Here is a 56,425-nt window from a genome sequence, read left to right as displayed (position 1 = left end):
CGACCGCTCCAGCTCGCCTGGAACACCAAGCACCCCGGCAACGTACGGACCCACTACGGCGCGCTGCTCGACAGCTACCAGTTCAAGACCCTGCACTCGGTGCTCGACTGCACGGTGGACGTGATCCGCCCGGCCGGTGACGCGTACGAGGTCGAGATCAGTTACACCCACGCCGACGGCGAACGGGAACTGTTGGAGTACGACTCGGTGATCCGCTGCACCGGGTTCGTGATGGACACCTCGGTGTTCGCCCCGAACTGCCGCCCCGAGCTGGCCCCGAACGGGCGGATGCCGGCGACCGGCCCGGACTGGCAGTCGACCAACGTGCCGGGGCTGTACTTCGCCGGCACCATCGCCCAGGCCAGGGACTTCAAGCGCGCCTCGTCGGCCTTCATCGACGGCTTCCGCTACAACCTGCGTACGCTCACCCGGCTGCTGCAGGAGTCGTACGGTCAGGTGCCGCTCCCGTACGACGTGCTGCCGGCCGAGCCGAAGGAACTGACCTCGCTCACGCTGGAGCGGCTGAACTGGAGTTCGGCCCTCTGGACCCAGTTCGAATACCTCTGCGACGTGCTGGTACGTGACGAGCGGACCGGCGAGTTCCGGCACTACCAGGACCTGCCCGAGGACTATGCGGTGCAGCGGTTCGGCGACTCGCCGCACTTCTACACGGTCACCCTGCGCTGGGGCCGGGACGACTACTCGGACGTGTTCGCGATCGAACGGCACCCGTCACCGGACCGGGCCGCGGAGAGTGCCTTCATCCACCCGGTCGTGCGGCGCTACCGCAACGGATCCATCGTGGAGGAACGGCACCTGCTGGAAGACCTGCTCGCCCACTGGACCCGCCCGGACCGGCACGTCGCCCCGCTGCACGCGTTCTTCCAGGCCCACCTGGGTGCCGACCTCTTCGTACCGGAGGCACAACCGCGCTGATCCCACTCACCGTTCGATCATCACCTCGGCCAGCGGCTTGCGGGTCAGCTCCGGCACCCGCGCGCCGTCGGCCGGGTAACCCACCGGCAGCACCAGGTACGGACGCTCGTGCGCCGGTCGCTCGCAGACCTCGTTGAGGAACCGCATCGGGCTGGGGGTGTGCGTCAGCGTCGCCAGCCCGGCCAGGTGCAGCGCGCTGATCAGCATTCCCACCGCGATGCCGACCGACTCCTTCACGTAGTACGGCTTGGGATCCTCCCCGCCCCGGTGCACCTCGAATACGACGATCACCACCGGCGCGACCTCGAGGAACGGCTTGCGCCAGTCGGTGCCGATCGGGGCGAGCGCGTCCAGCCACTCCTCGGACGCCCGGTGGTCGTAGAACTCCCGCTCCTCCGCCTCGGCGCGGTCCCGCAGCAGCCGCTTACGGGCCGGGTCGGTGAGGACCACGAACCGCCACGGCTGCCGGTTGGCTCCGCTCGGCGCGCTCGCCGCCGCGGCCACCGCCGCCTCGATCACCTCCGGCGGCACCGGTTCGGACGAGAAGTCGCGCACCGACCGGCGGGCACCCATCTGCTCCGCGTACGCCTGTGCGGTGCGGACCATCTCGACCGGCGGTCGTCGTGTCGACTCGACCAGTCTCGTCGCGGCTTGCTGGGTGGTGCTCATCCACGCCTCCCCGGGTGTATGGCCGTACCCGACAAGGGTCGCCCGGACCGGCGCCGCTGCCCACCGCGAGCGTGCTCAGTCGACGTTCACCAGCTCCGGGACGGTCCGCGCGACGAGGTCGTCCACCACGTCGGTGAGCCGGTCACGCCGTGCCGCCGCCCGGCGCTGCCGTACCGCACCGTCTGCGGCGGAGCCGAGCAGCCCGTCCAGCCAGGAGGTGACCAGCGGCAGGTCGCCTTGTTCGGCGAGCACCGGCCGGACGTACCGGAAGAGCGCGTCGACCAGCTCGACCGCCGGGCGCAGCTCACCGGTGAGCGGGTCGACCCCGTGTCCGGCGAGCCCGTCGCGGGCGGCCCGCCAGTAGGCCACCCGGAGCAGTTCGGGTGCGACGACCGGTCCGGGCTCGCCCCGGTCGACCTCCGTGCCCACGCGTACGACCAGCGCGCGGACCAGGGCGGCGTACAGCGCGGACTCCTCGGCGGTGACCGGTACGTCGGCGACCCGGATCTCCAGGGTGGGCAGGTGTGCCGACAGCCGGATGTCCCAGAACAGGGTGCCCAGGTCGACCAGGGCACCGGCGTCGAGCAGGGTGTCCACCACCCGGTCGTAGTGCTCGGCCGAGGTGAAGTACGGCGGCGGCCCGGCGACCGGCCAGCGGTGCCAGGCGATGGTGCGCCAACTCGCGTACCCGGTGTCCCGTCCCGCCCAGTACGGCGAGTTCGCGGTCAACCCGATCAGCACCGGCAGGTACGGCCGCAGGTGGTTGCTGACCAGCGCCGCCCGGTCCCGGTCCGGCATCTCGACGTGTACGTGCACCGAGCAGATTGCCACCTCGTCGTGCAGGCCCCGGAAGGTCGCCGTACCCCGGGCCGGGCGCTCGCCGGAGACGATCGGCGGCGGGACCACGTCGCCGAGCACCGCGCTGCCGCTCGCCATCACCCGCAGTCCCTCGGCCGCCGCGGCTGCACCGAGTACGGCCCTGCCCTCGACCAGTTGCCGGTGCAGCTCGGCCACGTCGTGGCAGGGTGTCGTCTTGGTCTCGGCCTGCAACGTGGTGATCTCGCCGCCGACCCGCTCGCCGAGTTCCGCCTTCGCCCGTCGCAGCACCGCCTCCGCCTGCGGCACCGCCTCCCGGGTCTCCGGGTCGATCACGAGGAATTCCTCCTCGACCCCGAACCTCGGACCGGCGGTGGGGTGCTCCACTGGAACTTCGGCCGTGCCGGTCATACCCGCGCCCACCTTCGCCGGGCGCTCGGCGAGCTGTTCGCCGAGCGTCACGAACGGCGTTGGCCCGGTCCGCCGGACCCGGAGCGGCGGACAGCAGTTGGTGCTCCGATCCTAGGCAGACTGACGGGTCCGGGGGCGACTCGGCGCGTCGATGTCGCCGAACCGAACCGCGGGTTTTTCAGCCGGGCTGCCCGGCCGGCACGTCCAGCCCGACCGACGCGTCGGGTCCGGCCGGCGCATCGACCAGGACCGACGCGTCGGGTCCGGCCGGTGTGTCCAGCGCGGCGGGTGGGAGGTGCGGCGGCAGCGGCCCGACCAGCAGCCGCTCGACCAGCGCGGTCAGCATCGCCACCCGCTCCGGCACCCGCCGCAGGTCCATGTACTCCCCCCGGCCGTGCGGATATCCACCGACCGCGCCGAGTCCGTCCAGGGTGGGTACGCCGAGCGCGGCGGTGAAATTCCCGTCCGAGGCACCGGGGGCGGAGACACCCACCGGTGGTTCCAGGCCGATCGCGACGGCCGCGGACCGGGTCACCGCGAGCAGCGGCAGCGCCACCGCCTGGGTCATCGGGTACCGGTTGAGGCCCCCGCCCAGGGTCAGCCCGGCCTCGGCCAGCCGGGGTACCAGGCGGTGCATCATCCGGTCCACCCGGTGCAGCTCGGCCCGGCTCCAGGACCGTACGTCGACGCAGAAGGTGGCCGACTCGGGCACCGTGTTGGTAGTGGTGCCGGCGCTGGCCACGGTCGGCGTCACCGTCGTACCGTCCGGTACGGAGGCCAGCGCCTGTACGGCCAGCACCTGGTGGGCCAGCTCGATGGTGGCGTTGATCCCCCGGAACGGCTCCACCCCGGCGTGTGCGGCCCGGCCCCGGACCTCGACCCGGTAGACCGACCCGCCCTTGCGGGCCACCTTCAGCGCACCGTCCTCGGTGGACGGTTCGCAGACCAGCACCACGCCTGAACGCCGGGCCTGTTCCTCGATCAGTGCTCGCGAGGTGACCGAGCCGGTCTCCTCGTCGCAGGTGAGCAGCACCCCGACCGCGGAGGGGTCGGTGACCAGGGACAGCGCCGCGAAGAGCTGGGCGATGCCGCCCTTCATGTCGCAGACGCCGGGTCCGGTGGCGATACCGTCCCGCACCCGGTAGGGCCACTCCCGGATGGTGCCCTCGGGCCAGACGGTGTCGAAGTGTCCGAGCAGCAGCACCTTCTGCTGCTCGGCCGGCCAGAACAGGTGGGGTAGACCGTCGCGGAGCAGACGCTGGGCGGGACGGCCGAGGACCGCCTCGCCCCAACCGGCGAGCAGGTCGGCGCAGGCGGTCAGCTGGGGCAGCGCCCCGGGCGGTGATTCACACGAGACAAGTTCGCCGATCCGGTCGGTCCACTTCGGAGTGATTGACCGGGCTGCGGATCGGATCGCATCGAGATGCACCATTGCCCGATGGTAGGAGCGGGATCGGGCCCTGATCCCCGATCAGCGGCAAGAGAGCATTCCTGCGACGGCGCCACGCGACAAGAGAGCATTCCGGCGGTATCCCGGGTCGGCGAACGGGCCGCGGGTCACCCCCGGGGCGGGATGCCGTAGACCCGCCGAACGGTCAGCCGCAGCACCAGCCGCCGATCGGCCACCATCGCCCGCCGGTAGTCGTCCCAGTCCGGATGTTCGCCGCTGATCGAGCGGTAGAGGTCGACCAGTTCCTCCACCGTGGCGTCGTACGGGTCGGCGGCCGGCGGCGCCAACTCGGCACCGCACTCCGCGACCGCGTACGCCCAGCCGTCGGGAGAGGTGGCGTGCAGGCTGGCCCGGGGGTCCCGCCGGAGGTTGGCCGTCTTGGCCCGGCCGTCGGTGACGGAAACCCGGATCAGGTCCCGTTCCCGGTCCAGGTGGTAGACGACGTTGGAGAGCTGGGGTTGGCCGTCGCGCTTGATGGTCGCCAGCACCCCGTACGGTCGGCTGCCCAGCAGGTCGAGCAGCGCTTCGTCGAACCGGTCATCAGCCATGTCTTCTCCCCTGTCCCGGGCGGCCGCCGGGCGACACTGACCGGCGACCTTCCGACGTACGTTGCTCAGGCCGCGGAAGCGGCCAGCAGCTCGGCGATCTGGACCGCGTTGAGGGCGGCGCCCTTGCGCAGGTTGTCGTTGGAGCAGAAGAGGGCCAACCCGTGCTCGACGGTTTCGTCCGCCCGGATCCGACCGACGTAGGTCGGGTCCTGACCGGCCGCCTTCAGCGGGGTCGGCACCTGCTCCAGCGCCACGCCCGGCGCCGTCGCGAGCAGTTCCACCGCACGCTGCGGGCTGATCGGACGGGCGAAGCGGGCGTTGATCTGCAACGAGTGGCCGGTGAACACCGGCACCCGTACGCAGGTGCCGGAGACCAGCAGCCCGGGGATGTCGAGGATCTTGCGGCTCTCGTTGCGCAGCTTCTGCTCCTCGTCGGTCTCGCCCGACCCGTCGTCGACGATCGAGCCGGCGAGCGGAAGCACGTTGTACGCGATCGGCTGGCTGAACTGGCGGGGCGCCGGGAAGTCGACCGCCGACCCGTCGAAGGTCAGGGCGCTGGCCTGCTCGGCTACCTTGCGTACCTGCTCGTCCAGCTCGGCGACGCCGGACAGACCGGCACCGGAGACCGCCTGGTACGTGGCGACGACCAGGCTGACCAGCCCGGCCTCCTCGTGCAGCGGGCGCAGGATCGGCATCGCCGCCATCGTGGTGCAGTTCGGGTTGGCGATGATGCCCTTCGGGCGTACGGCCGCGGCCTGCGGGTTGACCTCCGCGACCACCAGCGGCACGCCCGGGTCCATCCGCCAGGCCGAGGAGTTGTCGATCACCACCGCGCCGGCCTCGGCGACCCGTGGGGCGAGTTCGCGCGAAGTCCCCTTACCGGCGGAGAAGAGCACGATGTCCAGTCCGCGGTAGTCCGCGGTTGACGCGTCCTCGACGGTGACCTCGGTGTCGCCCCAGGGCAGTGCCTGGCCGGCGGAACGCGCCGAGGCGAAGTACCGTACCTGCTCCGCCGGGAACCGCCGGTCCGCCAGCACCTGCCGCATGACGCCGCCGACCTGGCCGGTCGCGCCCACAATGCCAATCCTCATGCCTGTGAGGCTACCCAGAAGATCGGCCCGCACGGCACTCAGTTCCCACCGCCGGCCCGATCCGCACCACCGCCACCTGCCGCACCACCGGTCCCGCTGGTGTCCTCGACGTGCGGCGGCCCCGGGTCGCCGGCCCCGGTCACCGCCCCCACCGGCGGCGGGTCGCCGGACGGCGGTGCGACCGACGTCACCGGCCCGGCCGGGGACACGGGTACCACCGGCCCGGCCGGGGAGACCGGTATGCCGAGCGGGTCGGCGCCGCGGCCGAAGGGGCTTCTCGACCGGCCGGCGAGGCGCTGCTGGACCCAGAGCACCGGACGGACCCGTTCCAGCGGCAGGAAGCTCGTCATCGCCGCCTGGTGCGGCATGAAGGAGATGGTGATCGCCGACCAGGTCACCGCGTGGAAGACGTAGAAGAAGCCGATCATCGCGTACCGAGCCCGACCGCGCAGCACGAAGACCAGCGGGCTGGTCAGCTCGAACGCCATGATCCCGAACTGCCCGACGGTGAGCAGTACGGGCACGTCGAGCAGCCAGTCGCTGGCGAAGGTGCCGCGCCGGATCACCGCACGGGCCAGGGTGGCGCCGGTGAGCCAGTCGAGCCCACCGAAGCGCAGCTTCGCCCAGGCGGCCAGGAAGTAGGTCGCGATCACCGCGAGTTGGGTGGCCCGCAGCGCCCAACCGGCCTTGGCGCTGGGCGTCAGGTCGCCGTGCCGGGCCCGGCCGACGGTCGGCAGGACGGCCAGGGCGACCAGGATGCCGAACCGGTCGTGGTCGACCTTGCCGTAGCTGAACGCGATGACCAGCCACTCGAAGTAGAGGGCCAGCACCGTCCAGCCGAGCAGTCGGGGTGCCCGCCCGGTGGCAGCGGCGAGCGTGGCCGCCAGCAGCACCCAGAACAGCGTGGTGACCAGGGCCGCGTTCGGGGTCGGCAGCGGCATCATCCGGCCGACCAGCAGTGGCGCGTACAGCTCGCCGGAGACCGCGGTCCGGCCCCGCAGCCAACCGGTGAAGAAGACGATGTCCGCGGCCACCAGCAGGTAGACCACCGTACGGAATGCCGCCACCCGGCCCAGCGGCACCGGCGTGGTGAGCCAGTCGCCGACCCGCCTCACCGGGTCACCTGCCAGTTGACCACGGTCTCGTCGGTGTCGACCCCGGTCGGCCGACCGTCGGTCATCGAGTGCCGGCGGATCACGATCGAGACGGTCTCCAGCGCCGGCCGGTCCGGGTTGCGCCGGTGGTACGCGTCCACGACCAGGCTCAACCGGGTCGGGTCGGCGGCGAACCGGCTCAGCTGCCCCTCGATCTCGGCCCGCCGGATACCGGTTTCCCGCTCGGTCAGCACGAGTTCGTCCCCGACCGCGTCCCGGGCCAGCACCAGCGCCTCGGCCACCGGGGCGTCGAGCCGGTCGGTGGTGGCGTACATGCGGAACGGACCGAACGGGAAGTTGTCGTCCGAGCCGACCAGCGTCCCGGCCAACAACAGGCCAGCGCCGACCAGGGTCACCACCACCCGGACCAGGCGACCGCGGGCGGTCAGCGATTCCATTCGCCGCACAATACTGGCCGCCGTCCAGAAAATTCCTCCGCCGGCCTGCTCGTCCCATCTCGGACATCCCGCCCCGGCGTCGGTCCCGATCAGACCGGGCGGCTAGCCTGGGTCGCCATGAGGAGGAAGCAAGCGTCCGGGTCGCCGGCCGGGTCCGCCCCCGAGCGCACCGCCGCTGAGCTGCGTCTGCGGCGGGCCGGGGCGATGGCGGTCTGGATCGCCGCCTTCGTGGCCGGTTGGCTCCTGATCGGCTTGCCCACCGACCCGCTCTACGCCTTCTTCTGGCTCTGGGCCGCGACCGTCGCCTGGCGCATCCACCTGCCGTGGCGACAGCACCTGGTCTTCGTACGGGACTGGCTGCCGGTGGTGATCCTGCTCGCGATCTACAACGTCTCCCGTGGCTTCGCCGACGACTACTTCGACCCGCACGTCACCGAGCTGATCCACGCCGACGAGTGGATGTTCGGCTGGGCGACCGGGGGCGTGGTCCCGACGATCTGGTTGCAGCAGCACCTCTACCACCCCGACGTGCGCTGGTACGACGTACTCGCGAGCTTCGTCTACTTCTCCCACTTCGTCGCCGCGCTGGCCGCCGCCGTGGTGCTCTGGCTGAAGTCGCGCCCGCGCTGGGCCGCCTTCATGCGCCGCTGGTTCGCGCTGAGCCTGGCCGGGCTGATCACGTACTTCGTCTATCCGGCGGCGCCGCCGTGGTGGGCCTCGGTGGAGGGCTTCCTCCCGGTCGAGGTGGCCCGGATCTCGAACCGGGGCTGGCAGGAGTTCGGCCTGCACGGCGCGGGCAACACGCTCAACGTGCTCCAGCTCGCCTCGAACCCGGTGGCCGCGATGCCGTCGCTGCACACCGCGTTCGCGCTCTTTGTCGTGCTCTTCTTCCTGCCGTCGGTGAAGCGCCGGTGGTGGCCGCTGCTGCTGGCGTACCCGCTGGCGATGACCTTCACCCTGGTCTACACCGGCGAGCACTACGTGATCGACGTGCTGGTCGGCTGGGCCTACGTGGTGGGGGTGTTCCTGCTGGTCGGCGCGGGTGAACGCTGGTGGGCCGCACGCCGGGCACGAATGGCCGGCCCGGCCGCCCCCGGTTCGGACCCGGGCGGCCCGCACACGCCGCCACCGATCGGTCCGACCACCGGACCCGCCGGCCCGACCGGTCCACCGACCGATCCCGGCGGGCCGGACGAGCCACCCGCCGGACCCGTCGACCCGACCGGGCCGTCCCGACCCGTCGGGACGACCGACACCGGTACGACCGACCCGGCCGGCACACCTCGGCCGAGGCAGGCGCCCGAGCAGGACGGCGCCCGGGTCGGCACGGGCAACAGGACGACGGAAGCCGGCCAGCGTTCCCGCTGACCGGCTCCGGCGCACGACACGTTCGGGCTACTGCCCTGCGTCGACCACCTCACCGAGCCCGGTCGCCGCGATCTCGTCCCGGATCAGCGCCGCGTCGCCCTCCACCACCAGGGTCAACCCGTTCGGGTGCAGGTGGGTGGCGGCCGCCGCCGACACCTCCGCCTCGGTCGCGTCCAACAACCGGGTACGCAACGTCGCGTGGTAGTCGTCCGGCAGCCCGTACAGCACCAGGGTGCCGAGGGCGCCGACGATGGCCCGGGGCGACTGCAACTCCACCGAGAGCTGACCAGCCCGCCAGGACCGGGCGACCGCCAACTCCGGCTCGGTCACGCCCTCGACCGCCGTACGGGTGATCTCGCCGATCGCGTCCACCAGAGCCGGCGCGGTCACCGCCGTCTGTACGTTTCCGGCGACCACGAACCGGCCGAATCGCCGGGACAGGCCGAAGTCGGAACGGATGCCGTAGGTGTAGCCGCGTACCTCGCGCAGCAGGTGGTTCAGCCGGGAGGTGAACGCCCCGCCGAGCACGGTGCCGACCAGGGTCATCGGCACGTAGTCCGGGTGGGCGCGGTGCGGTCCGGGGTGTCCGAGGCGCAGCGTCGACTGCACCGAACCGGGCCGGTCCACCACGATGATCCGCCGCTGGTCGCGTACCGCGACCTCGATCGGCGGGTCGACCGGCGCCGGGGCACCGGAGGCACCGGCGAAGGCCGCCTCGCCGAGCGCGTCGAGGTCGAGTTTGTCCAGGTCACCGGCGACCAGCAGGGTGCCGGGGCGGAGCAGCCAGTCGGCGTGGAACGCGGTCACGTCGTCGACGTCGACCGCGGCCACCGAATCCGGGTCGCCGTCCATGGGTCGGCCGTGCCGCTGGTCGGCGCCGAACAGGTCGGCCCGCAGCGCGGCATCGGCCCGGGGGCCGGGGTTGGCCCAGTACATCCGCAGCGCGGTGACCTCGTCGTCGCGTACCCGAATAATGTCGGCGGCGTCGAGCCTGGGCGTCCGGACGGCCTCGGCCATCAGGGTCACCGCGGCCAGCAGCCGGCGTGCCGGCACCTGGACCCCGACCTGGAAGGCGTCCCAGTCGCTGCCGATGCTCAGCTCGGTGCCGAGCCCCTCCAGCGCCAGTGCGTACGCGGACGAGTCCCGCTGGGCGGTCCCCTCTTCGAGGGCCTTGGCCAGCACCCCGCCGAGCCCTTCGCGGCCGAGCGGCTCCCGGCCGGCGCCCGCGTCGAGCAGCAGCGTGGCGGCGGCCAGGTTGTGCCCGGGCAGGTGGGCGGCGACGACCTCACCGCCGGCCACCGTCCGCCGCACCACCTGGGGGAAGCGGTACGGGCGCGGCTCGCCCGTCTCCGGACGGTCAGCGATGAGCGTCATGCCTTCTCCTCCGGCAGGTAGGTCAGGGTCACCCGGTCGGCCGGACGCAGCACCTCGGCGGCCACCTCGGCCAGTTGGTCGGCACCGACACCGAGCCAGGCCGGCAGCCGGTCGGCCGCGCGGGCCGGGTCACCGAACTGGAGCGCGTACCGGCCGAGGGTGTCGGCCCGGCCGTCGACCGTCGACAGCGAACGCCACCAGGCGGTGGTCAGCAGGGCGCGGGCCCGGTCGAGTTCGGCCCCGGTCACCCCGCCGTCGGCGAGTTCGTCGACCACCTCGGTCAGCCCGGCGGTCAGTTCGTCGGCGGAGACTCCGGGGCGGGCGGTGGCGGTGATGATCAGGGGGGCCGGCGCGTGCGCCAGGTCGACCCCGTACGAGCCGATGTTGTCCGGCTGCGCGAGCCGGGCCCCGTCGGCGAGCCGCTGGTAGAGGCGGCTGCCCCGGCCGTTGCCGAGCAGGTAGCCGAGGACCGTCACCGCGTCGTACTCCGGGGTGCCGAACGGGTACGTGCGGTGGGCCAGGTAGACCCGCGGCGCCGGTACGTCGGCGTACACCGTCTCGGTCGCCGGTACGCCGGTCGCCGGCACCACCAGCCCGTCCGGTGCGGGCGGAATGTCGGCCCGCGGCTTCAGCCCGCCGAAGAACCGCTCGGCCAGCGCGAAGACCTCGGCGGCCGAGGTGTCGCCGACGACGGTCAGCACCGCATTGTTCGGCGCGTAGTAGGTGGTGTGGAAGTTCTGGAAGGTGGCCAGGTCGGCCGCGTTCAGGTCGCCCATCGACCCGATCGTGGAGTGGTGGTACGGGTGCCCCGGCGGGTAGAGCAGCGGCAGCAGGCGCAGCCAGGCGTCGCCGTACGGGACGTTCTCGTACCGCTGGCGCCGCTCGTTCTTCACCACCTCGCGCTGGTTGTCCAGCGTCTCCTGGGTCAGCGCCGGCACCAGCCCGCCCATCCGGTCGGCCTCCAGCCAGAGCACCAACGCCAGATGCTCGGCCGGCACCGTGTCGAAGTAGTTGGTCCGGTCCGGGTTGGTGGTCGCGTTGAGCGAGCCGCCGGAGCCCTGGATAAGCTTCATGTGCTCGGTCTTGGCCACGTTCACCGAGCCCTCGAACATGAGGTGCTCGAAGAGGTGGGCGAAGCCGGTCTGGCCGTCGGGTTCGTGTCGCGACCCGACGTCGTACCAGAGGTTGACCGCCACCACGGGGGCGGTGCGATCCTCGCTGACAACCACACGCAGGCCGTTGTCCAGCCGGGTGGTTTCGATCGGCCAGGGGTAACCGGTCTCGGGCATGGAGACGACGCTATCCGATCCGGACGCCGCCACGGCACAGGTGGTCGAGCGAACTGCCGGATCATCCGCGCGGGGGCCGGCGCCGCGCCGCCGGTCGGGGCAATCGCGATCCCCTTCGGGGGATCCTGGCCGCGTCGGCCACCACCGGTCCCCCCGGCCGATCTACTGGTCAGGGCTGCCTGCTGCCCGTCGTACCCGAAGGTCCGGTCGTACCCGAAGGTGGTGTCGAATGTCCGCGCACCGACAAGTCCGCACGCGCACGCCCCGGCAGGTCCTCCTGATCAGGATCGGGATGATGCTGGTCGCCGGCCTGGCCGCCGGGGTGCTGGTCGCCGCGTTGGCGTTCCCCGGTCTGGCGTTCACCGGGCTGGCGGCGAAGGCCGGGTTGGAGGCGTTCGAGACCCTTCCGGTCGAGCTGCGGGTGAGCGAGGCGCCGCAGGCGAGCCGGGTGTTCGCCGCCGACGGCCGTACGCCGCTGGCCGTGTTCTTCGACGAGAACCGCCAGGACGTGGCGCTCGCCGACGTCGCCCCGGCGATGCGCGACGCGATCATCGCGGCCGAGGACCACGGGTTCTACCGGCACCGGGGCATCGACGTACGGGGCTTCCTGCGGGCGCTGGTCGCCAACAGCGTCGGCGGCCGGCAGGGTGCGTCGACGCTGACCATGCAGGTGGTACGGATGACCGCCACCTACTCGGCGTCGGATCCGCAGGCGGTCGTCGCGGCCAGCGAGGACACCAAGGCGCGCAAGCTGCGGGAGATGCGCCTGGCGTCGCTGCTGGAGGTGCACCTGAGCAAGGACGAGATCCTGCGGCGCTACCTGAACCTGGCCCCGTTCGGCAACGGCACGTACGGCGTCTCGGCCGCGGCCCGGTTCTACTTCGGCAAGCAGCCCCGCGAGCTGACCGTGCCGGAGGCCGCCATGTTGGCCGGGCTGGTGAAGTCGCCGAGCTTCTACAACGCGCTGGACACCACCGGGCGCGGTGCGGCCGAGACGCTGAACCGGCGCAACTGGGTGATCGGGCAGATGGTCGAGACCGGGGCGATCAGCGAGGCGGACGCGACGGCGGCGCGGGCGGTGCCGCTGGCGGTGCAGGGGCGGGTGGCGGCGAACGGCTGCTCGGTCACCGGCAAGCAGGACTGGGGTTTCTTCTGCGACTACTTCTACCGCTGGTGGCTGGACCAGGAGACGTTCGGCAGCACCGAGTACGACCGGGAACGGCGGTTGAAGGGCGGCGGGTACCGGATCGTCAGCACCCTGGACGCGCCCACCCAGGAGGCGGCACACCGCAACGTCGAGCGGGAGCTGCCGACCGGGGCGTCGCAGGCGCTGATGCTGGCCGCGGTCGAGCCCGGCACCGGGCGGGTACGGGCACTGGCCGCGAACCGCGACTACGCCCTGGACGACCCGGCGGAGCCGACCAACGGCCCGGCCACCGATCCGGCGAAGGCCGCGGCCGGGGTCAGGGGCACCTACCCGCGTACGACCAATCCGCTGCTCACCGGCGGTGCGGACGTCGCCGGGTACCAGGCCGGCTCCACCTTCAAGATCTTCACCGTGGTGGCCGCCCTGGAACGGGGCATCCCGCTGTCGTACTCGTTCGACGCACCGCCGCGGTACGAGTCGTCGTACACCGTCGAGCCGGGCAGTCCGGCGGCCTGCCCGGGTACGCGGCGGTACTGCCCGAGCAACTACGACGAGAAGGTGGCCGGCAAGCACGACATGTGGACCGCGATGGGTTCCTCGGTCAACACCTACTTCGTGCCGCTGACCGAACGGGTCGGTGCGGCGAACGTGGTGGACGTGGCCAGGCGGCTCGGGATCGGGTTCCGGGCGCGGGAGGACGCGGCACTGGCGAACGACCCGAAGTCGGCCGACCGGTGGGGCGCGTTCACCCTGGGCGTGTCGGCGACCACCCCGCTGGAGCTGGCCAACGCGTACGCGACCCTGGCCGCCGGGGGCCGGTACTGCGCACCCACGCCGGTGCAGGAGATCCAGGACCGGACCGGCAGCCAGCTCGACGCGGTGCGGCCTCGCTGTCGGCGCGCGGTCCGCCCCGAGATCGCGTACGCGGCGGTCGACGCCGCCCGGTGCCCGGTCGGCGACACGTCGACCGCGAACCGGTGCCGGGAGTCGACCGCGGGCGAGGCCCGCCAGCTCGTCGGGCACCCGGTGGCCGGCAAGACCGGCACCACGGACGGCCGCCGTACCGCCTCGGTGGTGGAGACGACCACCGCGCTCACCGTCGCCGGCATGCTGGGCGATCCGGACTGGCCCGGAGGCACCGCCGGGATGCCGCGCGAGGTGGTGGTTCCGGCGGTCTCGCAGACCCTCGCCGACGCGATGACCGGCAAACCGGTACGCGACTTCCCGAAGGCCACGGCAACCCTGATGGGCCTGCCCGAGCTGCCTCTCCCGGTGCTGAAGTGCGTCACGGCGCAGCAGGCGACGGAGCGTCTGCGGGCGGCCGGCTTCCGGGTGGCGGTGCATCCGGACCGGGTCGACTCGGACTGCCCGCAGGGCGTGGTCGTCGATACCGATCCCGGCACCCGGGCGGTCGCCGGTGCGGTGGTGACCCTGCGACTGAGCAACGGACGGTTCGCGCCGAGCGCCGCTGTGCCCGTACCCGACTGACCTGGTCCCGCGTCCCTCGCCGACCACGCCTGGGGAGGCCGCCCACGATGCCGCCCACGACACCCGTCGTGGGCGGCACGGGTGGAACCGAGGTTCGGAAGGGGTGGAGTGCGAGAAAAAGGGTGGAGTGCAAGAAAATACGCCGCCCACGGCTGGTGCCATGGGCGGCGCGGGTGTCGGTGTGCAGGTCGCCTCTCGGCGAGTGGCACGACGCGGCTCCAGCCGAACGGTATTCCGCGAAGGCAGTTAGGTGAGGCCCGGGGACACTGGTCACACCGACAGTCATCACAACGAGCCGACCCCGCCCGGGATTCCATCCGCCGCTGTGGCTCATGTCACTGCCGCCACCGGGGCGTACCGGCGCGGCGGTAGTCCGCCATCGGGGTGTTTGACCCACCTCGCGCGGGGTAGCTGGGCTGCGTGACCGACGATCCGCTCCGCCCCGCGCTCGACGACCTGCTCGACGATCTCTACGACGGTCAGGAACGGCTCACCCAGGGCGAGATCCACCGTCGCGCGGTCGCCGCCGACCTCCCCGCCGAGTTGCTGACCAGGATCACCGCGATGCCCGAGGGCGAGTACGCCGACGACGAGGCGGCCGAGTTGCTGGGCGGCACCCCGACCTGACCCGCGCCCGCGTACCCGCCTCCAGCCGAGTCAGCTCGACGCGGGTGAGTCCGGTTCGGGGTCGGCCGAGTGCGGGTGGCCGCCACCCTCGGCGGCCTGCTGCGCGGTGGCGTACGCCAACTGGAGGAAGTCGGAGGCGGCCACCGCGGTCAGCGCGGTGGCGACCAGGCGGGTGAGCCGAGGGGCGAGGACCAGCCCGCCGGTCAGGCCGGTGGCCACCCAGACCGCCAGGCAGAACGGGCAGCTCAGCAGCTCACCGAGGGCGTGCCGGGTGCTGCTGCCCTGGTCGCGTACCTGCTCCATCACCTCCCCGCTGCCGATCGGCCGGTCGTAGCTGGTGAACGGGGCGCGCAGCGGGCTGGTGATGGCGTCCTTGGTGAGCAGCCGGCTGAGCTTGTGGGTGGCGATGGCGAGCAGTACGACGTCCTTGGTCGACGGGGCGGCCGGCACCGGCGTACGGGTGGCCCGTACCACTCCGGTCAGCCCGGCGGTCACCCCGGCGTACGCACCGAGCGCCACCAGGTAACCGCCGAGCGGCCGGTGCTCGTGTGGCGCGTACGCCCGGCGTAGCCGCTCGACCCTGTCCCGAACAGTCATTGCCGACTCCCTCGATCGGTCGTGGTGCAGCAGTTTCGGGTGCCGGTCAGCCGGCGGTCAGGTTGTCCGCGACCTCGCGGGCCAGGTTGGTCAGCGACTCGTCGGCGAGCCGGTCGAGTCCCTGGTCCGGCGGGTCGGACTCCAGCTCCAGTCGTACGCTGGCCCCGCCGGCATCGGTGGGTCGGACCTGGAGCCGGGCCGACCAGGTCGGCGAGCCGCTGGTCCGCCAGTGGGCCCCGAGCGCCTCGGTGACCCCGGCGGGCGTGCCGCCGTCGCGGCGCAGCGGTGCCGGCAGCCAGGCGTCCACCCGGTCGGGGTCGGTCGCGGTGTTGAAGACCACCTCGGGTGGCGCGGACATTCCCCGCTCCGCGTGTGCCGCCACCTCAGTCGCCGTTCCGGAGCCGGGCCGGGTCGACCTCGCGGCCGGGATGCCGGCTGAGGTACTCGGTCTCCAACTCGGCGGTACGGCGCAGGTGGTTCGCGAGGGCCGTGTCCGCGGCGTGCCGGAGCGTGTCGAGCCGGGTCCGGTGCAGGCTGTGCAGCTCCCGGATCAGGTCCTCGTCACCGAGTTCGGCCGGGTCGATGCCGAGGTCGCCGGTCTCCACGACGAAGTCGGCGGGCACCGTCGCACGATTGGCGGCGTGGTCGCCGTCCCACTCCCCGACCCGTTGCTCGGGACTGTCGTCGACGGGTCCGGGCACCCCGAACTGGGCACCGCGTGCTGATTCGGTCATTGTCGCCCCCGGTTGCTCGACTGGGTTGGCGACTGGACGGATGCCCACCGTGGGGACACCCCAAACACTCGGCGGTGAGCGCGAACTACGACGCCTCGTCGGAGAAGCCGCTCGGCCGCCGGTACGCTCTAGACCCATGAGACGGTTGTGGACACCGGCGTGGATAGGCCGCCACGTGCTCACCATCGCGCTCGTGGCCGGGTTCATGGCGCTCGGCTGGTGGCAGATCAGCCGGGCGGCGGCCGGCAACACGCTGAGCTGGGCGTACGCGGTCGAGTGGCCGATCTTCGCCGGTTTTGTGATCTTCCTCTGGATCCGCGAGGCCCGGCACACCCTGCGCGGCGGGGACCGGGCCGAGCCGACCGCGCCGGCACCGCCGCCGGCCGGCACTCCCGGCGTACGGCGACCGGTCCGCTCGGCGCGTACCGCCCGGGTGCTGGTGCCGGCGCAGGAGAGCGATCCCGAACTGAGCGAGTACAACCACTACCTGGCGTGGTTGAACGCGAATCCGGGCGCCCGGCCCGGCGACTACCCCGGCCCCGGCCGGTAGGAAGGAACGGAACGAAGTGGGCGCAGCCCTGACCCGATACCGTGTGATCGCCTACGTCGTAGGTGTCGTACTGATCCTGCTGGTCATCGTGGGGATGCCGTTGAAGTACGGCTGGGACGAGCCGGTGGTGGTCGAGACGATCGGTCCGGCGCACGGTTTCCTGTACATGATCTACCTGGTGGCCGCGTTCGACGTGACCCGCCGGGCGAAGTGGCCGCTCGGCCAGATGCTGCTGGTGATGCTCGCCGGCACCGTCCCGTTCGTGTCGTTCTACGCCGAACGGGTGGTGCGCCGCCGGATCGCCGCGCAGGTACGGGAGGAGCAGCCGCAGCCGCAGACCGTCGCCGGCTGACCCCCGGGTCGATCACGACCGCGGGCGCCCCTCCCGCACGGCGGAGTGGAACCGCCCGCCGTCCGGCCGACCGGTCCGCGGCAAAGGACCGGTGGGGCGGGTGTCGACGTCGGGGCGTGACGTTCCACGTCGATCCAATGTCGCACGGTGGACCCGGCCGCAGAAGGCGCCGATCCTGAGTGAAGCGTGAGCGCGTACGTGAATCCACCCGCTCCACGGGTCACCGGCACCTCCGCGGTACGCCGTACCGGCGGCCGGGTGGGCGGTCAGCGGTGGCCGAACTCCCGGGCGCGGACGGTGTCCACGAAGGCCTGCCAGGCGGTTGCGGGGAAGACCACGTAGCGGTCCGGGTCGGTGGAGTTGCGGACCGCCATTCCGGCCGTGACCTCGGATACCTCTACGCATTTCTGCGATTCGCATCGAGTGCTCTTCCGCCACGTACCCGTGACGGGACCCGGCTGCGACATGCGTCCTCCTTGCGACCCGTTACCTTGCACGGCGGGTGCCGCGACGAGGAGACGATACCGGTCGGCCAGCGAGGCGGATAGCCCGGAATTGCGTACATTATGGTGTTTCACTTGTTGCTTATACTGACGGCTACCGGCCGGTCGCGGGCCGCTGCAATGCTCTGGTATTCGTTTGCGCGCCCGGTGTAGCCTGCTCGATAGCCCGCCCATCTGGTATGTAGCGGATGGCCAGGTGGCATCCTGACGACACCGGCACGGCGACCCCTCGCCCAGCCGCCGGTCTGCCGTTGACAGAGAGAGTCTGATGACCACGGCATTTGGCCCGACGGTGGGCAGACGCAGGCTCCGCTCGGCGATCCGTCGGGCCCGCGAGGCCTCCGGACTCACCCAGGAGCAGGTGGCCGTCGCGATGGACTGGTCGCTGTCCAAGCTGATCCGGATCGAGTCCGGCTACGTCTCCATTTCCACCAACGACGTCAAGGCCCTGTTGCACCACTACCAGGTCACCGACCCGGCGCAGGTGGCGAAGTTGGTGGACCTGGCCAGGGTGGCCCGGCAGCGCACCTGGTGGTCGCAGTACCGCGACAGCGTGCCACCGGCCTACTACGCATACATCGGACTTGAGGCGGAGGCCTCCCGGCTCTGCTTCTACCAGTCGGTCGGCATGCCCGGGCTGCTCCAGACCGAGGCGTTCGCGCAGGCCGTGGTGCAGTCCGTGATCCCGAACTTCAACGACGCGGCGGAGGCGCAGGCGTCGGTGGCGCTGCGCCTGCGCCGCCAGCGCGAGGTGCTCGACCGACCCGAGCCGCCCACCATCGACGTGGTGCTCGACGAGGCGACCCTGCACCGGCAGACCGGTGGTCGTGAGGTGATCCGTGAGCAACTGCTCAACCTGGTACGGCTCGCCCAGGTGGAGCACATCACGATCCAGGTGCTGCCGTTCACCTCCACCATCTACACCCCGCTCGGCCAGTTCGTGATCGTCTGCTTCGCCGGCTCGGAGGAGACCGACGCGGTCTACCTGGAGAGCACCGGGCTGGAGGACGTACTCGACCATCCGGAGTCGGTGACCTCGCACCTGATGACGTTCGAGGGACTGCAGCGGGCGGCGATGAGCCCGGCGGAGTCCCTCGAACGGATCGCCGCCATCGCCCGCGACCTGGCCTGACCAGGGCGCTCGGCGGCCGATCGGTCAGCGGGGCGGAGGTTCCCAGGGCGGGGACGAGGTGACCAGCGGTTCGGCCACGCCGCCGTAGCGTGCGACCTCCTGTGCCCGGCGCAGCGCCCGGGTGAGCTGGCCGAACTGGCGCTCCTGGTCACTGCTGAACAACAGCATCATCTCTCCCCGGTAGCGCCCCCACAGCTCGTGTGTCGGTGGGCGCAGCCGGTGGCCGAGGAAGGCGAGCACCACCGGGAGGAACGCGGCGGCGCCGAGGGCCAGGTAGGTGGCGGCGGTCAGCCGGTAGAACTCGCCGGTGTAGCCGAAGGCGACCCCGATCACGACCAGCACACCCCCGGTCACGACCACCGCCCGTACGGTCAGCGGGTCGTGCGGACCGCGGGCGGTCCTGAGCTGGGTCAGCTCGGTCACCGGAAAACGGCGGCCCGCCACGGTGAACGATTCGCTCGTGACCTGTACGCCGGGCTGCCGGTAGAACTCGATCGGAGCCGGCCGTTCGGGCTGCTTTCCGGTGACGGATTGTGTACCTGTTCGGCGCGCGGAGTCGCGAGTAGGATGCATGACAGCCTCCAACGGCTCGTGAGGCGGGCTGATGTGGGGGATCTGTAAAGATCGGCACTTGGTGGCAGCCAGGTGCCGATCATCGTTTTGCAACGATGCCGTTGCCGGAATTCGATTCCGGCCCTGCAATCATTGTGCGAAGGACGTGCCAGAAGTGGGAAGCGCTAATTCAGCCACCTGGCAGATTTCCAGGCGGCAGCTAGCTCCCTGGACAGATTTATGTCCTTCTTTGTGATGCTTTAGCCCACCGCCAGGCGCTACCCCATTTGCCAACACCGGCCAAAGGGGCACTCGGCGAGTCCGGGTACGGGACCCACCCGGTATATCACCAAGCGACTCCGGTTCACCACCGCGGGTGATCCCGACATTCCGCTTATCCGCTCCACTTGCCGCAGAACGCTCGGCCCCCACTGTTGCCGGCCCCGGACCTGGGACTAGGTTGGTTTTCGCTGGTCCGGTGGTCAGTCATCCCCCTGGGTGATGCCGGCCCGGCACCGCCGAACCGCACCAGCCGGACCCGACCACGCAGTGACACTCCGCAGTCGCGGTCCGCAGTCGCTCCACAGCGGACACCGCCGTCTCACGATGGCAGCCCGCAGCGGACACCACCGCTACTCGTGGCGCGGCACGCCGGCTCGACCTCGGTCCGACAGGACCCGGACCGGTAGATCGGGAGATCCGGTCGGCGGTGAGAAAGGAAGGGGCTCCGCACTCTTGCCATCCGCGCGGATCCTGTTGCGCTCGCTCGTCCTGGCGGGTCTGTCGGTCGGGCTGATCGCACCGACGACGATCGCCCAGGCGGAACCGTCCGCCGCCGAGCTCACGCAACAGATCGACAAAGCTTCGACCGAGCTGGAAAAGATCGTCGAGTCGTACAACAAGCTCAACGAGCAGATCAAGAGCACCAAGGCCGCGACCGCCGAACTGAGCACAAAACTCGCTCCGCTGGAGCAGCAGGCCACGCAGAGCCGCGCAGACGTCGCCGCACTCGCCACGAAGGCGTACAAGGCGGGCGGTCTGCGTACGGCGGACGCACTGCTCGGCGACAACGCCGCGGACAGCCTGATCGACCGGCTCGGCACCCTCGACTACCTGGCCCGCGACCGGGACCAGCAGCTCGCCGGGCTGAACGCCACCCAGAAGCAGTACGTCGACCAGAAGGCAAAGCTCGACGGCGTCCTGGCCCGGCAGACCGCACAGGCCAAGGAACTGGACGCCGGCAAGAAGAAGATCGAGGCCGACATCAAGAAGCTCTCCGACCTGCGCCGCAAGGCGTACGGCTCGGCGACCTCGACCGGCACCAAGTACACCGGCAAGATCCCGGCCGTCTCCGGCAAGGCCGGCGTGGCCGTGACGTACGCGTACAACGCGATCGGCAAGCCGTACGTCTGGGCGGCCGAGGGGCCCAACGGCTACGACTGCTCCGGGCTGACCCTGGCCGCGTGGAAGGCGGCCGGCAAGTCCCTGCCACACAACGCGGAAATGCAGTGGGGCCAGGTGGCACACATCAGCCGAAGCTCACTGCAAGCCGGGGACCTGGTCTTCTACAGCAGTCTGGGACACGTCGCGCTCTACGTCGGCAACAACCAGGTGATCCACGCGCCGAGCTTCGGCGACAGCGTGAAACTGGCCAGCGTGGACATGATGAAACCCTACGGTTACGGCCGGGTCCGCTAACCTGCCCGGGTGACCACGCCCGAGAGCCCCGACACGCTGGCGGGTACGGCGATCGAACGCCTGACGCCGTACCTGCCAGCGATCGGCACCACCGCGGCGGGGCGGGGTGGCGACACCGCCGCCCGGTCGCTCTACGAGCTTGTCGCCGCCCGGCTGCGCGCACTGGGCGAAGCGGAGGCGCTGGCCGAGTTCGTCCGGCAACCCCGCAACAACTCCCTCGTACGCCGACTGCTCACGACCGCCGCCCAGGACGACCCGACGTACGCGGCCGAGCTGGCCGACGCCGTCGTGGCGGTCCCGCCGCAGGGGCCGGCAACCGTCACCGCCGACGACACCCGCACGAACTCCCCGGATCGCCCGCTGCCCGGCGGTGGACGGCGGTTGTCCCGACGTACGCTGCTCGTCGCCCTCGCGGTGCTGACCGTCGCGGTAGCGGTGGTCTGCCTGGTGGCCCGGAACATCCTCGGTGACCTGGACGACAGCGGCGGCCTCACCTCCCAGTCCTCCTGCGCCGACTTCCGCGAGGCGCCGAGGGAGGACCGGACCCGGGCACTGCGGGCGATCGCACTGGCCCGCGGGCTACCCGAACTGGACACGCCGCTGGCCCTGACCGCGGTCACCCAGGCCTGCGCCGCCGAACCGGACAGCCGGCTCGGCGACGTGGTGGCGAGGTTCGGCAACTGACGGCCGCCCGGCTGGACCGGGCAAGGCATGCAACGGCGATGGCCGGTGCCCCCGAAGCTTCGGGAACACCGGCCATCCTTGCCGTTGTGTTTCGTCCTGGCAGCGCCTACGCGGCCTGCAGCCCCTCGGCACGGGCCAGCTCACGCAGCCGGCCCAGCGCCTGGATCTCGAGCTGGCGGATCCGCTCCCGGGAGAGCGAGAAGCGCGAGGCGACCTCGGTGAGCGAGTGCTCGCGCCCGTCCTCCAGGCCGTAGCGGGCCCGCATGATGCCGGCCGAACGGTCGTCCAGGTGGTTGAGCAGGCCTTCGATCCGCTGCCGCTCCAGAGCGGTCAGCACGATCTCCTCGGGCGACGGCGCGTCGCTGTCGGCGACCAGGTCACCGAGGTTGGTGTCGCCGTCGTCGCCGACCGGGGTGTCCAACGACACCGTGTCCTGCGACCAGCGGACCAGCTCGTGCACCCGTTCCACGGTGACGCCCAGGGACGCCGCGATCTGCTCGGGCTCCGGGTCGGAACCGAGTTCGCGGGTGAGCTGGCGCGCCACGTTGCGCATCCGGTTGACGTCCTCGACCAGGTGCACCGGCAGCCGTACGGTCCGCTCCTGCTGGGCGATCGCCCGGCTGATCGCCTGACGGATCCACCAGGTGGCGTACGTCGAGAACTTGTAGCCACGCTCGTAGTCGAACTTCTCCACCGCCCGAACCAGGCCGGTGTTGCCCTCCTGGATCAGGTCGAGCATCGGCATCCCGGAACGTACGTAACGACGGGCGATCGAAACCACCAGCCGCAGGTTCGCCCGGATGAACAGATCCTTCGCCCGATCCCCCTCGACCACCAGGCGCTCCAGCTCCTCGCGACCGACGCCCACCGGAACCCGGCCCTCTTCGAGCAGGTGCTCCGCATAGAGGCCCGCCTCGATCGACTTCGAGAGGTCGACCTCCTTGGCGGCGTCGAGCAGCGGTGTGCGGGAGATCTCGTGCAGGTAGACGCCAACCAGGTCACGCTCCTCGGCGACCTCGTCGGTACGCATCACGATGCTCTTCTCCACGTCGCTCACGGTCCCCTCGTCTACCCCGGTTGCCCGGTTACCTGCCATCCCCACGTTCATCAGCCCTCCCCCGTAACCCCTGCTGTGCCCTGTGGCGCTGACACCTACACAACAGTTGAGACGCGTTGGGGATTCCATCCCGTGGGTCGAAAGTGTCACGAATGCCTGAGTAGTTGCTGTGAACACGATCGACGTTTGCTGTCAGGAGGCCTCTTCAGCTGCCGCGAAGCCCGTTTCCGTACTGGATATCGGATCGGTTGCGCAGTCTTCGGCCGGATAAATAGCAACACCACGACACAACGACGCACAGCGATCCGCATCACCACCGACCTGCGATCCTCGTCACTCCGAGAACACGCGCCAGGACCCTGAACGGTTCACCACGGCTGAGGATTACCCCTGTACGTGGTGAACAATCCGGCCGGCCCGCAAAGTCCCCTTGATCAACTCGACCCGGAGTCGGGCTTGGCGGCTGCCCTGCCCACCGTGGCGGACAGCGGTTCCGCGGTGAGTTCGAGGGCTCGCCTGGTCCGGGCCCGGTTGCGGGTCGCGACCCCGACGAAGAGGCAGTCGACCACGGTGAACTGAGCCAGCCGGCTGGCCATCGCACCGGTCCGGTAGGTGGTCTCGCGAGCCGCGGTGGCCAACACGAAGTCGGCGGCCGCGGCGATCGGGGCGCGGGGATGGTTGGTCAGCGCCACCGTGGTCGCACCCCGGGCCCGCGCCAGCGCCAGCACCCCGATCGCCTCGGCGGTGCGGCCGGTGTGCGATATGGCCACCGCCACATCGCCCTTGCCGAGCAGTGCGGCCGAGGTCAGGGCCGTGTGCCCGTCCGGGAAACAGAAGGCGAGCCGGCCGATGCGGTGCAGTTTCCGTTGGAAGTCGGCGGCGACCAGGCCGCTCGCCCCGGCGCCGTAGATCTCGATCCGGGCGGCGGCGTGGATCGCCGCGACGACCCGCTCGCAGACGGCCGGGTCGAGTTGTTCGGCGGTCTCCGCCACCGCCCGCGCGTCGTGGAAGCCGATGGTCGCGATGATCTGGGCCAGGTCGGCACCGGGCGGGATGTCGCCGCCGGCCACCCGTGCGTCCGGCGGGTCGATCCGGCTCGCCGCCTCGGCAGCGAGCCGGATCCGTAGCTGTGGATAGCCGGTCAGGCCGACCGAGCGGCAGAACCGGACGACGGTGGCCTCCGAGGTCTCGGCGGCGGCGGCCAGGTCGGTGATGGTGCGGCGGGCGGCCTCGGCCGGATCGCTGAGGATGAACCGCGCCACCCGCAGTTGTGCCGGGGAAAGCGACGGAAGCAGACCACTGATCTGGACGATCAGGCCGCGAGGCGCATGACCTGCGGAAATCTTCGCAATCTTCCCCACCTGCGAAAGTTACTCACGACCTTGGAGGAGCGTCAACCGGGCAACGGGAACAGCCAGGCGGATACGGCCGAACCGGTGGGCGCCCGTCACCGTCAGGCCATCCGGGCCGACCATTCCCGCAACACCTTCGCCTCGTCGGCGGGTTCCAACCCGCCCCCGTGTACGTCATCCGGGTGGGTACGCACCCACTCCAGCGTCCTGGCGGCGGTCTCCTCGATCGGCCGGGTACGCAAGCCCGCGGCGAGTGAGTCGGTCACGTCCCGACTCAGGAATCCCGCGTATTCGGGCAGCGGCAGCCAGAGCGGCAGGGCCCGCTCACCCGACCATGGCCGGACGTCCCGCTCGACCAGGAAGTCCTGCTCGACCCAGGTCAGCTCCGGATCGACCCGCCCCACCCCGGCGGCCACCTCGGCCAGGAACCTGGCCCGCGGCAACGGTGCACCCATGCCGTCGAAGGTGCCGGTGAGGCCGGTCTCGGCGGCGTACAGCAGCCACTGGGCGAGGTCGTCGACGTCGATGAGCTGGACCAACTCGTCCGGTGCGCCGGGGGCCAGCACCTCACCACCGCGAGCCAGCCGGGCGACCCAGTACGGGAAGCGGTCGCTCGGGTCCTCCGGTCCGACGATCAGGCCCGCCCGGCAGACGAACGACCGCGCCGCCCCGATCGTGTCCAGCACGGCCTGCTCACAGGAAACCTTGCAGGGGCCGTAGAACTCGGCGTGCTCGCCGACGGGGTTGTCCACCTCGGCCGGGGCGGGCGCCACGATCTCCGCCGTCGCCGCCCGCTGAGCGGGCGTGCTGTTGTCGGCGTAGACCGAGCAGGTGGAGACGTACGACCAGTGGCCGACCCGGTCGGCGAGCGCGGCGACCGCGTGCCGGGCGTGGCTCGGGCGCCGGGTCACGTCGACCACCGCGTCGAACCGCTCACCGTCCAGAGCGGACAGTCCGGCCGGGTCGTCGCGGTCCGCCCGGACGAACCGGACGCCCGCCACCGGCTCACCTGAGACGCCACGGGCGGCGCAGGTGACGTCGTGTCCGGCCGCGGCCGCAAGTCGGGCCACCGAGCGGCCGAGGAACATGGTGCCACCGAGTACGAGTAGACGCATGCGACCGATCCTGCTGCCCGGCGGGCCGGGATGGCCATCCCGTATGCCGACAGCAGAAGGCTTCCGCCCACAGCGCAGCCACCGACGGCCGGTGGCCGATCACCCAACCGAACCGCGCACCCATAGCCGAACCGCGCGCCCATGGCCGGTCAGCCGCCGAACCGCGTGGCGATGGGCGCGTCAGCCGCCCGGACCGCGCGGCCATGGGCATCAGGCGCCTGGACCGCGCGGCCATGGGCGTCAGCCGCCGGGACGGGCGGTCCTGGTCAGCACCGCGGGTGGTGGCAGCGGTGGTGACGGTGGCGGTTCGGGCAGCCGGGCCGGCGGCACGGACGGCGGCGGATCCGGCGACAGCCACGGCCGCAGGTACACCGCGATCTGGGCGGTCACCTCGTCCGGCGACCGGTTCGCGTCGATCACCACGAAGGTGCCGTACTCGGGTAGGGACCGGTACGCGGCGTCGGCCGCGGTCAGGTACTCCATGCTCTCGTGGTCGGTGCCCCGCAACTCGATCCGCCGGTACGCCTCGGCCGGGTCGACGACAAGCAGGAAGGTGACCTCGGGCTCGGGGAACAGCCGGTAACCGAGGCGGGCCAACCGTGCCGCGCGTGGGGTTCCGCGGTGCACCCGGATGCTGGCGTACTGGTCGAAGGAGTAGCGGTCCATGACCGCGAGCCGGCGGCGGACGGCGGACCGGACCAGCGCGCGGGCGATGGCCAACCACCGGAGTATCGACTCGGCGAGCAGCAGGCCGCTGTCGCCGAGCAGACGGCGGGCGTCGCGGCGGCCGAGCCGCTGGGCAGCCCGGCCGAACCAGCGCCGGCCACCGGCGTTGCGTGAGTAGGTGGTCCGTACTCCGGCGCGCTCGAGCGCGGCGGCGAGTCGATGCGCCTGGGTCGTCTTTCCCGAACCATCGATGCCGACAAGTGCGACGACGCGGAGTCGCCCCCTGCCGACCGTTTCAACGTGCCGATCCTGCGCAGATGGGGCCACGCTCAGCAACGGTACCGGGCGCTCGCACCCCTCGATGATTTTCGTCATCGTATGAGGCGAATTTCCGGAAAACCTGCGTCGGTTTTAGGCGACAATGAGGCAATTGGCAGCGGGGTGGATTCCGGGCCGAAATCACACCCGAGGTGTGAACGAGCAGGGCGCCGGGTACCGACAAATCTGCACCCAACCGACCAGATGCCCGCCATCGACCACCACGGGAGACGATATGGATCACCGCGGGGACGAGGGTCTGCTGCACACCCTCAAGCGGGTCGCCGCCGTCCTCAAACAATCCGAAATTCCCTTCGCGCTGGGTGGAAGCTTCGCCGTGTACGCACACGGTGGCCACTCCAGCGACCATGACGTCGACTTCCTGCTTCGCGAGCAGGACGCCGAACGTGCCCTCGAAGCCCTGGTGGCAGAGGGTTTCGTCGCCGAACGCCCGCCGGAGGACTGGCTGGTCAAGGTGTACGACGACGGCCGGCTGGTCGACCTGATCCACCGCCCGATCGAAACCCCGGTCACCGACGAGACGCTGCTCGACACCGTCGTCCGCCCGGTCGACGCGATCCACATGCCGGTGCTCACCGCCACCCGGCTGATGGTGCACAAGCTGCTCAGCTTCTCCCAGCACTACTGCGACTTCGCCCGCGGACTGCCGCTGGCCCGTTCCCTGCGTGAACAGATCGACTGGGACCGGGTCCGTGCGGAGACGGAGCACTCGCCGTACGCGGAGGCGTTCCTGATCCTGCTGCACCGGCTGGACGTCGTACCGGACGCGACCGCGGAGGCGGACGCGCGTACCGAGGCCGCTCGGGTGGAGTCCGGCCGGACCGAGGCCGCCCGGGCGGAAGCCGAACGGACCGAGAAGGAGGTGCTGGCATGACCGAACCCGACCGGGTCGCCGTCGAGCGATCCGACGACTATCTGGAAGCGGCCGTACAGCGACTGCTGACCGAGAACACCGACATCGCCGAACAGGGCATCACGGTGGACCGCCGCGACGGTTCGCTGGTGCTCTACGGCGAGGTCGAGAGCCAGCAGCGCCGGGCCGAGATCTTGCGCCGGGTGGCCGACGCGTACCCCGACCTGCCGTTGAAGGTCGACATCGGACTGATTCGTACCCAGGCCCCGACCGAGGTGGAGGAGCTGCCGTGAGGGAGACGACATGGTGATCCGGATCGCCGCCGTCGGCGACGTACATCTCGACGAGGACGTGGTCGGACGGTTCCGTCCGGCCCTCGACCAGATCAGCGAGTACGCCGACGTACTGCTGCTCGCCGGTGACCTGACCCGGCACGGCTCCGAGTCCGAGGCGCGCTGCGTGGCCACCGAGTTCGGCGGCCTGGACGTGCCGGTGGTGTCCGTGCTGGGCAACCACGACCATCACTGCGACCAGGTGCCGGCCGTGGTCCGGGTGCTGGAGGACGCGGGCATCACGGTGCTGGAGGGCACCGGCGTGGTGCTGGAGTGCGGGGAGCACCGGCTCGGCATCGCCGGCGCCAAGGGCTTCGGCGGCGGGTTCGCCGGCCGCTGCGCCAGCGAGTTCGGCGAGCCCGAGATGAAGGCGTTCATCCGTACCACCACCACGATCGCGGACCGGCTCGGCACCGCCCTACGGGAGCTCGACGCCGACGTACGGGTGGCGCTGACCCACTACGCCCCGGTGCCGGACACGCTCGCCGGTGAGCCGCTGGAGATCTACCCGTTCCTCGGCTCGTACCTGCTCGGCGAGGCCATCGACTCGGCGCCTACGGCGCTGGCCATCCACGGCCACGCCCACCACGGCACCGAGCGCGGCACCACCCCCGGAGGCGTACGCGTACGCAACGTGGCACACCCGGTGATCAAGCAGGCCTACAGTGTGTTCCACCTCGCAGAGCAGTCGGAACGGGAGAAGGTTTCCGCGGAATTCGGGTCGGGTACTGACCGTTCATGGACCTGATTCTTTGGATTCTCGCAGTCGTACTGGTCGTCTCGGGCGTGCTCGCACTGTTCCGGCGGCAGCTCCTCTGGGGCATCGTCCTCATCATCATCGGGCTGCTGGTGGGCCCGGGCGGGGTCAGCATCTTCAATTGACCGTCTGATCCACCATCCCCTATCCCTCATCCCCTATCCCCCGTCCCTCCTCCCGATCCACCCTCCCTCCTCGTTCCATCCCCTCGGAACTTCGGTTCCCTTCGACCCGCCGGGGTCGTCGTACCGGGTCTTCGTCCTCCCCGACGGAAGGCCCGGGGCGACGGCCCCGGCGTCTTACGTGCTTCCCCTGGGGCCGGTCGCCCGCACCCTCCACCCATTGATCCCGAGCAATGGGTGAATGTTCACATTTGTCGATTCCCGGATGTTACAAGATCCAGTATGTGGGACCGGCCGAATCGCCCGGCCTCGCGTGGGAGCGAGCCCAGGTCAACGATCAGGTTTCCGAATCGTTACGGGCTCGTGCCGCTCCAGGGGTGGACGGCCCCTCCTGCAAGCGCTTACATGTGGGGACGCCCATCGGGGCCGGCGCGGATCCCCCGGGGGTCTCCCCATGCGCCGGCGAAGGAAGGAGGACGGCATGGCGGTCTTCACCAGACCACGCCAGGCCCTCGTGATCGCCAGCGCGCTGGCGCTGACCTTCAGCGCCACCGCCTGCTCTTCAAGCGACAGCGACAGCAACAGCAACGCGGACTCCCCGGAGTGCGCCGCCTACGAGGCATACCAGGGCAGCGACGGCGAGAAGGTCAGCATCTACGCGTCCATCCGGGACGCGGAGGCCGACATCCTGCAGGACTCGTGGAAGCAGTTCGAGGACTGCACCGGCATCGAGATCGACTACGAGGGCAGCGGCGAGTTCGAGGCCCAGTTGCAGGTACGGGTGGACGGCGGCAACGCCCCTGACATCACCTTCATCCCGCAGCCCGGCCTGCTCAACCGCTTCGCCGAGGCCGGCAAGCTCAAGCCCGCCTCGGCCGAGACCAAGGCGATGGCCGAGAAGAACTACCCCGCGGACTGGCTGAAGTACTCCACGGTCAAGGGCACCTTCTACGGGGCGCCGCTCGGCTCCAACGTGAAGTCCTTCGTCTGGTACTCGCCGAAGACGTTCAAGGAAAAGGGCTGGACGGTGCCGACCACCTGGGCCGAACTGCTCACCCTGAGCGAGAAGATCGCCGCAACCGGTGAGAAGCCGTGGTGTGCCGGGATCGAGTCCGGTGACGCCACCGGCTGGCCGGCGACCGACTGGATCGAAGACCTGATGCTGCGTACGGTCACGCCCGAGGTCTACGACCAGTGGACGACCCACGGCATCCCGTTCAACGACCCGCAGGTCGTCTCCGCGCTCAACGAAGCCGGCAAGATCCTGAAGAACCCGAAGTACGTCAACGGCGGCTACGGCGACGTCAAGAGCATCGCGGCCACCTCGTTCCAGGAGGCCGGACTGCCGATCCTGCAGGGCAAGTGCGCGCTGCACCGGCAGGCGTCGTTCTACGCCAACAACTGGCCGCAGGGCACCAAGGTGGCCGAGGACGGCGACGTCTACGCCTTCTACTTCCCGGCCGTCGACCCGGCCAAGGGCAAGCCGGTGCTGGGTGGTGGCGAGTTCTCCGTCGCCTTCGCCGACCGTCCCGAGGTGCAGAAGGTGCAGACCTACCTCGCCTCGCCGGAGTACGCCAACGCCCGGGCCAAGCTCGGCAACAACGTCTCCGCCAACAAGGGCCTGGACATCAACAACGTCCCGAACCCGATCGACAAGCTCTCCGTACAGATCCTGCAGGACCCGAACACCGTCTTCCGGTTCGACGGCTCGGACCTGATGCCGGCAGCCGTCGGCGCGGGCACGTTCTGGAAGGGCATGATCGAGTGGATCAACGGTAAGGACACCGCCGCAACGCTCTCCCAGATCGAGAGCACCTGGCCGAAATGAGTTCCACCGGTGGTCCGGCCCGATGACGTCGGGCCGGACCACCGGTCCGTAGACGGCCCCGGGGAGGGCGGATGAACTTCGACTTCGCGGACGAGACACCGAAGCTCGTCATGCTGTTGTACGGGCTGGTGGCCTTCGTCGTCGTGGTCGGCGGCCTGCTGCTCCTGCTCGATGTCGTACCCAACTGGTTCGCCCGGCGGCGCGAGGCCCGGCTGGTCGCGATCTCCGCCGGTGGCGGTGCCGTGGCCGGCGGCGGTGGCCCCGCCGCCCGGGTACGCCGGCCCAAACGCGCCGAAGGACTGTTCGGCCTCTTCTTCCTGCTACCGACCGTGCTGCTGCTCCTCATCGGCCTGGTCATCCCCGCCATCCGTACGGTCGTGCTCTCCTTCATGGACGGCGGCAGCGACACCTGGGTCGGCCTGCAGAACTACGGCTGGCTGTTCAGCCAGGACGAGATCATCCGGGTGCTGGTCAACACCCTGATCTGGGTGATCCTGGTCCCGCTGCTGGCCACCACCACCGGCCTGCTCTACGCGGTGATGGTGGACAAGGCCCGGTTCGAGGCGGTCGCCAAGTCACTGATCTTCCTGCCGATGGCGATCTCGTTCGTCGGCGCCGGCATCATCTGGCGCTTCGTCTACGCCTACCGAGGCGAGGGCGAAACCCAGATCGGCCTGCTCAACCAGATCGTGGTGTGGCTCGGTGGAGCCCCCCGGCAGTGGTTGCAGGAACCGCCGCTGAACACGCTGCTGCTGATCGTGATCCTGATCTGGATCCAGGCCGGCTTCGCCATGGTCGTGCTCTCCGCCGCGATCAAGGCCATCCCCGGCGACATCGTCGAAGCGGCCCGGCTGGACGGGGTCACCCCCTGGCAGATGTTCTGGCAGGTCACCCTGCCGAGCATCCGGCCGGCGCTGATCGTGGTCGTGGTAACCATCTCGATCGGCACGCTGAAGGTCTTCGACATCGTCCGGACCGCGACGAACGGCAACTTCGACACCAACGTGATCGCCAGCGAGATGTACAACCAGGCGTTCCGCTACGGCGAGACCGGCCAGGGCTCCGCCCTCGCGGTCTTCCTCTTCGTCCTGGTGATCCCGATCGTGATCTACCAGATCCGCAACCTGCGCAAGCAGCGGGAGGTATGACATGACCACCGCCGTTCCCGTACGCGTCGACACCGCGATCGGCACGGACCGTCCGGCCACCGTCGGCGGCCGGGTGCGCAAGCGGCTCAACAGCCGGACCGCGACCGTGGTCTCCATCGTCATCGCGGTGGTCTGGACGCTGCCCACCTTCGGCCTGTTCATCTCCTCGTTCCGTCCCGAGGACGCGATCAAGACCACCGGCTGGTGGACGTTCTTCAGCAACCCCCAGCTCACCCTGGAGAACTACCAGCAGGTGCTGTTCGGCCGCTCGTCCTCCTCGGGGCAACTCGCCAGCTACTTCACCAACTCGATCGTGATCACGATCCCGTCGGTGCTGTTCCCGCTGGCCTTCGCGGCGCTGGCCGCGTACGCGCTGGCCTGGATCAACTTCAAGGGCCGGGACTGGATCTACATCGGCATCTTCGCGTTGCAGATCGTGCCGCTGCAGATGGCACTGGTGCCCTTGCTCAGCTTCTTCTCCCAGGGGGTCAGCGTCGGCGGCATCACGCTGATGCCCGCCTGGGACCTCGCCGACGAGCAGCGGTTCATCCAGGTCTGGTTCGCGCACACCTGCTTCGCCCTGCCGCTGGCCGTCTTCCTGCTGCACAACTTCGTCTCGCAGTTGCCGCGGGACCTGATGGAGGCGGCCCGCGTCGACGGCGCGACCCACCCGAAGATCTTCCGGACCATCGTGCTGCCGCTGATCACCCCGGCGCTGGCCGCGTTCGGCATCTTCCAGTTCCTCTGGGTCTGGAACGACCTGCTGGTCGCGCTGATCTTCGCCGGGGGCGGGAACGAGACCGCGCCGATGACCGTACGGCTGGCCGAGATGGCCGGTACCCGGGGCGGCGAGTGGCAGCGGCTCACCTCGGGCGCGTTCATCTCGATCGTCGTACCGCTGATCGTCTTCCTCTCCCTGCAGCGATATTTCGTACGTGGCCTGCTCGCCGGCAGCGTCAAGGGCTGAGGCCGGAGGCGCCCGACGATGGTGGGGGCCGCGACCGGCGGCCTGATTGAGCGGAGCACGTAACACCGTGACCAAGATCGACGACGTCGCACGGCTGGCGCGGGTGTCCACCGCCACGGTTTCCCGCGCGCTGCGCGGGCTGCCGACGGTGTCGGAATCCACCCGCGCCCGGGTGCTGGCCGCCGCCGAACAACTCGGCTACACCGCCTCGCCCAGCGCCTCCCGGCTGGCCGGCGGCCGGACCGGCTCGATCGCGGTGGTGGTCCCCCAGGTCACCCGCTGGTTCTTCGGCACCGTGGTCGACGCGGCCGAGGAAACCCTGCGCGAAGCCGGGTACGACCTGCTGCTCTACAACCTCGGTGACCGCGAGCAGAACCGCCGGCAACTGTTCCAGACCACCAACCTGCAGAAACGGGTCGACGCGTTGATGCTGGTCGCCACCCCGCTGGGCGCCGCCGACCTGGCGATCATCGCCCAGTTGCGGATGCCCGGCGTCACGGTCAGCTCCGGCGCCGCCGTACCCGGATGGCCCAGCGTCCGGATCGACGACGTCAGCGCGGCGCGGACCGCGACCACCCACCTGATCTCGCTCGGCCACCGCCGGATCGCCCACCTGGCCGGCGACGCCTCCGCGGAACTCTCCTTCACCACCCACCTCGACCGGCGCCGGGGCTACCACGACGCACTGCACACCGCCGGACTGGCGCCGGACCCACGACTCGACGTCGAGGACGAGTTCACCGTGGACGGCGGCAGCCGGGCCACCACCGAACTACTCAGCCGGGGCGAGACGCCGACCGCGATCTTCGCGGCCTGCGACGAGATGGCGATGGGCGCGATGTCGACCCTCCGCTCGGCCGGACTCCGGGTGCCGCAGGACGTGAGCGTGATCGGCCTCGACGACCACGACCTCGCCGCCGTCGTCGGGCTGACCACGGTCGCCCAACCGGCCGCCACCCACGGCCGGCTCGCCGCCGGCCTGCTGCTCGCCCCGCTCGAAGGCCACCCACGGCCGACCGAGACCGCCTCGGTCGTCCTGCCCACCGCGCTGGTCGTCCGCGAGTCCACCGGCCCACCACGGGCCGAGTGACACCGTCCGCGAGTCGCTCCGCCCGGCCCACGGGCGAACCGGGCCGAACACCGGCAGACTGGACCCAGCAGCACCCGCACCATCACCGGACCACGCCGACCACGGTCGGCTGCCCGAGTTCCACCGTGCCCGACACCCATGGGAGTACGCCCTGAACAGCCAGCAGACTCCGCCGTCGACCACCGAGTCGTCGCCGACCGCACCGGTCGACACCGACCAGCCGGAACCCACCCAGTGGTGGCGGGAGGCGGTCATCTACCAGATCTACCCGCGCTCGTACGCCGACCTCGACGGCGACGGCATCGGTGACCTGCCGGGTATCACCGCCCGCCTCGACCACCTGGTCGAACTCGGTGCGGACGCGGTGTGGCTCTCCCCGTTCTACCCGTCACCGCAGGCCGACGCCGGTTACGACGTGGCCGACTACCGCGACGTCGACCCGTTGTTCGGGCAACTGGCGGACGCCGACGCCCTGATCGGCGAGGCCCACTCGCGTGGCCTGCGGGTCATCGTCGACCTGGTGCCGAACCACACCTCGTCCGCCCACCCGTGGTTCGGCGCGGCCCTGGCCGCCGCCCCCGGCAGCGCGGAGCGCCAGCGCTACATCTTCCGGGACGGCCGGGGTACCTCCGGTGAGGAGCCACCCAACGACTGGCAGAGCGTCTTCGGCGGACCGGCCTGGACCCGTACCAAGGATGTCGACGGGCAGCCCGGTCAGTGGTACCTGCACCTGTTCGACCCCGGCCAGCCCGACCTGAACTGGGACCGGCCCGAGGTACGCGCCGAGTTCCTCGACATCCTGCGGTTCTGGCTCGACCGGGGCGTCGACGGCTTCCGGGTCGACGTCGCCCACGGGCTGATCAAGCAGGCCGATTTCGCCGACTGGAGTTACCCGCTGGAGCCGATGTTCGGCGAGGGCACCGAGGGTCCGCGCCCGCCGATGTGGGACCAGGACGGGGTACACGACATCTACCGCGACTGGCGGCAGGTGGTCGACAGCTACCCCGGTGAGCGGATCCTGGTCGCCGAGGCGTGGGTGCAGCCCGCGGAGCGGCTCGCCGCGTACGTCCGCCCGGACGAGATGCACCAGGCGTTCAACTTCGAATATCTGGAAGCACCCTGGACCGCACCAGCCCAGTACGCGGTCATCACCCGCTCGCTGGAGGCCACCGCGGCGGTCGGCGCCCCCACCACCTGGGTGCTCTCCAACCACGACGTGATCCGGCACGCGACCCGGCTCGCGCTGCCGGTCGGCCAGACCCGGCCGAACGGGATCGGCGCCGACGACCCGCAGCCGGATGCCGTACTCGGGTTGCGTCGGGCGCGAGCGGCGACGCTGCTGATGCTCGCCCTGCCCGGCTCGGCGTACCTGTTCCAGGGTGAGGAACTGGGTCTGCCCGAGCACACCACGATGCCGGACGAGGCCCGTCAGGATCCGACCTGGGAGCGCAGCGGACACGTCCACAAGGGTCGGGACGGCTGCCGGGTGCCGATCCCGTGGGAGTCCGACGCCCCGTCGTACGGCTTCGGCCCCACCGACCGAAGCTGGCTGCCGCAACCGTCGCTCTACGCCGAGTACGCACTCGACCTGCAACGCGGCGTCGCCGGCTCGACGTACGAGCTGTACCGCACCGCCCTGCGGCTGCGCCGCGAACTCGCCCTCGGCCGAGGCACCGTCTACTGGCTCACCAGCCCCGACGACGTCATCCACTTCCAGAACGGCAACCTGTCGGTGCTGACCAACTTCGGCCCGACCTCGTTCCCCCTCCCCGAGGGAGCCACCGTCCTCCAGTCCAGCGAACCCCTGACCCCGGACAACCACGTCCCCACCGACGTAACCGTCTGGTTCCACCCCTGACCCACCCCGTTGCGCGCGTCGATCTTGCAGTTGTGGTTGCTCAGATAAGCCCCGAATCGGGATGAGCTGGGCGCCACAACTGCAAGATCGGCGCGGTCAGGGGTGGGGGTCAGGGGTGGGGGTCAGGGGTGGGGGTCAGTCTCCTCGGCGCGGGTTTGGAGGAGGGTGTGGACGTTCTTGATGTCGCGCGGGGAGGTGCGGGAGGCCAGCCAGTACATGATCCCGGTGGGGATGAAGAAGAGCTGGAACGCGGCCAGGCCGACGGCGAAGTTCAGCGGGGGCGGGAAGGCCGCCCGTAGTCCCTGGAAGGCGATCCCGACCAGGCCGTTGCCGGCAGCCCGGCCGACCCCGTTGACCAGGTTGCCGAGGCTGTAGACGGTGCCCCGGTGCTCGGGCGGGTTCACGTCGGCGATCAACGCGAACCAGTTCGGCGAGTTCGCCGAGGTGAGCGCGAGCGCGAGCAGCGCGGTGAGCAAACTGAAGCCGACCGTCGGTTCGGTGAACACGCTGCCCACCACCGAGCTGATCACCGTACCGGCACCAGCGCCGTCGGGGACGTCGATCCGGATCGGCACGAAGAACAGGACCAGGTAGAACGGCACGGCCGCGAGAATGCCGACGGCCGCGACCAACGCCCGGCCCCTGGGCGTACGCCGTTGCAGCGCGTCGCCGACGAGTCCACCGACGATGGAGAGCACCCCGCCGAGCTGGAAAAGGGTGGCGAAAACACTCCCGATGATGATCGCCGTCGAGCTGGAGAAGCCCTGGTCCTGCGCCCGTTCCTGGAACAGGACCGGCAGCCAGACCAGTGAGCCGAAGGCCGCCTGCGCGGTCAGCCCCTGCAGGATGAGCCAGCGGTTGGTGCGCCGATCCAGGATCTTCGGCAGGTCGGCGCGGCTGATCCGATAGTCGTACTCGTGGCCGGTGGCGATCGCGTGCGCGAGTTCCGGTTCGCTCTGCCCCCGCTGGATGTCGTACGTGAACAGGTACGCGACCGTGGCGACCAGCCCGGCGACACTGAGCACCAGGAACGGCAGCCGCCAGTCGGTCGAGCCGAGGATGCCGCCGAGCAGGGTGCCGGCGAGGGTGCCGATGCCCTGCGACAGTCCCCAGAAGCTCATCACCAGTCCCCGACGGCGGGGCGAGATGAGATCGGTGACCACGGAGAAGCCGACCGAGCCGACGGCACCGAGACCGATCGCGGCCACCGCCTGGGCGAGGAAGAACGCGGGGTAGCCCCCGGCGGCGCCGAGGAAGTCCGGGTAGTTGCCGGCGGCGGCACTGCCGGCCGTACCGGCTGCCCAGAGCAGGGTGCCGATCATCAGCAGCGGTTTGCGGTTGGTCCGGTCCCCGAAGTACGCCCAGCCGACCGCCGCTATCGCGCTGACCAGGAAACTGATCGCGGTGACCAGCCCGATCGCCGAGGTGTTGACGCCGAGGGTGGAGCTGATCGGCGCGTACAGCGGTGGCACCAGGCCGATGGCCACGTTGTCCAGCGAGGCGAGCACGACGAAGACCAGCACGCTGTAGAACCGGTGTCCGGTCCCACCGCCCCGGGCCATCCTGCCCCCACCACCGGTCTTGGTCATCTCCGACACCCGAACAGCATGCGGCAACGACCCCGGATAGGGCCGCATCCGGGCCCGTGGGGAATCGCGGGGCGGATTTGGGCAGCGCTGAGGAGTCGCGGGCTCACGTTGGGTCGCCTCCGCCCCTAGGCTTGATGGCTGGCCAGCGCAGCTCGATCCAAGGATTGGACGGGCAGGTCGGAAAAAGGTGCAACTTCTCCCCGTCCCACGTGAGTGCGGTCGCATCAGCACCCGCAGCGACTCCAACCAGGGCACCTGTGTGGAGGTGGCGGACAACCTGCCCGGCCGGGTGCTGGTCCGCGACACAAAGGACCGTACGGCCGGGACCTTGACCTTCACTCCCGCCACCTGGCGCGCCTTCGCATCCGACCTCCGCCACCCCCTGACCCGCCCGGCACCTCATTGTTGATCATGAAGTTGGCGCGAATTTGATCTTCTCTGAGTGCGCTAACTTCATGATCAACAGAGTCTGGCCGCCCGGGGGGTTGTGGATGTTGGGCGGGAGGTCCCTTTGGGGAGCAGCAGCCGGGCTGGGTTCGGCGTTGTTCTCGGCATGAGGGATAGGTACGTACATGAATGCTGACCTCGAACGGGAGTTCACCGAATTCGTCGAGGCCCGCTCACACTCGCTGTTCCGAACCGCGCTCGCCCTCACCGGGCACCGCCAACAGGCCGAGGACCTGCTCCAGACGGTGCTGGCCAAGGGTGTACCGCACTGGGAACGCATCCGTACCGGCAATCCGGAGGGGTACCTGCGTACCGCGCTCTACCGGCAGCAGACGAGCTGGTGGCGCAGCGTACGGCGGGGTCGCGAGGTGAGCGCCGAACAGGTGCCGGAGATCGCAGAGCCGCGAGACGACAACGCGACCGTCGACCTCGGTCTCGCCCTCAGGCAGGCGCTGGCGCGGCTCGCTCCGAAACACCGGGCGGTGCTCGTACTGCGCTACTTCGAGGACCTGCCGGACAGCGAGATCGCACAGATCCTGAACTGCACCGAGTCCACGGTACGCAGTCAGCACGCCCGGGCCCTCGCCCGGCTGCGTGTCCTCTGCCCTGACCTCGCCATCCTCGACACGAAGGAGAAGACAAGCCGATGAATTCGCATCTCTCCGGGGCACTCCGGAACGCGTTCGAGGAACTGGCCGAAACCGCTCCACCGCCCGCCGGGCTGGCGCCGGCCGCACTGGTCGCCGCCCGACGCCAGCGGATCACCCGACGGATCGCCAGCGGCGGGACAGCCGTCGCCGTCTGCGCCGCGCTGATCGGCGTGATCGCCGCCGTCGCCCCCACCAGTACGACCGACGGCACCGACCGGTCCGCCAGCGACACGATGAGGCCGAACGTGGTGACCGCGTACACCGGCATCCGGGACGCCAACGTCACGGATCCGAGTCCGCACTTCTTCTATTCACTCCTGCTCGACTACAGCACCGGCCGCTACGAGCGGGTGGCGTACCCGTACGTCAAGCCGTCGCCGGACGGCCGTCGGGTGCTGGTCACCACGTACGACGACAGCGCGACCCCCCCGATGCGGACGGGGCTGATGGACCGGGCCAGCGGAGACGTACGGTGGATCAGCGACGCCACCATCGGCAGCAGTCTGGCCGAGAACCCGTGGTCGCCGGACGGACGGTGGATCCTCTTAATTGATATCCAGGGCGAACGCGGCTTCGGACTGCTCGACCCGGAGACATTGAAGATCACCTACGTTCCGCTGCCCGACGTCGCATCCCAGCCAGAACAGCGGTTGAACCTGGTTTGGACGCCGGACGGCAACGGGGTCGCGATGATGTTCACCCAAGTCGCCGACCAGCCGGAGGACACGGTGACGGGCATCCGCTTCTACGACCTGACCGGCAGGGTCGTGCGTACGGTGAGCACTGGCCCCGGCGCCTATCCCTTCCTCCCCACCCTTTCCCCGGGCGGCGGCGGGATTGCCCTGCGCACCCGGTCCTCACCTCAGGAACCCTTCGTAATCACCGTCGTCGACTCGACCACCGGAGCGGTACGGCACACGGTGACGGCGCCGCCCGGCGGGAGCCTGCTCGGCTGGGCCGATGAAGAACATCTGTTGTTCCAGGTGGTGGATTCCGACCAGGGGCCGGCCCAGCCGAGCGCCGCGACCACAGCCGGCGCGACGCAGAGCAGGCAGTTGGTCGTGGTCGACCTCGACGGCCGGGTGGATCACTCGGTGACACTCAGCGCCGTCGACAGCCACCAGTATTTTCAGAGACTCTTCATCGGCCCCTCCACCGGCCTCCCCCCCACCGCCGCCCCCATCACCTTCTGACCCCTACCCCGACAACGAGCGCCGTTGATCATGAAGTTAGCGCGCCCAGCAGAGATCAAACCTGCGCTAACTTCATGATCAACGCGAAAAGGCGGGGGCGCGGTCAGGCGGGGCGGTTGGTGAAGAGGTCTCGGGCGGCGGCGTACTGGTCGCGGATGTGGGGGGCGGGAGGGGCGTCGTACTGCTCGGTGGTGCTGGCGGCCCAGGCGGGTGGGGCCTCGCCGCCCAGGGCTACCCAGGCTGCTTGGCGGGCGGCGCCGTCGGCGACGTACTCGCCGGGGGCGGGGACCAGGACCGGGCAGCCGAACACCTGGGGGGCGATCCGGCGGACCGCCTCGGACCGGGCACCGCCGCCGACCAGGATCACCCGGTTGACCGTGGCACCCTGGGCCACCATCGCGTCCAGGCCGTCGGCGAGACCGCAGAGCAGGCCTTCGACCGCGGCCCGCGCCAGGTGGGCGGGGGTGGACGTACGCAGGGTCAGTCCGTGCACCGCGCCGGTTGCCAACGGCCGGTTCGGGGTCCGCTCCCCCTCCAGGTACGGCACCATGACCAGCCCGTCCGCGCCCGCGGGTGCGGACAGCGCCAGTCGGGCCAGTTCGTCCAGATCGACGCCGAGCAGCTTCGCCGCCGCGTCCAACACCCGGGCCGCGTTGAGCGTGGCGACCAGGGGCAGGAAGCGGCCGGTGGCGTCGGCAAAGCCGGCCACCGCACCGGAGCTGTCCTGCGAGGGTGCCTCGGCCACGCTGAACACGGTGCCGGAGGTGCCGATGGAGACGATCACGTCACCGGGCAGCGCGCCGACGCCGAGCGCCGCGGCGGCGTTGTCGCCGGTGCCGGGGCCGAGCGGGGCGCCGTTGGGCAGTTCACCGGCCCGACCGGTCGGGCCGAGCACGACCGGCAGCACCGGCCGCCGGCCGAACGCCTGTTCCAGCAGGTCGAGGCGGTATTCACCGGTACGCGGCGACCAGTAACCGGTCCCGCTCGCGTCGCCCCGGTCGGTACGCAGCGAGTCCAGCCCGGCGGCGCCGGCCAGCCGCCAGGTGAGCCAGTCGTGCGGCAGGCAGACCGCCGCCGTACGTTCCGCCGACGCCGGCTCGTTGCGGGCCAGCCAGCGCAGCTTGGTCACGGTGAAGCTGGCCACCGGCACGCTGCCGACCGCCTCGGCCCAGGCGTGCCGACCGGCCACCAGCGCACCCACCCGGTCGCCACCGGAGCCGCCGTCGGCCCCGCCGAGTTCCTCGATGAGTTCGACCGCGGCATCGGCCGACCGGGTGTCGTTCCAGAGCAGGGCGGGGCGGACGACCCCGCCCTGCTCGTCGAGACAGACCATGCCGTGCTGCTGGCCGGCGACCGAGGCGGCAGCCACGTCCGCCAGGCCGCCGGCCTGCGCCACGGCATCCTGCAACGCATCCCACCACGCCTGCGGATCCACCTCGGTGCCGGCCGGGTGGGCGGCCCGTCCGGAGCGGACGAGTTCGCCGGTCTCCGCGTCGCGGATCATCACCTTGCACGACTGGGTCGACGAGTCGACCCCGGCGACGAGCGCCATCTGCGGCCTCCGTGGCTGGCTGAGGGTTGGTGGGTGGTCTAGCGGGCAGGGGTACGGAAAGGAAGGGTCGTACGGATCAACGAGCGCCGAGCAGGTGCTCGACCGCGAGCTGGTTCAGGTGGACGAAGCCGAAGCCACGAGCGGACACCTCGGCCACGTCGAGGTCCTCGAACGCGGTCCGGTCGGCGATCAGGTCGGCGTACGACTCGCCCGCACCGACGGTCGGGGTGGACAGCTCGTCGACCTTGCTGGCGGCGAGGGCGGCCTGCACCTCCGGGTCGGCCCGGAACGCCGCCGCCCGCTCCTTGAGCAGCAGGTAGGTGCGCATGTTGGCGGCGGCCGACGCCCAGACCCCGTCGAAGTTCTCGGTCCGGGACGGCTTGTAGTCGAAGTGCCGGGGGCCCTCGTACGCCGGGGCACCCTGCGGGCCGCCGAACTCCAGCAGGTCGACCAGGGCGAACGAGTTCATCAGGTCACCGTGACCGAAGACCAGGTCCTGGTCGTACTTGATGCCACGCTGGCCGTTGAGGTCGAGGTGGAACAGCTTGCCGGCCCAGAGCGCCTGCGCGATGCCGTGCGCGTAGTTGAGGCCGGCCATCTGCTCGTGCCCGGTCTCCGGGTTGAGGCCGACCAGCTCCGGGTGCTCCAGCTCGTTGATGAAGGCCAGGGCGTGGCCGACGGTCGGGAGCAGGATGTCGCCCCGGGGCTCGTTCGGCTTCGGCTCGATCGCGAACTTGATGTCGTAGCCCTTGTCGATGACGTACTGCGAGAGCAGGTTGACCGCCTCGCGGTAGCGGTCCAGGGCCGCCCGGATGTCCTTGGCGACGTCGTACTCCGAGCCCTCCCGGCCGCCCCACATCACGAAGGTCTTGGCACCCAGCTCGGCGGCGAGGTCGACGTTGCGCAGCACCTTGCGCAGGGCGAAGCGGCGTACGTCGCGGTCGTTGCTGGTGAACCCGCCGTCCTTGAAGATCGGGTGGGTGAACAGGTTGGTGGTGACCATCGGCACCACCAGGCCGGTCTCGTCCAGCGCCTTGCGGAAGCGGCTGATGTGGTGCTCGCGCTTGGCGTCGTCGGAGCCGAACGGGATCAGGTCGTCGTCGTGGAAGGTGATGCCGTACGCACCGAGCTCGGAGAGCTTGTGCACCGCCTCCACAGCATCCAGCGGGGCGCGGGTGGCGTCACCGAACGGGTCGCGGGCCTCCCAGCCCACGGTCCAGAGGCCGAAGGAGAACTTGTCGGCGCGAGTGGGTTGGGCAGCCATCGATGACCTCCACGTAACATCTTTGATTTGTTTACCCGTTGAATTATTTGACCGGCCTGTGGCATTGTCAAGACGTGACGCAACCCGGCAACGGCCAGGTGGGTACGGCGGGCACGGCCGTACGCCAGGCGAGCCTGCGTGAGCACAACCTGGCCCTGCTGCTGCGGCACATCGCCGACGCGCCCCGTCCACCGTCGCGCGCCGACCTCGCCACCGCCACCGGACTCACCCGGGCCACCGTCTCCGCCCTGGTCGACGACCTGATCGGCGGGCATCTGCTGGCCGAGGTCGACCCGGCTCCCCGTACCGGCGCCGGCCGACCCGCCCTCGGCCTGGTGCTCGCCACCGACGGCCCGGCCGGGCTCGGCCTGGAGATCAACGTCGACTACCTGGCCGCCTGCGTGGTCGACCTGACCGGAACCGTCCGGCACCGGGCGGTCCGCCGGGTGGACCTGCGCCCGATTTCGCCCGCCGAGGTGCTCGACGACCTCGGTGACCTGGCCGCCACCGCTCGCACCGAGGCGGCTCGGCAGCGGCTCGTGCTCGCCGGGACCGCGCTGGCCGTACCCGGACTGGTCACCGCGACCGGAGTCGTACGCCTGGCACCGAACCTCGGCTGGCGCGACGTCGACCTGGCCGGCGGCCTCAACACCCACCCGGCGCTGGCCGGTCACCGGCTGGCCGTACCCGGTCAACCCGGAGCCGCCAACCCGGCACCCGCCCGACCACCGGGCCAGATCCCCGGCGCCCGGCGTCGGGCCGGCAACGGTGGCTGGTTGACCATCGACAACGAGGCGAACCTGGCCGCCCTCGGTGAGCTGCACGCCGGACCGCCCGGCCCGGCCACGTTCCTCTACGTCTCCGGCGAGATCGGCATCGGCGCCGGCATCGTGCTGCACGGCGCCCTGTTCCGGGGGGCCAGGGGCTGGAGTGGCGAACTCGGCCACCTGCCGGTCCATCCGACCGGTCGCCCCTGCCGCTGCGGCTCCCGCGGCTGCCTGGAGCAGTACGCCGGCCAGGAGGCGATCCTCATCGGCGCCGGGCTCGACATGCGGGGCCTGCCCGCCGACGCGGCCATCGCCCGGCTGGCCGAACTGGCCGGCGCCGACGATCCGGCCGCGCTCGGGGCACTCACCGAGGCGGCAACCGCGCTCGGCGTGGCGATCGCCGGGGTGATCAACCTGCTGGATCTGGACACCGTCGTGCTCGGCGGGATCTACGCACCGCTGGCGCAGTGGCTCTGCCCACCCCTGGAGGCGGAGATCCGGAGTCGGGTCCTGACCGCCGCCTGGTCCCCGGTCTCCGTACGCCCCTCCCGCCTCACCCGCGACGCCGCCGTCCTAGGCGCCGCCGGCTCCGTAGTCCGCGCCATCCTCGCCAACCCCGCCCCCTGGCTGACCCCGTAAAGCCCGTTGATCATGAAGTTAGCGCGCCGCCGAGGGCCGGATCGCGTCGCTAACTTCATGATCAACGGGAGGATCGGGGCCGGAGGGTTAGTAGGCGCCTCGGCTGTTTATTACGGCGCCGAAGGTTTTCCAGAGGATGGTTAGGTCTGCCGCCAGGGACCAGTTTTCTACGTAGTAGAGGTCTAGGCGGATGCCGTCTTCCCAGGTCAGGTCGGAGCGGCCGCTGACCTGCCAGAGGCCGGTCATGCCGGGCTTGACCAGGAGGCGGCGGGCCACGTCGCCGTCGTAGCGGGCCACCTCGGAGGGGAGCGGCGGGCGCGGGCCGACCAGGCTCATGTGGCCGAAGAGGACGTTCGCGAGCTGCGGCAACTCGTCCAGCGACCACTTGCGCAGGAACTTGCCCACCCGGGTCACCCGGGGGTCGTCGCGCATCTTGAACATCAGGCCGTCGGTTTCGTTGCGGGCGGTCAGCTCGGCCAGCAGCGCGTCCGCGTTGGTGACCATGGTGCGGAACTTGTAGACACCGAACTCCCGGCCGCCCTGGCCGACCCGGATCTGCCGGAAGATCACCGGCCCCCGGCTGTCCAGCTTGATGGCCAGCGCCAGCACGGCCAGGATCGGCAGGGCCACGGTGAGCGCCGCGAACGCCGCCGCCCGGTCGACGAAGCCCTTCACGACCTTGCGCGCGCCCCGGAACTCGGGCGCCTCCACGTGGATCAGCGGCAGCCCGGCAACCGGCGTGGTGTGGATGCGCGGGCCGGCCACGTCGGTCAGCGCCGGCGCCAGGACCAGGTCGATCCCGGTGCCCTCCAGTTGCCAACCCAGGCGACGCAGCCGGGTGGCGGTGAGTTCGCTGGACGCGGTCACCGCGACCGTGTCGGCACCGACCGCGACCGCGGCGTCCGCGACCCCGCGCAACGACCCGACCACCGGTACGTCACCGAGCCGCTGCGGCACCGGAGCCAGCAGGGCGTCCGGGATGCAGGCACCGACCACCTGGTAACCGGCGTGCGGCTCCCGGCGCAGCGTGTGCACCAACTCCAGCACGTGCGGGGTGTCACCGACCACCAGCACCTGCCGGGCCCACCCGACCCCCCGGGAACGGGCCCGGTGCAGCCGCTTGCGGGCGGCGAACCGGGCCACCACCAGGCCGACCGTGCCGACCGCGAAGGAGATGCCGAGGAAACCACGGGACACGCCCACGTCGGCGATGTAGCCGGCGATCGCGATCCCGCCGGCCAACCTCAGGCTGGCCGCGGTGACCCGCCGGTACTCGTCCGCGCCGTAGCCCAGCACACGGTCGTCGTACGCGCGCATCCCGCGCAGCGAGAGCAGCCAGACCAGCACCAGCGCAGGCCCGATGATCACGTACGAGATGTCGGAACCACGGGGATCGTCCCCCCCGAACCGGCCGAAGTATCCGACCAGCACGGCGACCCCGAGGGTGATGGTGTCGAAGACGATGGTGGTTCGGAGGTAAGCCCGATGCCTTGACCTGGTCGTGACAGCGGACGCCCCCGGCGGCAGTTCCGGAGGCAGAGTCTCGGAGCTAAGCAGTGTTGCCGACGTCACCCGGCCCTCCCCAGCACTTACGGAGAATCCCGGTTCAACCGCCGATCCTCCCCATCGGACCGACGCTGCCGGGACACCTCGAACATCTTCACCTACGGATCCGATTACAGAGAGCTTCGGACAGATTACTGTCACTTCCCGTGGGGCCGGGTACCCGCCGGGCGTACCCTAACCCCCGAAGCACGCGATCCGCCTCGGTGGATCGTCCGATGTCCGGCCGTACGGTGGATGTTTCGCCGGATGGCCGGCCGGCGTTCAGCCGGCCGGTCACGCTGGTTCAGCGCGGCGCCGGGCGCAGCGCGATGGCCTGCAGGAAGATGTCACCGATCTTGGCCGGGTCCTCGGTCACGAAGACGCCGCCACCGGTCACCTTGGTGATCGCGTCCAGCTCCCCGCGGTTGACCCCGTTACCGATACCGATGATCACAACCTGGATCGGTCGTTCCGGGTCGGCTGCCGCCTTCAGATCGGCCAGCAGCTTCGCCTGGGTGATGCCGTTGTCGTCCTCGTTCTTGCCGTCGGTCAGCATCACCACCGAGTTGACCCGACCCGGCTCCCACCCGTCCTGCACCGCCTTGTACGCCGCGAGCACGGTGTCGTAGAGCCCGGTGTCGCCGAGCTTCTTCGGCTGGATACCCGCGAGTGCGTTCTTGAGCTGGCCGCGCTGGCTCGTCAGTGGACCGATCGGCACCAGTTCGCGGTAGTCGCGGGCACCGACCAACTCGGTGGAGAAGATCCACAGACCGACCGCCCACGACTCGTCGAAGAGGTCGAGGCCACCCTGCGCGGCAGCCAGGGTGACCTGCGCGCGAGTGGCGTTGTTCGCGGTCGGCACCACCTCCAGCATCGAGCCGGACACGTCGATGACCGCCAGCATCCGGGACGGCAGGGTGATCGCGGTCCAGGTGGACAGGGCACGGGTGACCGCGGCGGGATCGGGTCCGCCGGCTGCCGTACCGCCCTCGGCCGGTGCCGCGGTGGAGGCGGGCGTACCGGCGGGGCTGGGTGCGCCCTGCGGTGCACTGAAGCCCTCGCCCCAGGTGCCGTCCGGGCCGCGCAGGTTCTGCTTGGCCAGCCGGTCCTTGAAGCTGGCCTCGGTGAGCACCTTGAACAGGCCCTCGGCCGCGGCGACCCGGGCCGGCTCGATGCCCGGCATCACCGCGTACGGGTAGTCCAGCGACAGCGGCGTCGGTTCCACGTAGACCGCGGCGAGCGGGATCGGGGGCTGCTTCGCGTTGTACTCCATGACGTCCTCCTCCGACAGCGCGGCGGCGCTGAGTGCGGAGGCGATCGACGCCGGGTCGGTGGCCCGGGGGAACTTCGCCAGCAGGTCCTGCCGTACCGCGGACCGGCCGGTGGCCAGGGCCCGCAGCGCCGAGGTGGTCGCCTGCTGGGCCTGCGCGCCGCCGGCCGCCCCGGCGGCGGCACCGAGCGCGAGCAGCCCGGACAGGCCGGCGGCGTCGCGGGTCGGCTCGACGATCCCGGTCTTCAGCTTGGTACCGGTGGTGACCTGCTTGAGCAGGTCGGTCCAGGTGATCTTCTTTTCCGGCCAGCCGACCGAGGCGGCGACCGGTTGCGGCATGGCGACCACCACCGGGCTACGGCCGATCGGGGCGTTGTTGGTCGGTGCGAAGCCGGCCGCCTCCTTGCCCAGCCGGAGCAGCCAGGTGCTGGAGTCCGGGATCCACACGTCCGGGCTCACCGCCGTGCCGGGCGCCTGACCCACTCCCGACAGCGACACCCCGTGCTTGCCGGCGAGGATGGCGGCCACGTCGGCCGGGTCGCTGGCGGTCACCGCGACCTCGACGCAGACCCCCTCGGCCGCGGCGCCGTTCTCCGCCCACTGGGCGGCGGCGGCCTGCACGGCCGGTTCGATCTCCGGCGCGGCGTCGACGTTCAGACGCAGTTGTCCCGTGCAAGCCGGCTCGGCCAACTGCCGATAGCCGAACCACGCTCCCACCACGACAAGGACAAGCGCCATCGCCGCTGCGATGGCGCCTGCTCCACGAATACTGTTACGCATGCGATGGCGGCCCGACACGATGACCATCTTGCGTAACGACTCCGCATAATGCCACCTACGTTCGGTCGAAAGTTACGCAGGAGATACGGATCGCACCTCGAATTTCACACTGCGTAGCTGATCGACGTCGAACTGTCGGGTAATACGCCCAGCGCGCCAGCTTTCGTGCTCATGCTTTCCAACCGGAGCATGTAGCACATTTGACAGGCTCCCCCTGATTAGCATTTATCTCGGTAAAAATTATCACCACCGCCGGAGCCACTCAGTGGTTCGCGACGGCCACCGAGAGCAGCGGTCCGAGCACACAGGTGGGACTCGACACCGCGACCGAGCCCGCCGGCTCGGGAATCCCGGCAGCCGGGTCGACCACGAACACACTCACCACGTCGGCCCGTTCGTCGGCGACGTAAAGGTGGGTGCCGATCAATGCGAAATGCCTCGGCCAGGTGCCGCCGGTGGCCACCTCGGTGACATATCGCGGGATCTCCTCGTCGAGCGCGAACACCGAAATCGTGCCCACTCCCCGGTTGGCAAGGTAGAGAAAGCGGCCGTCCGGTCGTACCGCGATCTCGGACGGCTGGACGAGCCCGTGCCTGGCACTCGCCGCGACCCGCCCGCGCTCGCGCAGCGTGCCGCCACCCTCCACGCTGTACGCGGTCACCGTCGCATCCAGCTCGCCGGCCAGGTAACACCGCCGCCCGTCGGGATGGCGGGCCAGATGCCGTGGACCGGTGCCCGGCCGGGTCCGGGTGAACGGCTCACGCGGCAGCAGGCGCCCGCCGACCGCGTCCAGGTCGTACCGGTAGAGGGTGTCGGTGCCCAGGTCCACCGCGAGCAGCGACCCGCCGTCGGGGGCCGGGGCGACCATGTGCGCGTGCGGGCCCGCCTGCCGGTCCGGGTCGGCCCCATGGCCGTCGTGCACCCGCAGGTCGGTCCGCTCACCCGGCACCCCCGCCAGGTCCAACGGATGTACGGACACACTGCCGCTGCCGTAGTTGGCGGCGAACAGGTGCCCGCCGTCGGGTGCGACCGCCAGGTGACAGGGGCTGTCGCCACCGGTGGACCAGCTACCGAGCGGGCGCAGGGAGGCGTCGGCGTCGATCGCCCAGGCGCTGACCGCCCCCTGCGCCCGTTCGTTGACCGCGTACAGCACGGGTTGGGTCGGGTGCCGGGCCAGGAAGGACGGCGATTCGGTCGGGGCGACCGTGCCGAGCGTTTCGAGCGCACCGGTGCCCGGATCCCGTCGCGCCGCGACGATGCCGGTCCCGCGCCCGTCCGCCTCGGCGGTGTAACACCCGAGGTAGACGACCTCGCCGCCGTCAGTCATCGCATCGCTCCGTCCGCCGCCCGCTTGCTGGTGCTGATGCACCCGCTCGATCCAACCAGAGCGCACCGGTTTCCGCCTGAAAGGAAGGGCCCCTCGTTGCCGCTATTTGTGACGGGAAAGGCCCTTCCTAATCGCGCGATGGATCCTATAGGATCTTCGATCGTGGTGGAGGTATTGCGGCCCGCGCGACGGACAACACTCGCCGACGACGTCTACGAGTCGGTGCGTACGTTGGTGATGGACCATGCCGTCGCGCCCGGCGAACGGATCAACATCGACGGCCTCGCCCGACAGCTACAGGTCTCCCCCACCCCGGTACGCGAGGCGCTCGCCCGGCTCGAATCCGACGGGCTGGTCCGCAAGCGCGCACTCGCCGGATACACCGCCACCCCGCTGCTCACCCGCGCCGAGTTCGACGAACTGGTCGAGATGCGACTCCTGCTCGAACCGGTCGCCACCGAACGCGCCACCAGCCGGATCGCCGAGCTTCCCGACCCCGCCGAGGCACTCGCCGCACTGCGCGGCGCGGCCGAACTCCCCGGCCCGGCACCGGGCACCGAGGGCTTCGCCGCCATCGCCGAGTTCACCAACCAGGACGCCCGATTTCACCACCTCGTCGCCGAACAGGCCGGCAACCGGTTGCTACACGACGCGATCGTGCGACTCCGCTCCCACCTGCACCTGTTCCGGCTCTACTTCCCGGCCACCCACCACGGGATCAGCGCCCGCGAACACCACCGGATCGTGGACGCGGTCACGGCCGGCGACGCCGACACCGCCGGTGCTGCCATGCGCGCCCATCTGCTCGCCGCCCGCGACCGGCACCTGCCCTTCTTCGAGACGACCTGACGTGCCGCGACCAGCCCCGTCTTCGAGACAACCTGACATGCCGCGACCAACCCCGTCTTCGAGACAACCTGACATGCCGCGACCAGCCAACCCGTCGACCGTGGCGGACCGGACCGACCTGCCGCGAAAGGAGAACCCGTGCGCATCGCGCTCTTCGTGACCTGCGTCAACGACCTGGTGTTCCCCGGCACCGGGAAGGCGGTGGTGACGATCCTGGAACGGCTCGGCCACACCGTCGAGTTCCCCCTCGAACAGAGCTGCTGCGGCCAGATGCACGCCAACAGCGGTTACCGGGCCGAGGCGATGCCGCTGGTCCGCCGGTTCGTCGACACCTTCGAGCCGTACGACGCCGTGGTGGCCCCGTCCGGTTCGTGCGTGGCGATGGTGCGTGAGTCGTACCCCCGGCTGGCCGCCTCCGAGCCGGCGCTGGCCGAGCGGGTCGCACACCTCGCGCCACGCACGTACGAACTCTCCGAACTGCTGGTCGACGTGCTCGGCGTGACCGACCTCGGTGCCTCGTTCCCGCACCGGGTCACGTACCACCCGACCTGTCACGGCCTGCGCATGCTGCGTCTCGGCGACCGGCCGCTGCAACTGCTCCGCGCCGTACGCGACATCGACCTGGTCGAGCTGCCGGGCGCGCAGGAGTGCTGCGGCTTCGGCGGCACCTTCGCGGTCAAGAACGCCGGGGTCTCCGGCGCGATGCTGGCCGACAAGTGCGACGCGGTCTGCTCGACCGGCGCCCGGTACGTCGCCGCGGCGGACAACTCCTGCCTGGCGCACATCGGCGGCGGACTGTCCCGCCGTACCGGCGAACCCGACGGCGACGGCGGCACCCGCCCCGAGGTACGGGCCATCCACTACGCGGAGATCCTCGCCGGTACGGCCGACCTCCTCACCCCGACCGCGGAGAGCGCCAGGTGACCGAGAGCCGGGTGCCCCCGGGCGGCGACCGGGTGACCGAGAGCCGGGAGGCCCCGGACGGCGACCGGGTGACCGAGAGCCGGGAGGCCCCGGGCGGCAACCGGGTGACCGGCAACCGGGTGGCAGCTACCGGGAACGTGGAGGCAACGAGATGACCGGGACCGGGAACATCGTCGCGCGGCTGCCGTTTCCGGTCGCCGCGCGGACCAAGCTCGCCGACCCGCAGTTGCGGGCGAACCTGCGCCGGGCCACGCACACCATCCGCGACAAACGGCTGCGGATGGTCGGCGAGGTGCCCGACTGGGAGGCGCTACGGGTCTCCGGTGCGGCGATCAAGGACGACGTGCTGGCCCGGCTCCCCGAACTGCTCGACCGGTTCGAGGCCGCCGCCACCGCGGCCGGCGCGACCGTGCACTGGGCCCGGGACGCGGCGGAGGCGTGCGCGGTCGTCACCCGGCTGGTCCAGCAGACCGGCACCCGCGAGGTGGTCAAGGTCAAGTCGATGGCCACCCAGGAGATCGGGCTGAACGAGGCGCTCGAAGCGGTCGGCATCGACGCCGTGGAGACCGACCTGGCCGAGCTGATCGTGCAACTCGCCGACGACCAGCCATCGCACATCCTGGTCCCGGCGATCCACTACAACCGGCACCAGATCCGCGACATCTTCGCCGAGCGGATGCCCGGCGTGGACGCCTCGTCGCTCACCGACGAACCGGCCGCGCTCGCCGAGGCCGCCCGCCGGCACCTGCGCGCCAAGTTCCTCTCCGCCAAGGTCGCCGTCTCCGGCGCCAACTTCGCCATCGCCGACACCGGCACCCTGGTGGTGGTCGAATCCGAGGGCAACGGGCGGATGTGCCTCACCCTGCCGGAGACGCTGATCTCCGTGGTGGGGATCGAGAAGCTGCTGTCCACCTTCGGCGACCTGGAGGTGTTCCTGCAACTGCTGCCCCGCTCCTCGACCGGCGAGCGGATGAACCCGTACACCTCGATGTGGACCGGGGTCACCGAGGGCGACGGGCCGCAGCAGGTGCACATCGTGCTGGTGGACAACGGGCGTACCGACACCCGGGCCGACCCGGTCGGGCGGCAGGCGTTGCGCTGTATCCGCTGCTCGGCCTGCCTGAACGTGTGCCCGGTCTACGAGCGGGTCGGCGGGCACGCGTACGGGTCGGTCTACCCGGGCCCGATCGGCGCGATCCTGTCACCGCAGATGACCGGGCCGGACGCGGGCGCGAACCGGACCCTGCCGTACGCCTCGACGCTCTGCGGCGCCTGCTTCGACGCCTGCCCGGTCCGGATCGACATTCCCGAGGTGTTGGTGCACCTGCGCCAGCAAGGTGTCGACGCCAAACGGGGCCGGCCGTCGGCGGAACGGACCGCGATGCGGGCGATGTCCTGGGTAATGCGGGACCGTCGCCGCTACACCGCCGCCCTGCGCGCGGCCCGGCGTGGTTCCGCCCCGTTGCGCCGGGGTGGCCGGCAGACCGCGATCCGGCACCTGCCCTGGCCGCTGTCCGGCTGGACCTCCACCCGGGACGCGCCGCTGCCGGCACCGGAGACCTTCCGCGAATGGTGGGCCGGCCGTGGCCGGGGCTGAACACATGAGGGAGCTGTCGTGAGCGCTCGGGACGAGATCATGGCCCGGCTGCGGGCGGTCGCACCGATCGCCCCGGTCACCGTGCCCCGGCAGTACGTGGTCCAGCCGGAACCGGCCGACGCGCAGCCGGGCGGCCCCGGCGGTGGGACCGATCCGGCCCTGGTCGAGCTGCTGGTGGACCGGCTGGTCGACTACAAGGCCACGGTCACCCACTGCAACCCCGACGGGATCGCGCAGGCGCTGGGCGGGCTGCTCGACGGCGTACCGGCGGTGGCGGTCGCGGCGGGACTGCCGGCCGGCTGGCTGTCCGCGTACCCGGGGACGGTCGTGCGCGACGGCGAGCCGCGGCCCCTGACGGTGACCGACCTGGACGCGCCGGGGCTCGCCGTGGTGACCGGCTGCGCGGTGGCGATCGCCCAGACCGGCACGCTGATCCTCGACACCGGCGCCGACCAGGGCCGACGGCTGCTCACCCTGGTCCCCGACCACCATGTCTGCGTCGTGCGGGCCGGTCAGGTCGTCGGCGGGGTGCCGCAGGCACTGCACCGGCTCACCGACCCGACCCGGCCGCTGACCCTGGTCTCCGGGCCGTCGGCGACCAGCGACATCGAGCTGAACCGGGTCGAGGGTGTGCACGGTCCGCGCCGGCTGGACGTGCTGATCGTGGCCGGCTGACCGGCGGCGGCGATCAGTTCGCCGAAACCGGTACGCCCCGCCGCGCGGCGACGTGCTCGACCAGGCTGACCAGTACGCCCTTGCCGGACTGGCGGCTGCGGGCGTCGCAGAGGACAACCGGCACGTCCGGGTCGAGATCCAGCGCGACCCGAACCGAGGCCGGGCTGAACTGTTGCGCGCCCTCGAAGCAGTTCACCCCGACCACGAACGGCGTACCCCGCCGCTCGAAGTAGTCCACCGACGGGAAACAGTCGGCGAGCCGGCGGGTGTCGGCCAGCACCACCGCCCCGAGGGCGCCGAACGCCAACTCGTCCCAGAGGAACCAGAACCGGTCCTGGCCCGGGGTGCCGAAGAGGTAGACCTGCAGGTCCTCGTTGATGGAAATGCGGCCGAAGTCCATCGCGACCGTGGTGGTCGTCTTGCTCTCGACACCGACCAGGTCGTCGGTGCCCACCCCGGCGTCGGTGAGGATCTCCTCGGTCTGCAACGGCTTGATCTCGCTCACGGCGCCGACCAGGGTGGTCTTGCCGGCCCCGAAGCCACCGGCGACCAGGATCTTCAACGCGAGCGGGATCCGCTGGGCGGAGCTGTCCCGGTCAGAGCGCACGGAGTCCATTGACCACCGCCTTGAGGATGTCGTCTTCGGGGAAACTGGGCGCCGACGAAGGTTCGTGCATCGCGATCAGGTCGGCCGTGAGCAGGTCGGCGAGGAGGATCCGGACCACCCCCAGCGGCAGGTCGAGGTAGGAGGCGACCTCGGCGACCGAGATCGGCTCCTGGCTCAGCCGGAGGATCTGCCGGTGTTCCGGCTGGAGCGGGTCGGCCCGGCTGTCGCCGCTGGGCACCGCCGCGACCACGAACGCGACCAGGTCGAAGCCGCCGATCGCCGGCCGGACCCGACCCCCCGTCATCATGTACGGGCGGACCACCGGCCCGGCGTCGGAATCCAGCCAGTCGTGGTGTGGTCCGGGCAGGTCATCTTGCATCGGCGGTCACCCCAGCGCCACGGCTCGGTGTGCTCAGGTATTCGCCGACCCTCGTCACCAGCATCGCCATCTCGTACGCGATCAGGCCGATGTCGGAGTCGGCACCACAGAGCACGGCCAGGCAGGCCCCCTGCCCGGCGGCGGTGACGAAGAGGAACGCCGACTCCATCTCGACCACGGTCTGCCGTACCGGTCCGGCGGTGAACTGCCGGCTCGCCCCCTTGGCCAGGCTCTGGAAGCCGGCGGCCATCGCGGACATGTGCTCGGCGTCCTCCTGGGACAGCCCGCGGGACGCGGCCATCAGCAACCCGTCCGCGGAGAGCACTACGGCCTGTTCCGCCGTCGGTACGCGCTCCACCAGGTCGTCGAGGAGCCAGGCGAGATCGGCCGGCCTCGTCGGGTGCACCACTACGCGTCCCTTCCAGAATCGGTGGAGCCCGGGTCGGCGACCGGGGCATCGGCTGAGCTGGCCGGCGGGGCGGTGACCGGCGCGTCGTCCCCCGGAGCAGCGCTCTCGACCGGCTTGCCGTCGCCCGAGGGCGCGGTCTCGACGGGCTTGCCGTTGCCGGAAGGAGTCGTCGTGGTCGGGCCGCCGTTGCCCGAGGGCGCGGTCCCGAGCGGGCTGCCGTTGCCGGAGAGCGGAGGCCGTACGGAAACCGTCGGCGCGGCAGGGGCTTGCGGCGCGGCGGTGTGCGGCTTGATGGTCGCCAGTTGGACGGTGGGCGAATCGGTCGGACCCGCCGCGTCACGACGCCCACGAGCGGTGCCGGCCTGCATCGCCGACATCATCGCCCGAACCTCCTCGGGCGAGCGGGCCGCGGCCGGCTTCGGCCGCTGGGTCGGTGCGCCCTCGCCGACGACGGCGCGGGTGGCCGGCTCGGCCGGCACCGTCGGCTCGCGCAGCTGCGGTGCCAGGCTGGTCTGCCGGATCCGGCGGGGCAGGCCGTCCTCACCCACCGGAGCCGCGGCGGGGTCGGCGGGCGGCGGAAGCGCTTCGGCGGGCGTGCCGACGGGCGACGCGAACGGGTTGGCGGTCCGGTCCGGTGCGTCCCGGTCCGGTGCGCTCGGAACGGCGGTCAACCGACCCAGGGTCCGTGCCCGGCGCTCCGGCAACCCAGCGCCGGCCCGCTGGCCGGAACCGGTCAGGCCGGTCAGCCCGGCCCGGGTGCCCGGGCCGCCGCTACGCGAGGCCAGCGCCCCGGAAAGCGTCGCCGACACCGCACCGGGCGCCGGCCCGGACCCCGGCTCCACCAGCTCGCCGGCCTCGACCGTGTCGGCCTCGTCGACCGGTTCGGCCGGTCGACCGGGCAGGGCGAGCGGGCCGTTGCCGGGCGCGACCAGCTCGCCGGGGATCAACGCCACCGCGGTCACCCCGCCGTACGGGGACGGGCGCAGTTGCACCTTGACCCCGTGCCTGGCGCCGAGTTGGGCGACCACGAACAGGCCCAGCCGGGCGCTGTTCACCGGGTCGAACTCGGGTGGGTCGGCCAACCGCCGGTTCGCCAGCTCCAGTGCCTCGGGGGTCATGCCCAGGCCCCGGTCCTCGACCTCGACGGCGTACCCGTTCGGGAGGAGTTGGCCGGTGACCCGTACCCGGGTGTGCGGCGGCGAGAACGAGGTGGCGTTCTCGATCAGCTCGGCCAGCAGGTGGATGACGTCGCCGACCGCCGGGCCGACTGTCGACGCGGGTTGTACGGCCGCCACGTCGACCCGCGCGTAGTCCTCGACCTCGGAGATCGCGCCGCGCATCACGTCGACCATCGCGACCGGGTTGCGCCAGCCCCGGCCGGGTGCGGCACCGGCGAGGATGACCAGGTCCTCCGCGTGGCGGCGCATCCGGGTGGCCATGTGGTCGATCCGGAAGAGGTCTTCCAGTTCCTCCGGCTCGGTGACCCGTCGCTCCATCTTGTCGAGCAGCGCGAGTTGGCGGTGCAGCAGGGTCTGGCTGCGCCGGGCGATGTTGAGGAAGACCTCGTTCATCCCGCGCCGCAGGCCCGCCTCGTCCACCGCGGAACGTACGGCGGTGCGCTGCACCTCGCTGAACGCGTTGCCGACCTGGCCGATCTCGTCCCGGCCGTACTCCAGGTCCGGTGACTCGCGGGCGACGTCGACGTCCTCGCCCCGGCGCAACCGCCCGACGACGTCGGGCAGCCGGTTGCCGGCAAGGTCCAGTGCGGCCGTACGCAGGCCGGTCAGCCGACCGATCAGCGAGCGGCCGACCCGGATCGCGATGAACATGGACAGGATGACCGCGGCCAGTCCGAGCAGGCCGGCGAGGCCGAGCCGGACCAGCACCTGGACCGCGACCGGCTTGGCCCGGTCGGTGAGCGTGTCGGCGGCGGCCAGCTCGAAGTCGTGCAGCTGCCGCTGGGTGTTGTCGTAACTGGTCCGCCACGCCTCGGCGCTGACCGGCACCGCGGCGCCGGTACGGCCCTTGGCGATCACGTCGGCCATCATCGCCCGGACCCGGATGAAGTCGTCACCGTCGACCATCCGCTGGTACGCGGCCCGGTCGCCGTCCGGCAGGTTCGCCACCGACTCCTCGTAGAGGAAGCGCTGGGTGCCGATCGCCTGCACGACCTGCGGGTATTCCCCCTCGGCGAACCGTCCGGCGACAAACGCCCCGGCGAGTACGGCGTCGACCTGGTCGAGCACCTCGCGGGCGCGACCGAGGGCGATCACGTTGAGCGACTCCACGTTGACGCCGTCCACACCCAGCGCGGCCATCGAGTCGAAGACCCGGTAGGTGAGCGAGACGGTGCTGCTGTAGAGACCGAACGCCCCGGCCCGGTCCATGTCCTTGCGGTCGATGAAGCCCCGGCCGGAGGGCAGCGCGTCGAGGGCCACGAAGAGCTGGTCGACCCGGCCACGGAGTTGGTCGCCGCCGGAGTCGAGCAGGCCGCTGCCGTAGGTGAGGCGCCGCATCTCGGCCACCGCCTGGTCGGTCTTCGCCCGCTGTTCGTTCAGGGCGGCCAGGTCACCGCCGGCCAGGTAGCGCACGGAGAGCCGGCGTTCGGCCTGTAGTTCACCGATCACGGCGGTGCCCGGGTGGCCGATCTTTTCGAGCAGGGACTGCGCGGAGAGCAGCCGGGTGGCGGGCTCGACGGTGAGCAGGGTGGCGAAGATCCACAGCGCCAGCAGCGCGGCGATCGGCACGGCGACCAACGCGATGATCTTTGAGCGGATCGTCCAGTTACGGCTATTCATCGGACCTCGCCCGGGGGTGGCAGGAGGGGAAAACCGGGCCCGGCCGGTCCGTGTCCTCCTGACGGAGTCACGAAATTCGAGCGTGCGCCTCCGGCAGGATACGTAATCGGAG

The 56,425-nt window shown here is 70.8% G+C and carries 54 protein-coding genes and 2 pseudogenes (1 of these 56 only partly in view); 28 read left to right on the top strand and 28 right to left on the bottom strand.

The window, feature by feature from the left end; genetic code table 11:
* A protein-coding gene (locus AB0J90_RS08575; RefSeq protein ID WP_363593575.1) for an NAD(P)-binding domain-containing protein crosses the window boundary here: on the top strand, positions 1-936 show its 3' portion. Its footprint begins 741 nt before the window's first position; the window shows 936 of its 1,677 coding nt (coding positions 742-1,677); its start codon lies off the left edge, out of view; its stop codon occupies positions 934-936.
* A gap of 6 nt (positions 937-942) precedes the next feature.
* On the opposite strand, the gene AB0J90_RS08570 is transcribed toward AB0J90_RS08575, so the two are convergent.
* The 7 genes from AB0J90_RS08570 to AB0J90_RS08540 all read right to left on the bottom strand — a co-directional run bounded on the left by AB0J90_RS08570 (position 943) and on the right by AB0J90_RS08540 (position 7,473).
* A complete protein-coding gene (locus tag AB0J90_RS08570; RefSeq protein WP_363593693.1) occupies positions 943-1,542 on the bottom strand; it encodes a nitroreductase family protein in 600 nt (199 codons plus the stop codon).
* Positions 1,543-1,680: 138 nt separating this feature from the next.
* A complete protein-coding gene (locus AB0J90_RS08565) occupies positions 1,681-2,883 on the bottom strand; it encodes a glutamate--cysteine ligase (protein WP_363593573.1) in 1,203 nt (400 codons plus the stop codon).
* A gap of 127 nt (positions 2,884-3,010) precedes the next feature.
* Positions 3,011-4,264: a M20 family metallopeptidase gene (locus AB0J90_RS08560; RefSeq protein WP_363593571.1), complete on the bottom strand. Its 1,254-nt coding sequence runs from the start codon at positions 4,262-4,264 to the stop codon at positions 3,011-3,013.
* Positions 4,265-4,389: 125 nt separating this feature from the next.
* The gene (locus tag AB0J90_RS08555) at positions 4,390-4,830 is read right to left on the bottom strand and encodes a PPOX class F420-dependent oxidoreductase (RefSeq protein ID WP_363593569.1); all 441 of its coding nucleotides are present in this window, start codon (positions 4,828-4,830) and stop codon (positions 4,390-4,392) included.
* Between the two features lie 65 nt (positions 4,831-4,895).
* Entirely contained in the window at positions 4,896-5,921 is a 1,026-nt protein-coding gene (locus AB0J90_RS08550) for an aspartate-semialdehyde dehydrogenase (protein WP_363593567.1), read from the bottom strand.
* A gap of 38 nt (positions 5,922-5,959) precedes the next feature.
* Positions 5,960-7,036, bottom strand: coding sequence for an MFS transporter permease (locus AB0J90_RS08545; RefSeq protein ID WP_363593565.1), 1,077 nt, complete (start codon positions 7,034-7,036; stop codon positions 5,960-5,962).
* Positions 7,033-7,473 (bottom strand): hypothetical protein, encoded by a 441-nt coding sequence (locus AB0J90_RS08540; RefSeq protein ID WP_363593563.1) that lies wholly within the window; start codon positions 7,471-7,473, stop codon positions 7,033-7,035. Before AB0J90_RS08540 ends, AB0J90_RS08545 begins: the two co-directional genes overlap by 4 nt.
* Before the next feature lie 204 nt (positions 7,474-7,677).
* Between AB0J90_RS08540 and AB0J90_RS08535 the strand changes: the two genes are divergently transcribed.
* The gene (locus tag AB0J90_RS08535) at positions 7,678-8,841 is read left to right on the top strand and encodes a phosphatase PAP2 family protein (RefSeq protein ID WP_363593691.1); all 1,164 of its coding nucleotides are present in this window, start codon (positions 7,678-7,680) and stop codon (positions 8,839-8,841) included.
* A 27-nt stretch (positions 8,842-8,868) separates the two neighbouring features.
* Here AB0J90_RS08535 and AB0J90_RS08530 read toward each other — a convergent pair whose 3' ends face one another.
* Both AB0J90_RS08530 and AB0J90_RS08525 read right to left on the bottom strand, forming a co-directional pair.
* Positions 8,869-10,215 carry a pitrilysin family protein gene (locus AB0J90_RS08530; protein WP_363593561.1) on the bottom strand — a complete coding sequence of 449 codons (1,347 nt, stop codon included), beginning with the start codon at positions 10,213-10,215 and terminating at the stop codon, positions 8,869-8,871.
* Positions 10,212-11,504, bottom strand: a complete 1,293-nt coding sequence (locus AB0J90_RS08525) for a pitrilysin family protein (protein WP_363593559.1) — start codon at positions 11,502-11,504, stop codon at positions 10,212-10,214. The genes AB0J90_RS08530 and AB0J90_RS08525 overlap by 4 nt, the downstream gene beginning before the upstream one ends.
* Positions 11,505-11,733: 229 nt before the next feature.
* Here AB0J90_RS08525 and AB0J90_RS08520 point away from each other — a divergent pair, with 229 nt between their 5' ends.
* Positions 11,734-14,139, top strand: a complete 2,406-nt coding sequence (locus tag AB0J90_RS08520; RefSeq protein ID WP_363593557.1) for a transglycosylase domain-containing protein — start codon at positions 11,734-11,736, stop codon at positions 14,137-14,139.
* 420 nt (positions 14,140-14,559) lie between these two features.
* A complete protein-coding gene (locus AB0J90_RS08515) occupies positions 14,560-14,766 on the top strand; it encodes a hypothetical protein (protein WP_363593555.1) in 207 nt (68 codons plus the stop codon).
* A 30-nt stretch (positions 14,767-14,796) separates the two neighbouring features.
* Here AB0J90_RS08515 and AB0J90_RS08510 read toward each other — a convergent pair whose 3' ends face one another.
* From AB0J90_RS08510 to AB0J90_RS08500, 3 genes are read right to left on the bottom strand one after another with little or no spacing between them, the layout of a single operon-like run.
* The gene (locus AB0J90_RS08510; RefSeq protein WP_363593553.1) at positions 14,797-15,363 is read right to left on the bottom strand and encodes a DUF1360 domain-containing protein; all 567 of its coding nucleotides are present in this window, start codon (positions 15,361-15,363) and stop codon (positions 14,797-14,799) included.
* 46 nt (positions 15,364-15,409) lie between these two features.
* The gene (locus AB0J90_RS08505) at positions 15,410-15,721 is read right to left on the bottom strand and encodes a hypothetical protein (protein ID WP_363593551.1); all 312 of its coding nucleotides are present in this window, start codon (positions 15,719-15,721) and stop codon (positions 15,410-15,412) included.
* Positions 15,722-15,746: 25 nt separating this feature from the next.
* Positions 15,747-16,097 carry a DUF6158 family protein gene (locus AB0J90_RS08500; protein ID WP_363593549.1) on the bottom strand — a complete coding sequence of 117 codons (351 nt, stop codon included), beginning with the start codon at positions 16,095-16,097 and terminating at the stop codon, positions 15,747-15,749.
* A gap of 136 nt (positions 16,098-16,233) precedes the next feature.
* On the opposite strand from AB0J90_RS08500, the gene AB0J90_RS08495 reads away from it, so the two are divergent.
* Together AB0J90_RS08495 and AB0J90_RS08490 are read left to right on the top strand one after the other, a co-directional pair.
* On the top strand, positions 16,234-16,647 hold the full coding sequence (locus AB0J90_RS08495; protein WP_363593547.1) for a hypothetical protein: 414 nt from the start codon (positions 16,234-16,236) through the stop codon (positions 16,645-16,647).
* A gap of 16 nt (positions 16,648-16,663) precedes the next feature.
* Positions 16,664-16,999, top strand: a complete 336-nt coding sequence (locus tag AB0J90_RS08490; protein ID WP_326556031.1) for a DUF3817 domain-containing protein — start codon at positions 16,664-16,666, stop codon at positions 16,997-16,999.
* A 266-nt stretch (positions 17,000-17,265) separates the two neighbouring features.
* Here the strand turns inward: AB0J90_RS08490 and AB0J90_RS08485 are convergent, their stop codons facing one another.
* Positions 17,266-17,466, bottom strand: a complete 201-nt coding sequence (locus AB0J90_RS08485; RefSeq protein ID WP_363593545.1) for a DUF397 domain-containing protein — start codon at positions 17,464-17,466, stop codon at positions 17,266-17,268.
* Between the two features lie 304 nt (positions 17,467-17,770).
* Between AB0J90_RS08485 and AB0J90_RS08480 the strand changes: the two genes are divergently transcribed.
* On the top strand, positions 17,771-18,634 hold the full coding sequence (locus tag AB0J90_RS08480; RefSeq protein ID WP_363593543.1) for a helix-turn-helix transcriptional regulator: 864 nt from the start codon (positions 17,771-17,773) through the stop codon (positions 18,632-18,634).
* 24 nt (positions 18,635-18,658) lie between these two features.
* Here AB0J90_RS08480 and AB0J90_RS08475 read toward each other — a convergent pair whose 3' ends face one another.
* Complete coding sequence (locus AB0J90_RS08475) at positions 18,659-19,207, bottom strand: DUF6232 family protein (protein ID WP_363593541.1); 549 nt, start codon at positions 19,205-19,207, stop codon at positions 18,659-18,661.
* Between the two features lie 550 nt (positions 19,208-19,757).
* On the opposite strand from AB0J90_RS08475, the pseudogene AB0J90_RS08470 reads away from it, so the two are divergent.
* From AB0J90_RS08470 to AB0J90_RS08460, 3 genes and pseudogenes are all read left to right on the top strand, one after another.
* Positions 19,758-19,982, top strand: a pseudogene (locus tag AB0J90_RS08470) (hypothetical protein); the annotation flags it as partial.
* Positions 19,922-20,884 carry an NlpC/P60 family protein gene (locus tag AB0J90_RS08465; RefSeq protein WP_363593539.1) on the top strand — a complete coding sequence of 321 codons (963 nt, stop codon included), beginning with the start codon at positions 19,922-19,924 and terminating at the stop codon, positions 20,882-20,884. The pseudogene AB0J90_RS08470 and the gene AB0J90_RS08465, both read left to right, overlap by 61 nt.
* Positions 20,885-20,893: 9 nt before the next feature.
* Positions 20,894-21,568, top strand: coding sequence for a hypothetical protein (locus tag AB0J90_RS08460; protein WP_363593537.1), 675 nt, complete (start codon positions 20,894-20,896; stop codon positions 21,566-21,568).
* Between the two features lie 106 nt (positions 21,569-21,674).
* Here the strand turns inward: AB0J90_RS08460 and AB0J90_RS08455 are convergent, their stop codons facing one another.
* From AB0J90_RS08455 to AB0J90_RS08440, 4 genes are all read right to left on the bottom strand, one after another.
* Positions 21,675-22,664: a sigma-70 family RNA polymerase sigma factor gene (locus AB0J90_RS08455; protein ID WP_363593689.1), complete on the bottom strand. Its 990-nt coding sequence runs from the start codon at positions 22,662-22,664 to the stop codon at positions 21,675-21,677.
* Positions 22,665-23,059: 395 nt separating this feature from the next.
* Complete coding sequence (locus AB0J90_RS08450) at positions 23,060-23,986, bottom strand: MurR/RpiR family transcriptional regulator (RefSeq protein ID WP_363593535.1); 927 nt, start codon at positions 23,984-23,986, stop codon at positions 23,060-23,062.
* Positions 23,987-24,078: 92 nt separating this feature from the next.
* Positions 24,079-25,092, bottom strand: coding sequence for an NAD-dependent epimerase/dehydratase family protein (locus AB0J90_RS08445; RefSeq protein ID WP_363593533.1), 1,014 nt, complete (start codon positions 25,090-25,092; stop codon positions 24,079-24,081).
* A 240-nt stretch (positions 25,093-25,332) separates the two neighbouring features.
* Complete coding sequence (locus AB0J90_RS08440) at positions 25,333-26,085, bottom strand: dTMP kinase (protein WP_363593531.1); 753 nt, start codon at positions 26,083-26,085, stop codon at positions 25,333-25,335.
* 226 nt (positions 26,086-26,311) lie between these two features.
* Here AB0J90_RS08440 and AB0J90_RS08435 point away from each other — a divergent pair.
* The 9 genes and pseudogenes from AB0J90_RS08435 to AB0J90_RS08395 all read left to right on the top strand — a co-directional run.
* Positions 26,312-26,857: pseudogene (locus AB0J90_RS08435) on the top strand (nucleotidyltransferase family protein); the annotation flags it as partial.
* 110 nt (positions 26,858-26,967) lie between these two features.
* Positions 26,968-27,243, top strand: a complete 276-nt coding sequence (locus tag AB0J90_RS08430) for a hypothetical protein (protein ID WP_326556022.1) — start codon at positions 26,968-26,970, stop codon at positions 27,241-27,243.
* Between the two features lie 10 nt (positions 27,244-27,253).
* Entirely contained in the window at positions 27,254-28,030 is a 777-nt protein-coding gene (locus tag AB0J90_RS08425; protein WP_363593529.1) for a metallophosphoesterase, read from the top strand.
* The gene (locus AB0J90_RS08420) at positions 28,021-28,164 is read left to right on the top strand and encodes a GPGG-motif small membrane protein (RefSeq protein ID WP_170208550.1); all 144 of its coding nucleotides are present in this window, start codon (positions 28,021-28,023) and stop codon (positions 28,162-28,164) included. The genes AB0J90_RS08425 and AB0J90_RS08420 overlap by 10 nt, the downstream gene beginning before the upstream one ends.
* A 478-nt stretch (positions 28,165-28,642) precedes the next feature.
* Entirely contained in the window at positions 28,643-29,989 is a 1,347-nt protein-coding gene (locus tag AB0J90_RS08415; protein ID WP_363593527.1) for an ABC transporter substrate-binding protein, read from the top strand.
* A 71-nt stretch (positions 29,990-30,060) separates the two neighbouring features.
* The gene (locus AB0J90_RS08410; RefSeq protein ID WP_363593525.1) at positions 30,061-31,137 is read left to right on the top strand and encodes a sugar ABC transporter permease; all 1,077 of its coding nucleotides are present in this window, start codon (positions 30,061-30,063) and stop codon (positions 31,135-31,137) included.
* 1 nt (position 31,138) lies between these two features.
* Positions 31,139-32,104 (top strand): carbohydrate ABC transporter permease, encoded by a 966-nt coding sequence (locus AB0J90_RS08405; RefSeq protein ID WP_363593523.1) that lies wholly within the window; start codon positions 31,139-31,141, stop codon positions 32,102-32,104.
* Between the two features lie 67 nt (positions 32,105-32,171).
* Positions 32,172-33,194: a LacI family DNA-binding transcriptional regulator gene (locus AB0J90_RS08400; RefSeq protein WP_363593521.1), complete on the top strand. Its 1,023-nt coding sequence runs from the start codon at positions 32,172-32,174 to the stop codon at positions 33,192-33,194.
* A 253-nt stretch (positions 33,195-33,447) separates the two neighbouring features.
* Positions 33,448-35,052, top strand: a complete 1,605-nt coding sequence (locus AB0J90_RS08395; protein WP_363593687.1) for a glycoside hydrolase family 13 protein — start codon at positions 33,448-33,450, stop codon at positions 35,050-35,052.
* Between the two features lie 122 nt (positions 35,053-35,174).
* Here the strand turns inward: AB0J90_RS08395 and AB0J90_RS08390 are convergent, their stop codons facing one another.
* Entirely contained in the window at positions 35,175-36,641 is a 1,467-nt protein-coding gene (locus AB0J90_RS08390; protein ID WP_363593685.1) for an MFS transporter, read from the bottom strand.
* 223 nt (positions 36,642-36,864) lie between these two features.
* Here AB0J90_RS08390 and AB0J90_RS08385 point away from each other — a divergent pair, with 223 nt between their 5' ends.
* From AB0J90_RS08385 to AB0J90_RS08375, 3 genes are all read left to right on the top strand, one after another.
* Complete coding sequence (locus AB0J90_RS08385) at positions 36,865-37,050, top strand: DUF397 domain-containing protein (RefSeq protein ID WP_363593683.1); 186 nt, start codon at positions 36,865-36,867, stop codon at positions 37,048-37,050.
* Between the two features lie 163 nt (positions 37,051-37,213).
* The gene (locus AB0J90_RS08380; protein ID WP_363593519.1) at positions 37,214-37,738 is read left to right on the top strand and encodes a SigE family RNA polymerase sigma factor; all 525 of its coding nucleotides are present in this window, start codon (positions 37,214-37,216) and stop codon (positions 37,736-37,738) included.
* Positions 37,735-38,931 (top strand): hypothetical protein, encoded by a 1,197-nt coding sequence (locus AB0J90_RS08375; RefSeq protein ID WP_363593517.1) that lies wholly within the window; start codon positions 37,735-37,737, stop codon positions 38,929-38,931. Before AB0J90_RS08380 ends, AB0J90_RS08375 begins: the two co-directional genes overlap by 4 nt.
* A 103-nt stretch (positions 38,932-39,034) precedes the next feature.
* On the opposite strand, the gene xylB is transcribed toward AB0J90_RS08375, so the two are convergent.
* Together xylB and xylA are read right to left on the bottom strand one after the other, a co-directional pair.
* Positions 39,035-40,483: a xylulokinase gene (gene xylB / locus AB0J90_RS08370; RefSeq protein WP_363593515.1), complete on the bottom strand. Its 1,449-nt coding sequence runs from the start codon at positions 40,481-40,483 to the stop codon at positions 39,035-39,037.
* 76 nt (positions 40,484-40,559) lie between these two features.
* Positions 40,560-41,747: a xylose isomerase gene (xylA, locus tag AB0J90_RS08365; protein ID WP_363593513.1), complete on the bottom strand. Its 1,188-nt coding sequence runs from the start codon at positions 41,745-41,747 to the stop codon at positions 40,560-40,562.
* 74 nt (positions 41,748-41,821) lie between these two features.
* On the opposite strand from xylA, the gene AB0J90_RS08360 reads away from it, so the two are divergent.
* Entirely contained in the window at positions 41,822-43,153 is a 1,332-nt protein-coding gene (locus AB0J90_RS08360) for an ROK family protein (protein WP_363593511.1), read from the top strand.
* 87 nt (positions 43,154-43,240) lie between these two features.
* On the opposite strand, the gene AB0J90_RS08355 is transcribed toward AB0J90_RS08360, so the two are convergent.
* The 3 genes from AB0J90_RS08355 to AB0J90_RS08345 all read right to left on the bottom strand — a co-directional run bounded on the left by AB0J90_RS08355 (position 43,241) and on the right by AB0J90_RS08345 (position 48,075).
* Complete coding sequence (locus AB0J90_RS08355) at positions 43,241-44,710, bottom strand: sugar transferase (protein ID WP_363593680.1); 1,470 nt, start codon at positions 44,708-44,710, stop codon at positions 43,241-43,243.
* A gap of 292 nt (positions 44,711-45,002) precedes the next feature.
* Positions 45,003-46,769, bottom strand: a complete 1,767-nt coding sequence (locus AB0J90_RS08350; RefSeq protein WP_363593678.1) for a VWA domain-containing protein — start codon at positions 46,767-46,769, stop codon at positions 45,003-45,005.
* Between the two features lie 241 nt (positions 46,770-47,010).
* Complete coding sequence (locus AB0J90_RS08345) at positions 47,011-48,075, bottom strand: lactonase family protein (RefSeq protein ID WP_363593509.1); 1,065 nt, start codon at positions 48,073-48,075, stop codon at positions 47,011-47,013.
* Positions 48,076-48,237: 162 nt separating this feature from the next.
* Here AB0J90_RS08345 and AB0J90_RS08340 point away from each other — a divergent pair, with 162 nt between their 5' ends.
* The 5 genes from AB0J90_RS08340 (at position 48,238) to AB0J90_RS08320 (ending at position 52,120) form a co-directional block, all read left to right on the top strand.
* Positions 48,238-48,924 carry a GntR family transcriptional regulator gene (locus AB0J90_RS08340; RefSeq protein ID WP_363593507.1) on the top strand — a complete coding sequence of 229 codons (687 nt, stop codon included), beginning with the start codon at positions 48,238-48,240 and terminating at the stop codon, positions 48,922-48,924.
* Between the two features lie 138 nt (positions 48,925-49,062).
* Positions 49,063-49,848 carry a (Fe-S)-binding protein gene (locus tag AB0J90_RS08335; RefSeq protein WP_363593505.1) on the top strand — a complete coding sequence of 262 codons (786 nt, stop codon included), beginning with the start codon at positions 49,063-49,065 and terminating at the stop codon, positions 49,846-49,848.
* On the top strand, positions 49,845-50,003 hold the full coding sequence (locus tag AB0J90_RS08330) for a hypothetical protein (RefSeq protein ID WP_363593503.1): 159 nt from the start codon (positions 49,845-49,847) through the stop codon (positions 50,001-50,003). Before AB0J90_RS08335 ends, AB0J90_RS08330 begins: the two co-directional genes overlap by 4 nt.
* Positions 50,000-51,445, top strand: a complete 1,446-nt coding sequence (locus AB0J90_RS08325; RefSeq protein ID WP_363593501.1) for a LutB/LldF family L-lactate oxidation iron-sulfur protein — start codon at positions 50,000-50,002, stop codon at positions 51,443-51,445. Before AB0J90_RS08330 ends, AB0J90_RS08325 begins: the two co-directional genes overlap by 4 nt.
* 18 nt (positions 51,446-51,463) lie before the next feature.
* Positions 51,464-52,120: an LUD domain-containing protein gene (locus AB0J90_RS08320; protein WP_363593499.1), complete on the top strand. Its 657-nt coding sequence runs from the start codon at positions 51,464-51,466 to the stop codon at positions 52,118-52,120.
* A 13-nt stretch (positions 52,121-52,133) separates the two neighbouring features.
* Here the strand turns inward: AB0J90_RS08320 and AB0J90_RS08315 are convergent, their stop codons facing one another.
* From AB0J90_RS08315 to AB0J90_RS08300, 4 genes are read right to left on the bottom strand one after another with little or no spacing between them, the layout of a single operon-like run.
* Entirely contained in the window at positions 52,134-52,736 is a 603-nt protein-coding gene (locus tag AB0J90_RS08315; protein WP_363593497.1) for an ATP/GTP-binding protein, read from the bottom strand.
* Positions 52,717-53,106, bottom strand: coding sequence for a DUF742 domain-containing protein (locus AB0J90_RS08310; RefSeq protein ID WP_363593495.1), 390 nt, complete (start codon positions 53,104-53,106; stop codon positions 52,717-52,719). Before AB0J90_RS08310 ends, AB0J90_RS08315 begins: the two co-directional genes overlap by 20 nt.
* Complete coding sequence (locus AB0J90_RS08305; RefSeq protein WP_363593493.1) at positions 53,096-53,515, bottom strand: roadblock/LC7 domain-containing protein; 420 nt, start codon at positions 53,513-53,515, stop codon at positions 53,096-53,098. The genes AB0J90_RS08310 and AB0J90_RS08305 overlap by 11 nt, the downstream gene beginning before the upstream one ends.
* Positions 53,515-56,313, bottom strand: coding sequence for a nitrate- and nitrite sensing domain-containing protein (locus tag AB0J90_RS08300; protein ID WP_363593491.1), 2,799 nt, complete (start codon positions 56,311-56,313; stop codon positions 53,515-53,517). The genes AB0J90_RS08305 and AB0J90_RS08300 overlap by 1 nt, the downstream gene beginning before the upstream one ends.
* Positions 56,314-56,425 lie beyond the last annotated feature (112 nt).

Origin of the sequence: Micromonospora sp. NPDC049523 (genome assembly GCF_040676775.1) — a bacterium.
GTDB lineage: Bacteria > Actinomycetota > Actinomycetes > Mycobacteriales > Micromonosporaceae > Micromonospora_G.
This window is presented reverse-complemented; position numbering and strand designations above follow the sequence as displayed.

Excerpts from the sequence above, each read along its gene's own strand:
- AB0J90_RS08570 (WP_363593693.1), bottom strand. The coding sequence starts at position 1,542 with ATGGTCCGCACCGCACAGGCGTACGCGGAGCAGATGGGTGCCCGCCGG.
- AB0J90_RS08560 (WP_363593571.1), bottom strand. The coding sequence starts at position 4,264 with ATGGTGCATCTCGATGCGATCCGATCCGCAGCCCGGTCAATCACTCCG.
- AB0J90_RS08555 (WP_363593569.1), bottom strand. The coding sequence starts at position 4,830 with ATGGCTGATGACCGGTTCGACGAAGCGCTGCTCGACCTGCTGGGCAGC.
- AB0J90_RS08550 (WP_363593567.1), bottom strand. The coding sequence starts at position 5,921 with ATGAGGATTGGCATTGTGGGCGCGACCGGCCAGGTCGGCGGCGTCATG.
- AB0J90_RS08540 (WP_363593563.1), bottom strand. The coding sequence starts at position 7,473 with ATGGAATCGCTGACCGCCCGCGGTCGCCTGGTCCGGGTGGTGGTGACC.
- AB0J90_RS08535 (WP_363593691.1), top strand. The coding sequence starts at position 7,678 with ATGGCGGTCTGGATCGCCGCCTTCGTGGCCGGTTGGCTCCTGATCGGC.
- AB0J90_RS08530 (WP_363593561.1), bottom strand. The coding sequence starts at position 10,215 with ATGACGCTCATCGCTGACCGTCCGGAGACGGGCGAGCCGCGCCCGTAC.
- AB0J90_RS08525 (WP_363593559.1), bottom strand. The coding sequence starts at position 11,504 with ATGCCCGAGACCGGTTACCCCTGGCCGATCGAAACCACCCGGCTGGAC.
- AB0J90_RS08520 (WP_363593557.1), top strand. The coding sequence starts at position 11,734 with ATGTCCGCGCACCGACAAGTCCGCACGCGCACGCCCCGGCAGGTCCTC.
- AB0J90_RS08510 (WP_363593553.1), bottom strand. The coding sequence starts at position 15,363 with ATGACTGTTCGGGACAGGGTCGAGCGGCTACGCCGGGCGTACGCGCCA.
- AB0J90_RS08505 (WP_363593551.1), bottom strand. The coding sequence starts at position 15,721 with ATGTCCGCGCCACCCGAGGTGGTCTTCAACACCGCGACCGACCCCGAC.
- AB0J90_RS08500 (WP_363593549.1), bottom strand. The coding sequence starts at position 16,097 with ATGACCGAATCAGCACGCGGTGCCCAGTTCGGGGTGCCCGGACCCGTC.
- AB0J90_RS08495 (WP_363593547.1), top strand. The coding sequence starts at position 16,234 with ATGAGACGGTTGTGGACACCGGCGTGGATAGGCCGCCACGTGCTCACC.
- AB0J90_RS08485 (WP_363593545.1), bottom strand. The coding sequence starts at position 17,466 with ATGTCGCAGCCGGGTCCCGTCACGGGTACGTGGCGGAAGAGCACTCGA.
- AB0J90_RS08480 (WP_363593543.1), top strand. The coding sequence starts at position 17,771 with ATGACCACGGCATTTGGCCCGACGGTGGGCAGACGCAGGCTCCGCTCG.
- AB0J90_RS08475 (WP_363593541.1), bottom strand. The coding sequence starts at position 19,207 with ATGCATCCTACTCGCGACTCCGCGCGCCGAACAGGTACACAATCCGTC.
- AB0J90_RS08455 (WP_363593689.1), bottom strand. The coding sequence starts at position 22,664 with ATGGCAGGTAACCGGGCAACCGGGGTAGACGAGGGGACCGTGAGCGAC.
- AB0J90_RS08445 (WP_363593533.1), bottom strand. The coding sequence starts at position 25,092 with ATGCGTCTACTCGTACTCGGTGGCACCATGTTCCTCGGCCGCTCGGTG.
- AB0J90_RS08430 (WP_326556022.1), top strand. The coding sequence starts at position 26,968 with ATGACCGAACCCGACCGGGTCGCCGTCGAGCGATCCGACGACTATCTG.
- AB0J90_RS08425 (WP_363593529.1), top strand. The coding sequence starts at position 27,254 with ATGGTGATCCGGATCGCCGCCGTCGGCGACGTACATCTCGACGAGGAC.
- AB0J90_RS08420 (WP_170208550.1), top strand. The coding sequence starts at position 28,021 with ATGGACCTGATTCTTTGGATTCTCGCAGTCGTACTGGTCGTCTCGGGC.
- AB0J90_RS08415 (WP_363593527.1), top strand. The coding sequence starts at position 28,643 with ATGGCGGTCTTCACCAGACCACGCCAGGCCCTCGTGATCGCCAGCGCG.
- AB0J90_RS08410 (WP_363593525.1), top strand. The coding sequence starts at position 30,061 with ATGAACTTCGACTTCGCGGACGAGACACCGAAGCTCGTCATGCTGTTG.
- AB0J90_RS08405 (WP_363593523.1), top strand. The coding sequence starts at position 31,139 with ATGACCACCGCCGTTCCCGTACGCGTCGACACCGCGATCGGCACGGAC.
- AB0J90_RS08390 (WP_363593685.1), bottom strand. The coding sequence starts at position 36,641 with ATGACCAAGACCGGTGGTGGGGGCAGGATGGCCCGGGGCGGTGGGACC.
- AB0J90_RS08380 (WP_363593519.1), top strand. The coding sequence starts at position 37,214 with ATGAATGCTGACCTCGAACGGGAGTTCACCGAATTCGTCGAGGCCCGC.
- AB0J90_RS08375 (WP_363593517.1), top strand. The coding sequence starts at position 37,735 with ATGAATTCGCATCTCTCCGGGGCACTCCGGAACGCGTTCGAGGAACTG.
- xylB (WP_363593515.1), bottom strand. The coding sequence starts at position 40,483 with ATGGCGCTCGTCGCCGGGGTCGACTCGTCGACCCAGTCGTGCAAGGTG.
- xylA (WP_363593513.1), bottom strand. The coding sequence starts at position 41,747 with ATGGCTGCCCAACCCACTCGCGCCGACAAGTTCTCCTTCGGCCTCTGG.
- AB0J90_RS08345 (WP_363593509.1), bottom strand. The coding sequence starts at position 48,075 with ATGACTGACGGCGGCGAGGTCGTCTACCTCGGGTGTTACACCGCCGAG.
- AB0J90_RS08325 (WP_363593501.1), top strand. The coding sequence starts at position 50,000 with ATGACCGGGACCGGGAACATCGTCGCGCGGCTGCCGTTTCCGGTCGCC.
- AB0J90_RS08315 (WP_363593497.1), bottom strand. The coding sequence starts at position 52,736 with ATGGACTCCGTGCGCTCTGACCGGGACAGCTCCGCCCAGCGGATCCCG.
- AB0J90_RS08310 (WP_363593495.1), bottom strand. The coding sequence starts at position 53,106 with ATGCAAGATGACCTGCCCGGACCACACCACGACTGGCTGGATTCCGAC.
- AB0J90_RS08300 (WP_363593491.1), bottom strand. The coding sequence starts at position 56,313 with ATGAATAGCCGTAACTGGACGATCCGCTCAAAGATCATCGCGTTGGTC.